General features: G+C 65.3%; 56 protein-coding genes and 6 pseudogenes (1 of these 62 running past the window's edge). 18 read left to right on the plus strand and 44 right to left on the minus strand.

Features of this window, described 5'->3' with window-relative positions:
- The 8 genes and pseudogenes from AC5592_RS15000 to AC5592_RS15035 all read right to left on the minus strand — a co-directional run.
- Positions 1 to 178, minus strand: a 178-nt coding sequence (locus AC5592_RS15000; RefSeq protein ID WP_157121877.1) for an FAD-dependent monooxygenase, incomplete at its 3' end; no start/stop codon positions are given.
- The gene (locus AC5592_RS15005) at positions 175 to 1203 is read right to left on the minus strand and encodes a VOC family protein (protein ID WP_063064539.1); all 1029 of its coding nucleotides are present in this window, start codon (positions 1201 to 1203) and stop codon (positions 175 to 177) included. The genes AC5592_RS15000 and AC5592_RS15005, both read right to left, overlap by 4 nt.
- On the minus strand, positions 1200 to 2060 hold the full coding sequence (locus AC5592_RS15010; RefSeq protein ID WP_063064647.1) for an alpha/beta fold hydrolase: 861 nt from the start codon (positions 2058 to 2060) through the stop codon (positions 1200 to 1202). Before AC5592_RS15010 ends, AC5592_RS15005 begins: the two co-directional genes overlap by 4 nt.
- Before the next feature lie 144 nt (positions 2061 to 2204).
- Positions 2205 to 3131, minus strand: a complete 927-nt coding sequence (locus AC5592_RS15015) for an amidohydrolase family protein (protein WP_063064540.1) — start codon at positions 3129 to 3131, stop codon at positions 2205 to 2207.
- Positions 3132 to 3153: 22 nt separating this feature from the next.
- On the minus strand, positions 3154 to 4008 hold the full coding sequence (locus AC5592_RS15020; RefSeq protein WP_232329360.1) for an amidohydrolase family protein: 855 nt from the start codon (positions 4006 to 4008) through the stop codon (positions 3154 to 3156).
- A gap of 451 nt (positions 4009 to 4459) precedes the next feature.
- Complete coding sequence (locus tag AC5592_RS15025; RefSeq protein WP_198163838.1) at positions 4460 to 5353, minus strand: acyl-CoA dehydrogenase family protein; 894 nt, start codon at positions 5351 to 5353, stop codon at positions 4460 to 4462.
- 108 nt (positions 5354 to 5461) lie between these two features.
- Positions 5462 to 6370, minus strand: coding sequence for an alpha/beta fold hydrolase (locus AC5592_RS15030; protein WP_232329361.1), 909 nt, complete (start codon positions 6368 to 6370; stop codon positions 5462 to 5464).
- Positions 6371 to 6687: 317 nt separating this feature from the next.
- A pseudogene (locus tag AC5592_RS15035) lies at positions 6688 to 7228 on the minus strand (IS110 family transposase); the annotation flags it as partial.
- Positions 7229 to 8073: 845 nt separating this feature from the next.
- Between AC5592_RS15035 and AC5592_RS15040 the strand changes: the two are divergent.
- The 3 genes and pseudogenes from AC5592_RS15040 (at position 8074) to AC5592_RS15050 (ending at position 10272) form a co-directional block, all read left to right on the plus strand.
- On the plus strand, positions 8074 to 9147 hold the full coding sequence (locus AC5592_RS15040; protein WP_063064541.1) for an MCE family protein: 1074 nt from the start codon (positions 8074 to 8076) through the stop codon (positions 9145 to 9147).
- A gap of 40 nt (positions 9148 to 9187) precedes the next feature.
- Positions 9188 to 9411 (plus strand): annotated as a pseudogene (locus tag AC5592_RS15045) (hypothetical protein); the annotation flags it as partial.
- A gap of 639 nt (positions 9412 to 10050) precedes the next feature.
- Positions 10051 to 10272: a hypothetical protein gene (locus AC5592_RS15050; RefSeq protein ID WP_063064542.1), complete on the plus strand. Its 222-nt coding sequence runs from the start codon at positions 10051 to 10053 to the stop codon at positions 10270 to 10272.
- An 86-nt stretch (positions 10273 to 10358) separates the two neighbouring features.
- Here the strand turns inward: AC5592_RS15050 and AC5592_RS15055 are convergent, their stop codons facing one another.
- Positions 10359 to 10673 carry a hypothetical protein gene (locus AC5592_RS15055; RefSeq protein ID WP_157121879.1) on the minus strand — a complete coding sequence of 105 codons (315 nt, stop codon included), beginning with the start codon at positions 10671 to 10673 and terminating at the stop codon, positions 10359 to 10361.
- A 127-nt stretch (positions 10674 to 10800) separates the two neighbouring features.
- A complete protein-coding gene (locus AC5592_RS15060; RefSeq protein WP_063064544.1) occupies positions 10801 to 11526 on the minus strand; it encodes an alpha/beta hydrolase fold domain-containing protein in 726 nt (241 codons plus the stop codon).
- 364 nt (positions 11527 to 11890) lie between these two features.
- On the opposite strand from AC5592_RS15060, the gene AC5592_RS15065 reads away from it, so the two are divergent.
- Positions 11891 to 12091 carry a hypothetical protein gene (locus AC5592_RS15065; RefSeq protein ID WP_063064545.1) on the plus strand — a complete coding sequence of 67 codons (201 nt, stop codon included), beginning with the start codon at positions 11891 to 11893 and terminating at the stop codon, positions 12089 to 12091.
- Between the two features lie 175 nt (positions 12092 to 12266).
- Here AC5592_RS15065 and AC5592_RS15070 read toward each other — a convergent pair whose 3' ends face one another.
- Positions 12267 to 12395: a hypothetical protein gene (locus AC5592_RS15070; protein WP_371507216.1), complete on the minus strand. Its 129-nt coding sequence runs from the start codon at positions 12393 to 12395 to the stop codon at positions 12267 to 12269.
- 65 nt (positions 12396 to 12460) lie between these two features.
- On the minus strand, positions 12461 to 13390 hold the full coding sequence (locus AC5592_RS15075; protein WP_063064546.1) for a LysR family transcriptional regulator: 930 nt from the start codon (positions 13388 to 13390) through the stop codon (positions 12461 to 12463).
- A 98-nt stretch (positions 13391 to 13488) separates the two neighbouring features.
- Between AC5592_RS15075 and AC5592_RS15080 the strand changes: the two are divergent.
- From AC5592_RS15080 to AC5592_RS15100, 5 genes and pseudogenes are all read left to right on the plus strand, one after another.
- Positions 13489 to 13776: pseudogene (locus AC5592_RS15080) on the plus strand (thiolase family protein); the annotation flags it as partial.
- A 110-nt stretch (positions 13777 to 13886) separates the two neighbouring features.
- Entirely contained in the window at positions 13887 to 14654 is a 768-nt protein-coding gene (locus AC5592_RS15085) for a thiolase family protein (protein WP_371507217.1), read from the plus strand.
- Positions 14651 to 15343, plus strand: a complete 693-nt coding sequence (locus AC5592_RS15090) for a 3-oxoacid CoA-transferase subunit A (protein WP_063064547.1) — start codon at positions 14651 to 14653, stop codon at positions 15341 to 15343. Before AC5592_RS15085 ends, AC5592_RS15090 begins: the two co-directional genes overlap by 4 nt.
- A 1-nt stretch (position 15344) precedes the next feature.
- A complete protein-coding gene (locus AC5592_RS15095; protein ID WP_063064548.1) occupies positions 15345 to 15980 on the plus strand; it encodes a 3-oxoacid CoA-transferase subunit B in 636 nt (211 codons plus the stop codon).
- A 95-nt stretch (positions 15981 to 16075) separates the two neighbouring features.
- Entirely contained in the window at positions 16076 to 16876 is an 801-nt protein-coding gene (locus AC5592_RS15100; protein ID WP_371507218.1) for an SGNH/GDSL hydrolase family protein, read from the plus strand.
- A gap of 99 nt (positions 16877 to 16975) precedes the next feature.
- Here AC5592_RS15100 and AC5592_RS15105 read toward each other — a convergent pair whose 3' ends face one another.
- Entirely contained in the window at positions 16976 to 17710 is a 735-nt protein-coding gene (locus AC5592_RS15105) for an alpha/beta hydrolase family protein (RefSeq protein ID WP_084506697.1), read from the minus strand.
- Positions 17711 to 17823: 113 nt separating this feature from the next.
- Here AC5592_RS15105 and AC5592_RS15110 point away from each other — a divergent pair, with 113 nt between their 5' ends.
- Together AC5592_RS15110 and AC5592_RS15115 are read left to right on the plus strand one after the other, a co-directional pair.
- Entirely contained in the window at positions 17824 to 18159 is a 336-nt protein-coding gene (locus AC5592_RS15110; RefSeq protein WP_063064649.1) for a histone-like nucleoid-structuring protein Lsr2, read from the plus strand.
- Between the two features lie 500 nt (positions 18160 to 18659).
- Positions 18660 to 19745, plus strand: a complete 1086-nt coding sequence (locus AC5592_RS15115) for an ISAs1 family transposase (RefSeq protein ID WP_232329363.1) — start codon at positions 18660 to 18662, stop codon at positions 19743 to 19745.
- A 435-nt stretch (positions 19746 to 20180) separates the two neighbouring features.
- Here the strand turns inward: AC5592_RS15115 and AC5592_RS15120 are convergent, their stop codons facing one another.
- From AC5592_RS15120 to AC5592_RS15135, 4 genes and pseudogenes are all read right to left on the minus strand, one after another.
- Positions 20181 to 20855 (minus strand): tyrosine-type recombinase/integrase, encoded by a 675-nt coding sequence (locus AC5592_RS15120; RefSeq protein ID WP_198163839.1) that lies wholly within the window; start codon positions 20853 to 20855, stop codon positions 20181 to 20183.
- Between the two features lie 57 nt (positions 20856 to 20912).
- A protein-coding gene (locus AC5592_RS15125; protein WP_157121881.1) for an IS3 family transposase occupies positions 20913 to 22054 on the minus strand; the annotation gives its coding sequence in 2 pieces (ribosomal slippage) (positions 20913 to 21787 and positions 21787 to 22054; 1143 coding nt in all).
- A gap of 89 nt (positions 22055 to 22143) precedes the next feature.
- Positions 22144 to 22305: pseudogene (locus tag AC5592_RS15130) on the minus strand (alpha/beta fold hydrolase); the annotation flags it as partial.
- Positions 22306 to 22716: 411 nt separating this feature from the next.
- Entirely contained in the window at positions 22717 to 23718 is a 1002-nt protein-coding gene (locus tag AC5592_RS15135) for an NADP-dependent oxidoreductase (protein WP_063064552.1), read from the minus strand.
- Positions 23719 to 23916: 198 nt separating this feature from the next.
- On the opposite strand from AC5592_RS15135, the gene AC5592_RS15140 reads away from it, so the two are divergent.
- Positions 23917 to 24810, plus strand: a complete 894-nt coding sequence (locus AC5592_RS15140; protein WP_063064651.1) for an SDR family oxidoreductase — start codon at positions 23917 to 23919, stop codon at positions 24808 to 24810.
- Positions 24811 to 24955: 145 nt separating this feature from the next.
- Here AC5592_RS15140 and AC5592_RS15145 read toward each other — a convergent pair whose 3' ends face one another.
- The gene (locus AC5592_RS15145; RefSeq protein WP_371507219.1) at positions 24956 to 25618 is read right to left on the minus strand and encodes a TetR/AcrR family transcriptional regulator; all 663 of its coding nucleotides are present in this window, start codon (positions 25616 to 25618) and stop codon (positions 24956 to 24958) included.
- Positions 25619 to 25828: 210 nt separating this feature from the next.
- Here AC5592_RS15145 and AC5592_RS15150 point away from each other — a divergent pair, with 210 nt between their 5' ends.
- The 3 genes from AC5592_RS15150 to AC5592_RS15160 are packed head-to-tail and all read left to right on the plus strand — an operon-like array spanning position 25829 to position 29309.
- On the plus strand, positions 25829 to 26794 hold the full coding sequence (locus AC5592_RS15150; protein WP_063064554.1) for an enoyl-CoA hydratase/isomerase family protein: 966 nt from the start codon (positions 25829 to 25831) through the stop codon (positions 26792 to 26794).
- Between the two features lie 8 nt (positions 26795 to 26802).
- Entirely contained in the window at positions 26803 to 27750 is a 948-nt protein-coding gene (locus tag AC5592_RS15155) for an alpha/beta hydrolase (RefSeq protein ID WP_063064555.1), read from the plus strand.
- A gap of 11 nt (positions 27751 to 27761) precedes the next feature.
- Positions 27762 to 29309 carry a class I adenylate-forming enzyme family protein gene (locus AC5592_RS15160; protein WP_063064556.1) on the plus strand — a complete coding sequence of 516 codons (1548 nt, stop codon included), beginning with the start codon at positions 27762 to 27764 and terminating at the stop codon, positions 29307 to 29309.
- Between the two features lie 56 nt (positions 29310 to 29365).
- On the opposite strand, the gene AC5592_RS15165 is transcribed toward AC5592_RS15160, so the two are convergent.
- Complete coding sequence (locus AC5592_RS15165; RefSeq protein WP_036502184.1) at positions 29366 to 29953, minus strand: TetR family transcriptional regulator; 588 nt, start codon at positions 29951 to 29953, stop codon at positions 29366 to 29368.
- A gap of 221 nt (positions 29954 to 30174) precedes the next feature.
- On the opposite strand from AC5592_RS15165, the gene AC5592_RS15170 reads away from it, so the two are divergent.
- Together AC5592_RS15170 and AC5592_RS15175 are read left to right on the plus strand one after the other, a co-directional pair.
- Entirely contained in the window at positions 30175 to 30876 is a 702-nt protein-coding gene (locus AC5592_RS15170; RefSeq protein WP_036502185.1) for an SDR family oxidoreductase, read from the plus strand.
- 63 nt (positions 30877 to 30939) lie between these two features.
- Positions 30940 to 31776 (plus strand): alpha/beta fold hydrolase, encoded by an 837-nt coding sequence (locus tag AC5592_RS15175; RefSeq protein ID WP_063064557.1) that lies wholly within the window; start codon positions 30940 to 30942, stop codon positions 31774 to 31776.
- A gap of 10 nt (positions 31777 to 31786) precedes the next feature.
- Here AC5592_RS15175 and AC5592_RS15180 read toward each other — a convergent pair.
- The 9 genes and pseudogenes from AC5592_RS15180 to AC5592_RS15220 form a co-directional block, all read right to left on the minus strand.
- Positions 31787 to 32106, minus strand: a pseudogene (locus AC5592_RS15180) (thiolase family protein); the annotation flags it as partial.
- Between the two features lie 177 nt (positions 32107 to 32283).
- Positions 32284 to 34410, minus strand: a complete 2127-nt coding sequence (locus AC5592_RS15185) for an acetate--CoA ligase family protein (protein WP_063064559.1) — start codon at positions 34408 to 34410, stop codon at positions 32284 to 32286.
- A 73-nt stretch (positions 34411 to 34483) separates the two neighbouring features.
- Positions 34484 to 35626, minus strand: coding sequence for an acyl-CoA dehydrogenase family protein (locus AC5592_RS15190; RefSeq protein WP_063064560.1), 1143 nt, complete (start codon positions 35624 to 35626; stop codon positions 34484 to 34486).
- Positions 35627 to 36064: a Zn-ribbon domain-containing OB-fold protein gene (locus AC5592_RS15195; RefSeq protein ID WP_063064561.1), complete on the minus strand. Its 438-nt coding sequence runs from the start codon at positions 36062 to 36064 to the stop codon at positions 35627 to 35629.
- Complete coding sequence (locus tag AC5592_RS15200; protein WP_063064652.1) at positions 36061 to 37224, minus strand: thiolase family protein; 1164 nt, start codon at positions 37222 to 37224, stop codon at positions 36061 to 36063. The genes AC5592_RS15195 and AC5592_RS15200 overlap by 4 nt, the downstream gene beginning before the upstream one ends.
- An 11-nt stretch (positions 37225 to 37235) precedes the next feature.
- Positions 37236 to 38495, minus strand: a complete 1260-nt coding sequence (locus tag AC5592_RS15205; protein ID WP_063064562.1) for a cytochrome P450 — start codon at positions 38493 to 38495, stop codon at positions 37236 to 37238.
- Positions 38492 to 39949 (minus strand): aldehyde dehydrogenase, encoded by a 1458-nt coding sequence (locus tag AC5592_RS15210; RefSeq protein WP_063064563.1) that lies wholly within the window; start codon positions 39947 to 39949, stop codon positions 38492 to 38494. The genes AC5592_RS15205 and AC5592_RS15210 overlap by 4 nt, the downstream gene beginning before the upstream one ends.
- A 44-nt stretch (positions 39950 to 39993) precedes the next feature.
- Positions 39994 to 41088, minus strand: coding sequence for an NAD(P)-dependent alcohol dehydrogenase (locus AC5592_RS15215; protein WP_063064564.1), 1095 nt, complete (start codon positions 41086 to 41088; stop codon positions 39994 to 39996).
- A gap of 32 nt (positions 41089 to 41120) precedes the next feature.
- On the minus strand, positions 41121 to 42650 hold the full coding sequence (locus AC5592_RS15220) for an acyl-CoA synthetase (RefSeq protein ID WP_063064565.1): 1530 nt from the start codon (positions 42648 to 42650) through the stop codon (positions 41121 to 41123).
- A gap of 341 nt (positions 42651 to 42991) precedes the next feature.
- On the opposite strand from AC5592_RS15220, the gene AC5592_RS15225 reads away from it, so the two are divergent.
- Complete coding sequence (locus AC5592_RS15225) at positions 42992 to 43618, plus strand: TetR/AcrR family transcriptional regulator (RefSeq protein WP_269750191.1); 627 nt, start codon at positions 42992 to 42994, stop codon at positions 43616 to 43618.
- Positions 43619 to 43634: 16 nt separating this feature from the next.
- Here the strand turns inward: AC5592_RS15225 and AC5592_RS15230 are convergent, their stop codons facing one another.
- The 16 genes and pseudogenes from AC5592_RS15230 to AC5592_RS15305 form a co-directional block, all read right to left on the minus strand.
- Positions 43635 to 44495, minus strand: coding sequence for an enoyl-CoA hydratase-related protein (locus tag AC5592_RS15230; RefSeq protein WP_063064567.1), 861 nt, complete (start codon positions 44493 to 44495; stop codon positions 43635 to 43637).
- A gap of 44 nt (positions 44496 to 44539) precedes the next feature.
- Complete coding sequence (locus tag AC5592_RS15235) at positions 44540 to 44992, minus strand: MaoC family dehydratase (protein WP_063064568.1); 453 nt, start codon at positions 44990 to 44992, stop codon at positions 44540 to 44542.
- A 19-nt stretch (positions 44993 to 45011) separates the two neighbouring features.
- Positions 45012 to 45773 carry a 3-oxoacyl-ACP reductase FabG gene (gene fabG / locus AC5592_RS15240; RefSeq protein ID WP_063064569.1) on the minus strand — a complete coding sequence of 254 codons (762 nt, stop codon included), beginning with the start codon at positions 45771 to 45773 and terminating at the stop codon, positions 45012 to 45014.
- A gap of 63 nt (positions 45774 to 45836) precedes the next feature.
- Positions 45837 to 45974, minus strand: coding sequence for a hypothetical protein (locus tag AC5592_RS15245; RefSeq protein WP_157121883.1), 138 nt, complete (start codon positions 45972 to 45974; stop codon positions 45837 to 45839).
- A gap of 6 nt (positions 45975 to 45980) precedes the next feature.
- Positions 45981 to 47483 (minus strand): class I adenylate-forming enzyme family protein, encoded by a 1503-nt coding sequence (locus AC5592_RS15250; RefSeq protein WP_063064570.1) that lies wholly within the window; start codon positions 47481 to 47483, stop codon positions 45981 to 45983.
- 33 nt (positions 47484 to 47516) lie between these two features.
- Positions 47517 to 47933 carry a MaoC/PaaZ C-terminal domain-containing protein gene (locus tag AC5592_RS15255; protein WP_063064571.1) on the minus strand — a complete coding sequence of 139 codons (417 nt, stop codon included), beginning with the start codon at positions 47931 to 47933 and terminating at the stop codon, positions 47517 to 47519.
- Positions 47930 to 48376, minus strand: coding sequence for a hypothetical protein (locus tag AC5592_RS15260; protein WP_063064572.1), 447 nt, complete (start codon positions 48374 to 48376; stop codon positions 47930 to 47932). The genes AC5592_RS15255 and AC5592_RS15260 overlap by 4 nt, the downstream gene beginning before the upstream one ends.
- A 13-nt stretch (positions 48377 to 48389) precedes the next feature.
- The gene (locus AC5592_RS15265; protein ID WP_198163850.1) at positions 48390 to 49547 is read right to left on the minus strand and encodes an acyl-CoA dehydrogenase family protein; all 1158 of its coding nucleotides are present in this window, start codon (positions 49545 to 49547) and stop codon (positions 48390 to 48392) included.
- Positions 49548 to 49814: 267 nt separating this feature from the next.
- A complete protein-coding gene (locus AC5592_RS15270) occupies positions 49815 to 50576 on the minus strand; it encodes an SDR family NAD(P)-dependent oxidoreductase (RefSeq protein WP_063064574.1) in 762 nt (253 codons plus the stop codon).
- Positions 50576 to 51703 (minus strand): acyl-CoA dehydrogenase family protein, encoded by a 1128-nt coding sequence (locus AC5592_RS15275; protein WP_063064575.1) that lies wholly within the window; start codon positions 51701 to 51703, stop codon positions 50576 to 50578. The genes AC5592_RS15270 and AC5592_RS15275 overlap by 1 nt, the downstream gene beginning before the upstream one ends.
- Complete coding sequence (locus tag AC5592_RS15280) at positions 51700 to 52893, minus strand: acyl-CoA dehydrogenase family protein (RefSeq protein WP_063064653.1); 1194 nt, start codon at positions 52891 to 52893, stop codon at positions 51700 to 51702. The genes AC5592_RS15275 and AC5592_RS15280 overlap by 4 nt, the downstream gene beginning before the upstream one ends.
- A 28-nt stretch (positions 52894 to 52921) precedes the next feature.
- A complete protein-coding gene (locus AC5592_RS15285; RefSeq protein WP_063064576.1) occupies positions 52922 to 53374 on the minus strand; it encodes a Zn-ribbon domain-containing OB-fold protein in 453 nt (150 codons plus the stop codon).
- Positions 53371 to 54549 carry a thiolase family protein gene (locus tag AC5592_RS15290; protein WP_063064577.1) on the minus strand — a complete coding sequence of 393 codons (1179 nt, stop codon included), beginning with the start codon at positions 54547 to 54549 and terminating at the stop codon, positions 53371 to 53373. The genes AC5592_RS15285 and AC5592_RS15290 overlap by 4 nt, the downstream gene beginning before the upstream one ends.
- A complete protein-coding gene (locus tag AC5592_RS15295) occupies positions 54546 to 55676 on the minus strand; it encodes a beta-ketoacyl-[acyl-carrier-protein] synthase family protein (RefSeq protein ID WP_063064578.1) in 1131 nt (376 codons plus the stop codon). Before AC5592_RS15295 ends, AC5592_RS15290 begins: the two co-directional genes overlap by 4 nt.
- Before the next feature lie 40 nt (positions 55677 to 55716).
- A pseudogene (locus tag AC5592_RS15300) lies at positions 55717 to 56592 on the minus strand (thiolase family protein).
- On the minus strand, positions 56589 to 57077 hold the final stretch of the coding sequence (locus tag AC5592_RS15305) for a 3-hydroxyacyl-CoA dehydrogenase NAD-binding domain-containing protein (protein ID WP_063064654.1). It continues 1707 nt past the right edge of the window; the window shows 489 of its 2196 coding nt (coding positions 1708-2196); its start codon lies off the right edge, out of view; the stop codon is at positions 56589 to 56591. The pseudogene AC5592_RS15300 and the gene AC5592_RS15305 overlap by 4 nt, the downstream one beginning before the upstream one ends.

Genomic DNA, 57077 nt, shown 5'->3' on the forward strand with positions numbered 1-57077 from the left:
CGGTTTGGAAGATCCGCATGCATTCGTCGTCGGTGTAGACCGCGCGGGCCAGGCCGTAATATTCCGGTTCACGTTCGAGCACCAGCACACTTACCCCACGTCGGCCGAGCAGATTGGCGAGGGTCAGGCCGGTCGGCCCGAGGCCGACGACCACGACGTCGTAGTCGGTGGTGCTCATCGTGAAAACCCTTCTGCGAGCTCGGGAACGGTGATCTCCGGAGTTCTGATCGACTGCAGCGCCTGCCGGAACTGAGCGAATTTGCCCAGTACGGTCTCTCCCACCGGAGTGTGACCCCAGGTGCTGATGCCCTGATAGGTGGTCGGTTCCCAGGTGGATTCGAGTTCCGGGCCGACCACGATCGGGTTCCAGCCGACCTCCAGCTCGAAACCGGAGGGAGTCACGCAGTAGAACGACAGTTCCCGGTCGTTGGTGTGCTGGCCGACCGACCATTGCATCCGGAAGCCGAGCGCGGTGACTCGCTCGAACGCGGCGAGCATGTCGTCCAGCGATGCGGACTGAATATTGATGTGCTGCACCGAGGTTCGAATCGGATCGATCTTCACACCGCGAATGTTGGCGACGGCGATCGAGTGATGACGCTCGTTGACCCGCAGGAACCGGATCTTCATCGTCAAGCCCGACACATTCTCGTCGATGTAGTCCGACAAGCGGGAGTCGAAGACGGTCTCGTAGTAGCCGCGCACCGCCTCCGGCTCGCGGGAGATCATCGCCACATGCCCGAGACCGGCCTCCCCGGTTACCCAGCCGGAGCTGATCATCCGCAACGGCTCCGCGGTCGTGACCGGCGTTGTGAAGATCTCCTGTGCGATGCCTTTCGGGCCGGCGAAGCGCCACAACCGCTCCACACCCCGCAGCGCCGCTTCCTCTGGTGTCGCCTCGATGATCGGGACCCCACGCTCGGTGACACGGGCGAGGATGCGGTCGAAGGTCTCGTGATCGTCGACCTGCCAGCCCAGCGCGATGACATCCTCGGCCGAGCCCCGCCGGATCAGGAAACGGCAGGAGCGATCGTCCAGGCGGAAGCGCACTGTATTGCTGTCGAGATCGTCGACGTGCAGCCCGATCGCGTCGGCGCCGAAGCGCCGCCAATCGGTGAGCCGATTCGATTGCACGACAACGTATCCCAGGTGCACCGAACCGAACACCGAATCATCGGTGTTCGGACGCAGGAAATCGCTCATCGATCCGTCTCGAGAAACGCGGTGGCCAGGGTGTTGAACAGCTCCGCTCGTTCCCACTGCACCCAGTGGCCGACATTCGCCGCCATATACAGGTCGCAATTGGGCATGGCGTCGGCCAGCATGCGCCCGCCGGAGGGCCGATTGACCTTGTCGTCGGTTCCCCACACGACCAGCGTCGGATGAGCGACCTTCCCCAGGCGGGAGTCGCGGGTGAAGTCCATTCGCCACAGCGTGCGCAGCGCCAGCGGTCCCGACGGCCGGCGCAACGGCGGACTCGCCACCACCTCCGCGTCGAGACTGGCCTGATAACGGGCCTCGATGAGCTCCTGTGGCACCGTTTCTCCGTCGTACACCAGGTACTGCCGAACGAACTCGGTGATCTTCTCCCGGCTCGGCCCAGTCCCGGTGTAGTAATTGAGCAGCCGCTGCAAACCCGCAGTCGGCAAGGCTCGAGTGGTTCCGACACCACCAGGGCCCATGAGAACCATCCGGTCCACCTTCTCCGGGCGGTCCATGGCCAGCCGCAGGGCCGCGGCGCCACCGTACGAGTTGCCGACCAAGTGCGCCTTCACGATATCCAGCGCGTCCAGCAACCCGCCTGTCGCGCAACCCAGATCACCGAACGGATCCGACCGGTCCACCCACTTCGACGAACGGCCGTAGCCGGGCATATCCGGCACGATCACCCGGAACCGCTGCGCCAGTACCTCGATATTGCGCGAATAGTTGGACACCCCGGAAGCCCCGGGGCCACCTCCGTGCAGCAGAACCACCACGGGGCCCGACCCCGCTTCCACGAAGAAGATCTCACGATCGCCGACCCGAACCGTCCGTTCGGTCCCGACACCCTTGTCGATGCTCGTCACAGCTACCTCCACACGTTTATTGACTAAATCATCAGTTCCGATGGTATGCGTTGTCAAGAGAAAATGATGAAATACTCACAAAATGTTCTCGTGCCGAGACCGACGCAACCTGACGGGCCGTCGCCGACGGCAGGCCTACCCGAGGCGTGAAAACAGGGCCTCGGCGTTCTTGCGGTCGATCCCGGCGCGCAGGGTGTCGTCGATGTCGGCGGCGTCGAGCATGTCGGTCATCTGCTTGCTCGTCGGCGCGAACGGGAAATCGCTGCCGAAGGTGATGTGCGTCGGATCGGCGAAGGCCAGGAGCGAGGGCATCGCGGCGGGCGTCGAGGACAGGGCGGTATCGAAGTAGAACCGTCGCAGGTCGGTGAATGCCTGTTCGGGCGTGATCGCCTCGTTGAACATCGACACACCGGTGAACCGGTAGGCCGCGTACGGCAGGAAGCCGCCGGCATGAGACAGCACGACCTTCATGTCGGTGTAGCGACTCATGACACCATTGGCCACCATGTGCACCGCCGACCGGGTGGTGTCGAAGGGAAAGTCCAGCAACGGCGACGGCATACCCGGCAGCATTGCCATCGGCGGCGAGTCCGGATGGACGAATACGACAGCAGAGCGGCGGTTCAGCTCCTCCCAGACCGGTTCATAAGCCCGGTCACCGAGGTAGATGCCGTCGACGTTGGAGAGCAGCACCACGCCGTCAGCGTGCAATTCGTCATATACGTAGGCGATTTCGGCCAACGCGCCGTCGACATCGGGCAGCGGCAGGCTGGCGAACAAGCCGAACCGATCGGGCCGGTCCTTGACGAGTTCGGCGCCGAACTCGTTCACCCGCCGGGCCACCGCGCGGCTCGTCTCGTCGTCGTCGAATCGCACACCCGGCGAACTCAGCGAGACGACTCCGGTGGCGATCTCGAGGTCGTCCATGAGGGCCAGGGCGGCCTCGAGACTCCAGTCGGGAGTGGGCCATCCACCGGCGTCCATCCCGTGACTGTCGAGCAGATCGCGGTAGAACCGCGGCAGGTAGTGCTGGTGGGTGTCGATCCGTGCGTGACCGCTCATGACATGCCTTTCTGTGAATCGGTCAGGATGTGACCGCCTGCGCCAGGCGAGGGAGCTGCCGCAGCGGATTGTGATGCTCGACCTCCATGCGCGCGTCGGCATCGAAGATGTCGCTGAGTCCGGGCGCCGGGTCGTGACTACCGGACTGCGGGAGGGTGAGCGCGCTGAAGGGCCAATCGGAACCGAACACGATGTGATCGCGACTCGTGACCGCGAGCGCACTGGACATGGCCGCGGCCGACCCACTGAGCGCGGTATCGACGTAGAAGTTCGAAATCTGCCGCTGAATATCGAGGATCGAGGGTTTGGGCAGATCCTGCGGCCACAACTGCCCGATGACGGTTTGCGAGGCGACACTGATCCGATGCGACAGGAACGGCACCGTTCCGCCGGCGTGCGCGAGCTGGAAGCGGATGTTCGGATAACGCTGTGTCATCCCGGTCATCATCATCATGGTCGCCGCTCGAGTGGTGTCGAAGGTGAATTCCTCGAGGAAATCCGGCAGGGGGAGTTTCGGTTTCGCGTCGTCCGGGATCGCCGCCGGATGGACGAAGACGTATGCGTTGCGCTGATTCAGGGCAGCCATCAGCGGCTCGAACCGTGGATCACCGAGGTACACGCCGTTATAGGCCGACAGCAGAATCACACCGTCGAGGTGGAGCTGGTCGAGGGCGAAGATCGCCTCGTCGATCGAAGCCGGAATGTCCGGCATCGGCAGCACCGCGAACGCGCCGAACCGGGTCGGGTTGGACTTGAACAAGCCGGCGGCATAGGTATTGCAGTAACGGGCCATATCGTTGGCCTCCTTGCCGGACAAAAAGGACACGCCCGGGTCGGAAACGGACAACGCCTGAGCCTGGATGCCGTAATAGTCCATGAACGCGAGCGCCTGCTCCGGCGACCAGTCCGGCGTCGGGTAACCACCGATGGTGAGATGCCGTGCTCGATCAGTGCGGCACGGTAGTCCGGCGGCAAGAAATGCGCGTGGAGATCGATTCGGTAGGTGCCCGAAGGCGCGGGCTGCTGGGTCCGAGCAGGGGCCGCTTGCACGATCGGGACCGCGGCGACCGTCGCGGCGACGCCCAGTGCACCGGCCACCGCGCCCCCCAACGCGCGGCGGCGATTCAACGTGATCCGGGAATTGGGGATGTTTGCGGACACCGAGATCCTCACTCTTCTGATTGGGGCGACAATGCGCGAGCAGAACGAATCCGCCCGGACGGAACTGCGTTCGAAGCCGATCGGCATTCTCATCGCAGCGCTCACCATAACTGATGGGTTGATCAGATGCGATCGTATGCTCCGACCGAGTCGGCGTGGCTAAATTTTCAGTAAAAAAGCGCTGTGATCGGGCTTCCGAAGCGGTCGGCGCTGTAGCTCTGATGGATCGGATCCGCCACGTTGCACAGGTGATTCATGGCGGCGTGCGCGTCACGCCAGTAACGCTGGTAGGGCAGGTCCGAGCGCAGCGCCCCACCGCCGGCATGGACGAACAAGCTGTCGACCGCATCCACGGCTCGCCGAGCGGCCCGGACCTGGTCGTTACGGAAAGCTATCCGGTCGCTCTCGGTGAGCCGTCCGCCGGCCGAGGTGATGTCGAACATCCGGTGCGCGTTCGACATCAGGACGGTACGGCCGGCGTTGATGTCAGCGGTGGCCGCACCCAGCGCGGACAACTGGTGGGCATGCCGACTGGCTCGCGACCCGTCCAGCGATATCCTCCCCTCGGTGTAGGCGACGAACGCCGCCAGTGCGCCCTCGCTGATCCCGATCGTCGCGGCGGAGATCGCGTACGAGAAGAGCACCCCGAAAGGCAAGGCATACAACGGATCTCCCGGCCTGTTCGCCTGAGCCAGTGAACCGTCGACAAGCGCGGCCACATCGATGGTGCGATAGTCGGGAACGAAGGCCTCACCGACGGTGAGATCCTTGCTTCCTGTCCCCTTCAGGCCGACGACCTGCCAGGAGTCATCGACGATTCGGTAGTCACCACGAGGCAGGACGAAATGCCGCATGCCGGTGTGCCCACCCTGTTCGTCGGTGACCAGTCCGCCGATCACCACCCACTCGCAGTGGTCGGTACCGGAGGAGAAACTCCATCGTCCTGAGAGGCGGTAACCACCGTCGACGGGCGCGGCGCGGCCCATCGGCGCATACGGCGAGGCGATCCAGATGTCCGCGTCCGTACCCCAGAGTTCTTGCTGCAGTGCGGTATCGGTCATCGACAGCTCCCATGGATGCACGCCGACAACACCGGCCACCCACCCTGCCGACGGGGCGATCGCGGCCGTCTTCATCACCGCATCGAGGAATTCGGCCGGATGAGTCTGTTATCCGCCCCGGTCCTGGGCTTGGAGCATGCGGACGATCCCCGCGGAGCGCAGCAGCGCCGCGGTCTCGTCGGTCAGGCGGCCCACATCGTCGCTGGGGGCGGCTTGCTCATCCAAGTTTCGTGGCGAGCGCCTCGATGCGCTCGGTGACTTCGTGCACGGCACAGGCTCTTTCTGTAGTTGCTCAGTTGTTGTGGATGAAGTCGGCGACCAGGCGATTGAATTCTTCGGCGTGCTCGTTCTGCGCCCAATGGCCGCAGCGGTTGAGCAGCACCAGACGCGAGTTCGGAATGGTCGCGACCAGTGCGAGCGAGTTCTCGAAATGCACCACACGGTCGTCACGCCCGTGAATGAGCAGGGCGGGTGTCCGGATACCGGCGACAGCTCGACCGTGGGCCACTTGGGGATCGGCCCTTTGCGCTGGGCGGCCAGGCTCAGGAAATTGGTCAGGTGTTCCGGGTGGGCCTGGGTGTCGGCGGTGCGTCGCTGCACGAGCTCCTCGGTGATGGTGGCGTGGTCGTAGGTCATCACCTCGACCAGCTGTCGGATATTCGCTTCGGACGGATCCTGGTAGCCGCGGAGCAGTACCTTGATCCCTTCGCTGAGTCCACCGGGGCCGAACAGGCCCGGGCGTGGGCCGCTGGGCGCACCCATGGTGACGAGGTGAGAAATCCGATCGGGATGCTCGGCGGCGAACCGGATGGCAGTGGCACCGCCCATCGAATTGCCCACGACCGCTGCCTTTTCGATGTCGAGTGCATCGAGAAACTGGAGCAGGGTCTCGACGTGATCGAAGTTGCCGGCGTGGACCGGATCGGAACCCCCAACCCGGCATGTCGACAGCGAGCACTCGGAAATGCTGCGCGAGAGGGCCGATATTGCGCTGGTAGTTACTCCAGCCCGTCGCACCCGGCCCACTGCCGTGGAGCAGGATCACCAGATGACCTCCGCCTGCCTCGTAGTAGCGCAGATGCCATCCCGGAGTATCGATCGTGCGGCCCGCGCTCTGCGCGGTCAGGGGGCCGATGGTCGTACCCGTCATTGTTTGCTCCTTGTCCGAAAGCTGGCAATTCGTATTTCATTGCGGTGTAAGGTTTTACGGCTTCATACGTATGATTCCCGGCGGCAGTGAGGCCGCGGCGGCCAGCTGTCGGTGGCCCCAGATACTCATCCGCTCGAACGTGCGAGGGGCCCACAGGTCGTCGTCGACGGTGAGGCCACCCCAGCCGTATTCGATATCGAAACTCGACGGGGTGCGCACTGGTAGCGGTCAGGCTTGTCGGCGCCCCGCCCGGCAGCAATTCTCGCAGCAGTGCGTGGAGCTGGTTGACCGATCGAGTTCTCTTCTCGGACAGGTTCTGTCGCCCGTTCATCGAGAAGGGCCAGCGAATCGGTATGGGTTTCGGCACGCACCGGACGGGCGTCGCCGTGCAACGCTGCGACACACGCCGCCGCAGCCGCGTCGATACGGTCGTTCTTCCGGCGGCCGCCACGCGAAAGCTGCCGCACCCGCGCGGTCGCGGCCGGCGCAACGTCAACGACTGCCTCGCCCATGGCGACCGGCCACAGCGCCAGATGGTGCCCGAGGCCTTCCGCGTTTTCCACCACCCACCGACGTTTCGGCCACTGTCGTGCCCATGCCAGCAGCTGGCGATATCCGTTGTTGCTGGCATCGATACGGATCGAGCCGAGATCAGAATTCGTCGACGGTTCGATCACCGTCGCGGTATGGCTGGACTTGTGCGGGTCGATGCCGATCAGCATCATCAGGTAATCGTCCTTGTCGTCGCCGGGCAGAGAATCCACGGCCGACCTGTCGACTTCCAGAACTACACACAGCGGGTCGTCGTCACACCTCTATCAAGTCAGACCGTGAACGGAGACCGGGCGGGGCGACACATCACGGGCAAGTCAACCTGCGACGGCGACAGACGGTTCACGAGCCAGCCCACCCAGCCTCCTGCGGCACGTTACGAGGCAGCCGACCCCGACCGCGAACCGCTGACTCCAGATAAGTCGACGGTTCACTCATCGAAGCCGAAGAAACTATTCGCGATTGCCACGATGACTGGTAGCCGCCAGCAGGGTCTGCGTGCTCCGAGGTATTTCGGAGGCCAACCTTGTCCTTTCCCGACACGACAAGCGGTTTGCCAACGTGTGCCGAACTGGCCTCCGCATCCGGACTGGTAGCTACCTCGATTCGTCAGCAAGTAGGACTGGCGAGCCCCCGACTATTCCGCCGAATCGCAGGCGGCACCCAAGGTGCGGGCACAAGCCGCTGCGGAGCTGACGTCGCATGAAGCCGCCCTCGCGATGGTTCTCCGAATTCTGCGCTGGCGGCCATCACCGACGACCAGGCCCGTACAAACGCAATCACCGCCGTGTCCCGCTTCGACGCGCCGGCATCGCCGTAGCGCCCATCACGGCTACCAAGAGAGCAGAACAGTGTTGCCGAAATTTGTTGCCACCCAAATCTATTTCCGCTACAGTGTAGCCGATACATTCTGGACCTGGTTCGCTTCGACATAGCTCTGCTCGCTCTACTTGCTTCGGTTAGTCGACTCCCGGGTTCCATTCGCCGACACGACATCACACCCGCCTGGAGACCAGCGATGAACTCTCCGCTCCGCGCCGTCCTAACCGCCTGCGCCACGGCGCTGCTCACCGCAAGTTGCGCGTGGGGCGCGAATCCGATAGCTCACAAGACACACATCACCGCCGACTTCCGCAGTATCGCAGGCGTATTCGAGGGCAACCCGATCACAGTGCTGGGGCTCGAGGTCGGCAAGGTGGACAAATTGGTCCCACATAGTCAATACGTGGAAGTACACCTTACCGTCGACAACGACGTGCAAATCCCGAAAGACGTTACTGCCGTACTGGTGTCGCCTTCCATAGTGACCAACCGACATATCGAGCTGACACCGCGATACACGGGCGGGCCCACCCTTCTGGATAATGCACACCTCCCCCTGGAGGCTACTCGCACGCCAGTCGAATTGGACACGATGATCAAGACCATCGATGAATTCGCCGCTGCACTCAAACCTTTCGACGGCACGAAGGTCGGGCCAGTATCGGGCACCCTACTCCACGACATGGTCGCCGGCCAGGGCACCAAGATTCACGAAACGCTCGAGGCGCTGTCCGGCGCACTCAAGGTCGGAATGACGAACAAGGACGCGATCTCGCAGATCATCATCAAGCTCAATGAACTGACCTCCATGCTTGCCGATAACGACCAGCAAGTACGCGACTTCAGCGACAAGATGACTCAAATGACTCAGCTGCTCGCCCAGCAGGCGCCCGGCCTGCAGGCGACCCTCGATCAGATGAACGCATTCTTGTCCAACACCTCCGGCACATTCAGTCAGTATCAGAGCCAGCTGGCCTCGAGTTTGACCGGACTGAAGGCGGTAACCGATCAGTTGCGAGCCAATGCCGCAGGCGTCACCGAGGTCGTCGACGTCGCACCGCTTCTGTTGCAGAATCTTTCGCGCACGATGGACACACAAGGCGGCTACTTCCGCTCCCATCTAGTCCTTGGCACAGCATTGTCTGGTGAAGTCGTCAGTCTCTTCTGCAATCGAATCCAGATGCACGCCGACGGGTGCCGCACCGGTCGAGTCGAAGACTTCGGCCCCGACCTCGGATTGTCCGCAGCTCTACTCGGACTTACGAAATAGCGCTTGCACCATTTTCGCAAGTCAGGCCGTCACGAGCCCTGGCAGCCTGGTCCACGTCGACGTCAAGAAGCTCGGCAAGACCGCCGACGGCGGCAGGTGGCGCGCGACCGGCCACAGTACCGGTACCCACGCACCACCGGGCGAAAAGTATTGCCCGACAATGGTTCCTGCTACCGATCAGTTGCTTTCGGTGCAGCACTAGCCTCGGTCGTACACCGACGCTCCCGCCCCCATCGCCCACAAACCGGCAGCAAGGTCTTCCGCCCCACCCACCAGCATGCCCCCATCCTCTCAGGTCGGCACAGTCAGCCTCGCGAGAAGCAGCGCCCATGCCCGTGCGCAAGCGAAAGGGCAGTAGACAAGGCGCGCATCCGCAGCACACCTCGATGTCGACGCCTCGACAATGCTCCATGCTGTGTCGATCTCCGATCCGATCCTTAGCAGTAGCTAGCACCGGCTGCAGGAACAAGAAGGCCCACCTCAGGCGCAGCGGCTTCACTCCTTCCGCTATCGAATACGTCGTTGCCGAAACTATTGACTAGACGCGAGCATTTCGGAGACACTGTTGCCCATATGGATGGATCGAAAGCAGCTTCCGGCACCATGCGTCCGCTCGCGAGCCTGTTGGCCGCGCTGCGATCCACGCCGCCGGACCTGGTCGGAGACTCTCTCGGGACAGTAAGACGAGGCTTTCGGCGAGTCGCCGAAAGGGTGCAATTTTCGTTCAGTAAGGGGGTTCTGCTGCAGCCTGAACGCCGAAGGGGCCTCCGTCGGCGAGATCAGGGCCGCCCCCACCTTCGCGAACGCCGAAATTCTCTGCATCGAGACATTCACCCGCCTACACCGCCCCCTCCAAAATTAACCAAGCCGCCGACCCTCCCCGATACTCGAGCCGTACACGCAATGACCGCTTTGGGATTCTTCCTATCAGATGGCGATGTTCACTTGCGTATCTGGTTGCAAGACATGGCCTTCGACTACGTCGCCACCGCCCCCGCGGCCCTCACCTTCATTCACGACTGGAGCCGAAACCCCACGCATACGATCGAACTCGTCCTCACCCCCCTCGGCTACGGTCGTCTATTGCCCCGCCTGCCAAACGAACGGTTGTTCTATGGTCCGTGAACCGTCGGCGGCGCGACTACACCGCGCCGGCACGCTGGCACCGCGAAATCGGACCACATTCACGACAGTTCGAAACTATGACAACGTCAGAGGGCGTTTCGCAACCTCACCAACATCTGTTCTGTTTGCTTCAACTTGGTGTCATATAGTCGCAAACTGTCCGTGGCGACCAACCACTGATAGAGGTTGACCGCTTCGCCGGCCGCGGCCAACGCCTTCTCCTGATGCCCGGCTGCACTCAGATGGCGCGCGTTGTCGTACACGCTTGAAGCGAGCTCATGGAGGTAAGTACTCGAGTGCCGCGTGGCCATCCGACGCCACAGCTCGACAGCTTCGCCAGCCGCGGTTACCGCTTCCTCTCGCTGATCGAACTCGCCCAGCCGATCCGCGAGATTGCTCAAGCTCTTGGCGAGGGACGGAAAAGTGATGCGCCGTGTTGGTCGCCGCATTCTCGCCATTTCTCGACGGCTTCGCGGGCTGCGGTCACCGCTTCCACCCGCCGCCCGACCTTGCTCTGCGCGGCGACAGTCAGTCGACGACGTCGCTATCGAGGGTCTTACGGAGGAAGGTCGCGATTTCCCTGCGGCATGCAGCGGCTTCGGGGATGTCGGGTTGGTCGCAGAAGCTGTGCCACATGCCTTCCCACACGCGCAGATGGCTCGGCGCCTCGGCCGCACGCAGCGCCCAGTACATACGAACGCAGTTGCTCAGGAACAGGTCTCGGGTTCCGGTGGTGATCATGCTGGGTGGGAAGCCGTGCAAATTGGTGGAATAAACCGGTGAAAGCGACGGATCGGCCAGGCTTGTTCCAGCCGCATAGGCGCGGGCCGCTTTGTCGAGCTGCCCGCGCCACCTGATGAGCGGGTCGCGTCCTTCGAGGCTGTGATGACTGGTGCCGACGCGGGAGAGATCGGTCCACGGCGTTATCAATCCCAGCCCCGACGGTTCGGGGAGGCCGAGTTCGCGGATGCGATGCATCAGTGCCAGTGCCAGCCCACCACCAGCCGAGAGGCCGAGCAGGACGAACTTCGACGGTCGTTGCGCGACCATCTCCGCATATGCGGCCACCGCGTCATCGAGCGCCGCCGGGAACGGCGCCTCCGGCGCGAGACTGTATTGGATGGACACCAACGGGATCTCGAGCTCGTCGGCCATCAATACGGCCAGAGCATCACGCGCGTCGCCGAGCACGTAAGCCCCGCCGTGCAGATAGATCGCATAGGCATCCCCGCCGCTCACCTGGCGTGGGGTCATGGTGCAAATCTCGACACCACCGGCCGTGCCGGTAGTGACTTGAACACCGCACCTGGCCTCCAACTCGACGATCGAGGGCCGACTGCGGCTATACACCCTGCGGACAATGCGCGCGGTATGCGATGTGAGCGGCACCGGAACTCTGGCCGCACGATGGGAGGCCAAGAACGCCTTGGCCTCGTCGCTGACGGGAAGGCGTCTGATTTCGTGACGACGCCTGATCACCGCGGCTGCCCTTGAACCGCGATCACCTGGTCGTCAATAGTGAACGATTCCGACGCCGGTGGCAACAACATTGCGATCCGCCTTCTGTTGGTTTGGAGCCCACGCGCCCTACAGTAATATCGGACACAGTGTTGCCTTTATGATCGGGGGTGTCAAGGCGATCGCCCTGCGTGAACGAGTCCTGGCCATGCCGCTCGCCGGCGGCTTCGCCGCCATGCCGCAGCTCGGCCTGCCCGAGGCCGGATACGCCACCGCCGCGACAGTGGTTGGTCTGGAGAACGTTCTCGACCAAGGTGAAGGCCGGCAGGCCCGCTGGGCCAGGCAACGGGGCCGCGTGTGATGAGACAGGCGCAACTTCGCGCAGACCGAGTGAAAGAAGACACCACGACGAGCAGACCGACACCAAGCGCGAGAGCCGAACAAGCGGTTCACGCGGCGCCTACCCGTCAACGAGGCGATCTGCAGGTGCTCCTGTCCGCTCGGTGGCCATGTCGAAGCGACGGAATCTGTGAGCTCTACGTCATCAGCAACCGGAGGGCGGCGATACTGCCGACCACCACGATCGCCGTGCGCAAGACGGTGGGCTGCATTCGCCTGCCCATCTTCGCACCCAACTGCCCGCCGATGATCGAGCCGACGGGCAATCAATGCCGCCACCCGCCCGTCGACATCGGCGGTCAGTGTGAAGATCACCGCGGGGCGCTGTCGGTTAAGTATTCGGTTTCTTCCGCGGAAGCTGCTGCGATGGTGCGTCTTTCGTGGCTGTCAGTCGTGTGATGACGTCGAGACTTCGGGTGAGGTGCGGTTCGGACCTTCCGGCGCGATAGGCGAGGGAGAGTCCGACGGTGGTGGTCGGTCGTAGTGGGCGGTAGACCACCCCGCGGAGACCGAGCGCGGACACCGGTTCGGGCACGATCGCCACACCGAGGCCACCGGCCACGAGGGTGACCAGCGTCGAGGTTTCGCCGACCTGATATCGGATCCGCGGCTGGACACCGGCATCGCGCAGCAGGCGTATCACGACGCCGTACATGACCGAGGCGCGGTCGGCGGAGTGCACGATGAGGTCGGTATCGCCAAGGTCGCTGGGGTCTACCTGGACGTATGAGGCGAGCGGGTGGTCGGCGGGCGTGGCGAGCACGAGCTCGTCGTCGCGGAGCAGCTCCATGACCAGGGAACGGTCGGTGACCGGCGGGCGCAGCAACGCGATGTCGACCGCGCCGGTGCGCAGCGCCTCGATCTGGTCACCCACCAGCATGTCGCCGCGAAAAGCGAATTCGACTCCGGGCAGTTCGGTGGCGAGGTGACGCGACAGGGTCGGCAACAAGGACGCCGTCGCGGAGCCGACGCAGCCGATGGTCAGGTGACCGACGGAGCCGGCCGCCACGAGCCGCGCCTCGCGTGCGGCGTCGTCGAGCGAGGCGAGGATCTGCCGGGCGCGCGCGAGGTATGCGACCCCGGCCGCGGTGAGCTCCACCTTGCGGGTCGTGCGTTCGAACAGCGGCACGCCCAGCTCCGCCTCGAGCCGGCGAATCTGCTGCGACAGCGGCGGCTGAGCCATGTGCAAGCGCTGAGCGGCACGTCCGAAGTGCTGCTCCTCGGCGACGGCGACGAAGTAGCGCAGGTGCCGAACATCCATATCGAAAACGTCCTAATCGCGCGCGGAATGGATACTTCACGATATCAACGCGGGACTCTAGCGTCGAAGCGGTGACCGAAGCTCTCCTCTACACCGCGGTGCGGACCCCGTTCGGCCGCTTCAACGGCGCATTGGCCGGAACCAGGCCCGACGACCTCGCCGCCACCGTCATCCACGCCGCGCTCGCGACAACGCCCCGGCTGGATCCGGCCGCTATCGATGAGATCGTGTGGGGCAACGCCAACGGCGCCGGTGAGGACAACCGCAACGTCGGCCGAATGGCCGCATTGCTGGCCGGAGTTCCGGTCGGCGTTCCCGCCACCACCGTCAACCGGCTGTGCGGATCCGGGCTCGACGCGGCGATGATCGGTTCCCGGCAGATCGAAACCGGCGACGCGACCCTCGTCTTGACCGGCGGTGTCGAGTCGATGACGCGCGCGCGCCGTGGGTTCTGCCGAAGCCGGGCCGCGCCTTCCCCGCCGGTGACGCCACGCTGGTGTCCACCACGCTGGGCTGGCGGCTGGTCAACCCGCGTATGCCGGCGGAGTGGACGGTCAGCCTCGGCGAGTCCAACGAGCAACTCGCGGAACAGTTTTCGATCAGTCGCGAACGTCAGGACACCTTCGCGGTCCGCTCCCACACGCTCGCGGCCGACGCGTGGGCCGACGGCTTCTACGACGATCTCGTCGTGCCGGTGCCGGGCGTGGAATTGCTGCGCGACGAGGGCATCCGCACGGACGCGACCGTCGAGAAGGTGGCCGGGCTGAAGCCGAGTTTCCGCCCCGACGGCACGATCACCGCCGGCAACGCCTCACCGCTCAGCGATGGCGCTTCGGCTGTCCTGCTGGGTAGTTCGGCCGCCGCCGAGCTGGTCGGGGTGGCGCCGGTGGCCAGGATCGCGGGCCGCGGCGCGCATGCGGTCGAGCCGCAGGCGTTCGGTTACGCACCGGTCGAGGCCGCCAACCGGGCGCTGGCGCGGGCGGGTATCGGCTGGGACCAGGTCGGTGCCGTCGAACTCAACGAAGCGTTCGCGGTGCAGACGCTGGCGTGTATCGACGCCTGGAAGATCGACCCCGAGATCGTCAACACCCGAGGTGGTGCGATCGCCCTCGGCCACCCGCTCGGCGCCTCGGGCGGCAGAATCCTCGGCACGCTGGCCAAGGTGCTGCGCGAACGCCACGAGCGGTGGGGCGTCGCCGCGATCTGCATCGGCGTCGGCCAAGGCCTGGCCGTCGTACTCGAGAATTTGGAGGCCACCCGATGAGCGCCGCCATCTGTCCCAGCACCGACGACGCGGTCACCGGAATCGCCGACGGCGCAACGGTATTGATCGGTGGATTCGGTTTGGCGGGCATGCCGTTCGACCTCATCGACGCACTCATCCGCCACGGCGCCACCGACCTCACGCTCGTGTCCAACAACGCCGGAAACGGCGACGTCGGCGTCGCCGCGCTGCTGGCGGCCGGCCGCGTGCGCAAGGTGATCTGCTCGTTCCCACGCCAAAGCGACTCCTACGTCTTCGACCGCCTCTACCGCGCAGGCGAGGTCGAACTCGAGGTCGTTCCACAAGGCACACTCGCCGAACGAATGCGCGCCGCGGGTGCGGGCATCGGCGGCTTCTACTGCCCCACCGGCGTCGGCACGATCCTGGCCGAAGGCAAGGAAACCCGCACCATCGACGGCCGCGACCACGTCCTGGAAATGCCCCTGCGCGGCGACATCGCCCTGATCGCCGCACACCGCGCCGACACGCTCGGCAACCTCGTCTACCGCAAAACCGCCCGCAACTTCGGACCCGTCATGGCAACCGCGGCCACCACCACCATCGTCCAGGTCGCCGAGATCGTCCCCGCCGGCACCCTCGATCCCGAAGCGGTCGTCACACCCGGCATCTACATCGACCGCCTCGTGGCGACCCAGGCCCGCCACTACACCGTCCGAGGAGCGCGCTGACATGGCCCTGACCTCCGACCAACTCGCCGCCCGGATCGCGCGGGACATCCCGCGCGGCGCCTACGTCAACCTCGGCATCGGCCAACCCACCAAGATCGCCGACCACCTGAACCCCGGCCTCGGCGTCATCCTGCACACCGAGAACGGCATGCTCGGCATGGGCCCCGCCGCCGCGGGCGAGGACATCGACGCCGACCTCACCAACGCCGGCAAGGTACCGGTCACCGAACTACCCGGCGCCGCCTACTTCCACCATGCCGACTCCTTCGCCATGATGCGCGGCGGCCACCTCGACGTCTGCGTTCTCGGCGCCTTCCAAGTCAGCGCGACCGGCGATCTCGCCAACTGGCACACCGGCCAACCCGACGCCATCCCAGCCGTGGGCGGTGCGATGGACCTCGCCATCGGCGCCAAACGCGTCGTCGTCATGATGAGCCTGTTCGACAAAGCCGGACGCCCCAAACTCGTCCCCGCATGCACCTACCCCCTCACCGGCGTCGGCTGCGTCAGCCGCGTCTACACCCACCACGCGATCTTCGACATCACCGATCACGGCGTCGAGGTGCGCGAGAGCTTCGGTGTAGATCTGGACGACCTCGCCGAACGCCTCGAGCTGCCCGTCGAAATCCGCTACTGAAATCAGCACTCGGGAAACACCGTTGCTGTGTCTCGGATGTCCGGGTCGCGCCACCTTCGCTTCGACCGCTCAACCAATTTCTCAGGAGGCCAAGGGTGCACATACCCACACACTTTTTCCGGTACGTCGCGCTCGGCGACAGCCAGAGTGAGGGACTCGGCGACGGCGACGACCATACGGGGCTGATCGGCCTGGCCGACCGGCTCGCCGCGACAATAGCCAGATCCAACCCGTCGTTGCTGTACGCCAATCTGGCAGTACGGGGAAAGCTCGCACGCCAAGTCCGCTACGAACAGCTCGACGCCGCACTGGCATTACAGCCCGATGTCGCCACGGTGATTGCCGGCGGAAACGACCTTCTGCGACCGGAATTCGACGCCGGGGCGGTCGGCGAGCATCTCGAAGCGACATTCGCGGCGCTGACGGCTCAGGGCGCGGTAGTGGTGACACTGACATTTCCCGACGTCGCTCGCGTCATACCGTTGGCCCGGCTGCTCGGTCCGCGCACGGCCGCGCTCAACGAGGTGATCAGGGACGCGGCGGCTCGCCATGGAGTGCTGGTGGCCGAAACCGGCGACCACGAGGTGATGACCGATCCGCGAATGTGGTCCTGGGACCGATTGCATGCCACTCCGCTGGGACACCAGAGTTTCGCGGACGCGTTGGCGCATGCGCTGCGCTTGCCGGGATCCGACAGCAGCTGGACCGCACCACTTCCGTCCGCTGCACCGAAACTCGGCGCCGTCGCGGCCGGAGCCGCCGAATTGCGCTGGGTAGCAGGGTTTTTGACTCCGTGGCTGTTTCGCCGCATCACCGGCAGATCCTCCGGCGACGGACGCGTCGCCAAACGGCCACATCTGACCTCGGTCGGTTCGATCCCCAGCGCATCGGTCTGAACCAGGCAAGCCCCGCCCGGCTCTGCAGTGATCGCCGCGGGTGGGGCCGACCCGCACATCGGAGAACCCGGCACGGAATCGGGCTCACGCTCCGCGCATCTACGGATTCGGGGCTGCCGCCGATGCGGCGTTGGTCACCGAGTTGTCGGCTCGATTCTCAATGAGCCAGTGACCACTCGAACTCACCTGGATCGCGGTATCGAACTGGTCGGCGACCCAGTCGGCGATGAAGTCGACTGTGGCCGACATGTTGTCTGCGGCGCAGTGTTCGACTCCCCCATCGTCGAGTGTCATGATTTTCAGCTGACGGTGAGGCGAATTGACGGCCGCGTCGTACTGCTTCTGCGCCATGGCCGGCGACACCTGGCGATCGTTCGCACCGTGGACCACCAGGAACGGGACCTCGATCTTCGCGCTGGCCTCGGCCATCGTCAACGAAGCGGCGAACTCGTCCATCGAGCTCTTCCCGAAGACCCACATCACGTGTTCCCAGAAATGCGGGACCGACGGCTCGGCGGTTCCTCTGCGTTCGCGCTCGCGGCGGGTGCGCTGCAACTCGCCCCAGTCGTAGATGGCACCCCATGCGGCGCAGAGTCCGAATCGCGGTTCGAAGGCGGCGCCGCGGGGCGCGAAGTAGCCGCCGAGCGACCAGCCGCCGACTCCGATCCGTTCCGCGTCGCAATCGGATCGCGCGGCAAGGTAGTCGACGCAGGCGGATCCGTATCGCTCGGCCTCGGCGATGCCGGTTATCCCGCGTAGTCGCAGTGTTTCCCCGCTGCTGGGCTGATCGATGATGAGCGTGGAGATGCCGCGCTTGCGATACTCCCGGGCCAGGCCGGTGCCGTAGAAACCGGTCGGCCCGGCAAATCAGCGAAGGGTGGCTCGACCTAAGCTTGCCAGTTAGTTAGTTCCGCAACGTGTTTCGACAAAGTATGGAGGACTGCCGCGTGGCAAAGAAGGTCATCGTCGAGCTGATCGACGACTTCGACGGCAAATCGAAAGCCGAAGAGACGGTCTCGTTCAGCCTCGACGGCGTCGAATACGAGATCGATCTCTCGAACAAGAACGCCCGCAAGCTCCGTAGCGCGTTCGAGCAGTGGACAGGCCCCGCCCGCAAGGTCGGCCGAATTCCCCGCGGCAAGGCGAAGACGACTACGCGGGCCACGGCCGACAAGCAGAAGACGGGCGCAATTCGCGAATGGGCGAAAAACAACGGCTACAACGTTTCCAGCCGCGGACGAATCCAAGCCGACATCATCGAGGCATACAACAAGGCAAGCTAGGCCTGGCACGGCACGCCTCCCGACCGCCCCTCCTCCCGCCTCGACCCGCTCGGTGACGCCGGCGTGCACATGCCTTCCGCCAGCGCAACCTTCGAAGAGCACGATCTGGCAAACCACGGAATACCGAGGTCCACTGGACTCGCACAAACCCGGTGTGCTGTCACGTCGATCTATGAAGAGAACTGATTTGCAGTTTGGTTGCTGGTCAAAAATTCGGTCGGCGTGTCGCGATTCGACACGCCGACCAGTCCACGCGCAATCACGAGTCCAGGGGTCCGGCAAAGTCTGCCTGCGAAGGCTGACCTGTGGTTTGTATGGGTTTTGCCCGACACGCCCTGGAAAGAATTGGATGGCGGTCACGGCGGCACTCGAGAAGATCGACTCTTCCACAAGTGCGTCATCCGGAGTGTCCGCCGTGCCCGTGCCATCATCCCCCATTGCCGTTCCGGCCGTCGACTTGCCTTGCGAGGGGGGGTGAATCGGACCGTTTGCCTGCTGCGGTGAGTTTGCTGGAGGTGTTGGGCGAGGTCACCGATCCGCGGGCTCGTCGCGGTGTGCGGTATTCGGCGCAGGCGATTCTGGCGGCCGCGCTGGCGGCCGTTGTCGCGGGTGCTCGCTCGTTGACCGCGATCGGTCAATGGGTCGGCGAAGCGCCCGCGGCGGTGTTGTCGGAGTTGGGGTTCGGCGCCTCGGTGCCGGTGGAATCGACGATCCGCCGGTTGCTTCAAGCGGTGGATGCCGACGCGTTGGACAAGGCGATCGGGGCATGGATGTGGCAGCAGACCGCCACCGTGCACGGTCGCCGCGTGGTGTCCTTCGATGGCAAATCACTGCGCGGTTCCCGCGACGGCCAGGGCGGCCGGGCCAGACACCTGCTGTCCGGGGTCTGCCAACACCTCGGAGTGATCCTGGGACAGATGGAAGTCGACGGCAAGACCAACGAAATCCCTTTGCTGCGTGAACTTCTCGCCGGCATCGACATCGACGGGATGCTCGTCACCGCCGACGCTCTGCACACCAACCGCGACACCGCCACCTACATCACCGATCTCGGCGGCCACTATCTGCTCACGGTCAAGGACAACCAGCCGAAACTGCGCAAGACGCTCAAGCGGCTGCCGTGGCACTCGGTGCGCACCGGCGATCGCGCACGCTCACGCGGGCACGGCCGTCACGAAACCCGCACTCTCAAAGCCCTCGAGATCGGTCCGGACATCGGGTTCCCCGGCGCACGGCTGGCATTGAAGATCACGCGTCGGCGCGTCGATGCCCGGACACGGAAATTCGCGAGCGCGACGATCTACGCGATCACCAGCCTGTCCGCCGCCGAGGCCACGCCCCGCCAGTTAGCCGCCTGGTTGCAAGGACATTGGCATATCGAGAACCGGGTGCACTGCGTCCGCGACGTCACCTTCGACGAGGACCGCAGCCGGGTCCGCACCGGCGCCAGCCCACAAGTGATGGCCACTCTGCGAAACACGGCAATCGGTCTGTTACGGATCCAGGGCCACCACAACATAGCCGGAGGACTCCGCTACCACTCCTACCAGCACGAACGCCCACTCAAACTGCTCAAAAGTTGCTAAAACAGACTTTGCCGGAGCCCTGTCACGAGTCGCCCGACCGCGGTCCACCATGGTCGACGCGTGTTCTGCACGCCTTGGTGGCCGCGCCCTAACCCGCGACACCGCTTGCGACGCGTGGCCCCGACGAGTGTTCATCGTCGAGCGTTTCGATGCCTCTAGTAGGGAGCAGATCGCCATAGTACCCCGTAGGGGTATCTACGCCGTCCCGTCATTCTCTCGTAACTCAATGGGACGCGATGGGAATCACCAGGTCAAGACGGGGATCGTCTCAGGCCGGATTTCAGGCGATAGCAGACTCGAAACCGCCTCTCACCAGGCATTTCTTCGAAGCTCGCCAAGCATGAAGCTGATTATCGGGCGTAGCTTGTAGAACGCCTGGTGAGAGGTTGTTTTCGGGGTCAGGAGACGGCCGCTGTCCCGTCTCCGTCCCGTCTCTCACCGAAATCGGGGTCGATTTTTCCCGGTACCCCGGGGGGTTACCGTTCTCCGAGGTGAAGATGTCGTCGATCGCGGAGACGGTGTGGAGTCGTGGTCGGGCCACAGATGCGTGTAGACCTGGAGAGTCACGTTCGCGCTCGCGTGGCCCAAGCGCATCTGCACGGTCTTGACCGACGCGCCCTTGGCGATCAGCGCCGAGGCGTAGAAGTGCCGCAAATCGTGCCAGGTGAACCCTTTCGGAACGCCTGCCTTAACGGCGATCTCGCGAAATCGCAGCCCCATTCCGTCGGCAGACCACGGGCGCCCCACTCTGGTGTAGAACAGCAGATCGTTCCTGCCTCGCTCAACCGTGGCGAGGAAGGAACTGAGTTCACGATGCGCTTCCGCGGGCAATGGCACGCTGCGCTTGCTCCGCGGAGTCTTCAACCGCGCCGTCGGTGCCTTTCCACGAAAGTGGTTGGCCTGCTGGACCACATACACCTTCCTGCCCAGGAAGTCGATGTCGCACACTCTCAGTCCAGCAACCTCACTCGGGCGCAGGCCAGTTTGGGCGGTCAGCAGCATCATGCATCCGGTCTGCCGATTCGAGCACTGAATCAGCGAGCGGATCTGCTCGACCGTCAACACTTCAGCGGGCGTCTTCTCCGCGTCGGGGCGAGCCGGTCGCTCCACTGGCCAGTCCCCGATAATGCGACCACCCGGTAGTAGAGCCCGGGTTGTTTCCTCGGTTCAGTTGATCCCGCAGTCCACCGGGTGGTGGGTGTGGTTGCAGGCCGCAGCGCACTCGGCCGGCGTCCGGTAGCCCAGCGCTGAATGCCGGTGCCGAAGGTTGTGGTCGGATTTGAAGTCACCGATAACCACGCGGGCCTCGAGCAGGGAGGTCCAGTGGTTGCGGTTGAGGCACTCGGCGCGCAACCGGCGGTTGAACGATTCGATGTAGCCGTTGTTCCAGGGTGTGCCGGGTGGGATGTAGGTGATTCCGATCCTGTTGGCGCAAAAGCGGTGCAGCGCTGTGGAAATCATTTCCGGGCCGTTGTCGCATCGCAGCACCTTCGGGACGCCCCGAGCAGCGAACACCCGCGCGAGTTCGGCGAGGAGTCTCTCCCCGGTGATCGAACGTTCCACCAGGTGCAGCAGCGACTCCCGGGTGTGTTCATCGACCATCGACGCGATCTTCACCGCCCGACCATCGACCGTGGAATCGAACTGGAAATCCAACGCCCACACCGTCTTCGGTGCGTCAGCGACAACCGCCGGCACCGATGAGGACCCGACGCGTTTGCGCCGGTGATGCGTTCGCACCTGCAGGCCCTCCTGTTTCCACAACCTGTGGACCCGTTTGCGGTTGACCCGGTGGCCTTCGTCGAACCGCAACGCCGCCCACGCCCGACGGAACCCGTGACAGGGGTTCTTGCGCGCGTACTCGCGCAGCCAAGCCCTGGCACCGGCATCGGGATCATCCGGGGTTTGGCCGAGTGGCAGCCGCCGGAACGTGGACCGATGGACCCCGACGACCTTGCAGGCGAATCGTTCGGACATGCCCTTGACCTGCAAGAGCATGTCCACCGCCCGCCGCTTGGCCGCCGGGCCTCGAAGTTTCCCCGCGCGATCTCCCGCAACGCGTCTTTCTCGAGTTCGGCATCGGCCAGCAGCCGCTCGAGCCTCGCGTTCTGCGCGCGCAGTTCCTTGAGCTCTTTGGCGGCGTCGGTGTCCATCCCGCCGTACTGGCGCCGCCAGTTGTACAACGTCGCTGCCGAGATCCCCAGGTCGGCGGCGATCTCCTCACCCGAGGCGCCCGCGGCGGCCAGTTCGTCGGCGCGGCGCAGCTTCCGCACGATCTCTTCGGCGGAATGCCGCTTACGTCCTGCCATGGTTCTCAGTGTCCCTTCTGGCCCCTTACCAGGGCCAACAGGACTCTAAATCCGGGCGGTCGCATTCACCGGGGACGGGCCAGCTGTTCTGCAATCCCGTCGACTACACGGGGGTCCCAATCGTCGAGCACCGCGGTGAAGTGATGCAGGAAAACAACCGGGACTCCCGATTGGGGCCCAAGTTCACGGTAGGCGAACGATACGCCGCCGACGTCGAGAAGTTGGGTCGGCGCGTTCTTCCAGGTCGTCATGATGTCTTCCTTTCGTGAAGGGCGACTGGGTGGTCATTGCATTATGCTCGTACTTTCATTTTTACGTAAACAAGACTCGGTCGAACGCGGTGTTCGTTCGAGCCGCTCATATGTGCCGCAAGGGCACGCGATTCCAGCATCGACTCCGAATGCGACCGCACCAGAACACTTTTCACCATGCATGCAGCGAGCAGAACGCCTTCGCAGGAATCCCGCTCAGCCCCATCAGCCAGAGGTCACACCCAAAGGAACAATCGTTCGTACGGCAGGCGTCGCAGCGGCAAGCGCTCCTCGATTGCATCGTGAATGATGAATTCGATTGCACACCAACGCTTTCGCACCAATCGCCACCAATGGGCATGCCGCCGCGGTCGTGGCCGCATAGTCGAAGGCCATGTCGCCCAGCCAACCTCAGTCGAGGGTCACGACGACCTTGCCGGCCTTGGCTTTGCCGCTCTCGACATAGGCGAGTGCTTCGGGGGTCCTGTCGAACGGGAAGGTCGAGTCGAGGACCGGACGCAGATGGCCGGCGTCGTAGAGGGCGGCAAGCTCGCGCAGCTGCGCACCGTCGGCTCGCATGAAGAAGAACGAGTAGCCCACACCGAGCTTGAACGCGGCACGCCGGACCTTGCGGCTCAAAATCCACGTCACGAGCTCGAAGGGTTTGGGGGCGCCCAGCTGCCGGGGGAATCCGGCGTCGGGCGGTCCGGCGACGCCGATCGCCCGGGCTCCGGGCCGGAGCACGGTGAGCGACTTCATGAGGTTCTCACCACCGAGGGAGTCCACAACGAGGTCGTAGTCGGAGAGAACCTGGGAGAAGTCCTGTTCGGTGTAGTCGACGACGATGTCGGCTCCGAGGCTGCGGACGAGCTTTTCATTGGCTCCGTTTGCGGTGGTCGCGACATGTGCGCCGAGGTATTTGGCCAGCTGGATCACGGTGGATCCGAGCCCGCCCGCGCCGGCGTGCACGAGAACCTTCTGCCCTGGCTTCACCTTCGCCTTCTCGACCAAGATCTGCCACGCTGCCAGCGCGACCAGTGGAACCGCCGCAGCCTCGTGCAGGGTCAGTGAGGCGGGCTTGAGTGCGACGTCGTCCTGGTCGATCGCGATGTATTCGGCGAAGGTGCCGATCCGCAGGTCTCGGGGGCGCGCATACACCTGGTCGCCAACCGTGAAGTCGCGGACACCCGCACCGACCCGGGTCACCACTCCGGCGACGTCGTGGCCGAGCACGAACGGGCGTTTGTACTTCAGGAGCTGTTCGAACTCTCCGTCGCGGACCATCTTGTCCAGCGGATTGATACTGGCGGCAGCGACTTCGACCAGGACATCACCGTCGCCGACTTTCGGCACGGGTACCTCGGCGGCGCGAAGACCGTCCTTGCCGTAACGCTCTACTACGAATGCCTTCATGCCTGCTCACTTTCATCGGATATTCGACTGGAGGCATCGGACCCGCCGAGGAGAAGACACCGATGCTCGGCACCCAACAGATCAACCATAACTTCGTTATCTTCCGGTCGCAAGGTCGGCCGCGAAGCACCCCTTCACTCGCGGCAGACGTCGGAGACAATCCTTGCCAGGTAGCTATAACGAAGTTATCGTATGCGGATGCAACGAAGCTTGGCAGGTCGACGACTGGTGGTAACCGGAGCCGCACGAGGCATCGGAGAGAAGGTGGCGCGCATTGCCGCCGCCCGGGGCGCCCGAGTGGCGCTGATCGGACTCGAGCCCGACCGCTTGCGCGCGATCGCCGGCGACCTCGGGCCCACAGCATCCTGGCGTGAGGCCGACGTGCGCGACAGCGCGGCGCTGCGGTCGGCGATCGACGACTGCGCCGAAATCATGGGCGGTATCGATTACCTGGTCGCCAATGCCGGAATCGCCGCGTACGGGACGGTGCGGCAACTGGATGAAACAATGTTCGACCGCGTCGTCGACATCAACCTCAACGGCGTGTTCCGCACTCTCAAGCATGCGACGCCGCATCTGGAACGCACCCGCGGGCACGTGCTGGTGGTGGCCTCCGCGCTGTCGTTTCTCCCATTACCCGCCATGGCTTCCTACAGCGCGAGCAAGGCAGGCGTCGAAATGCTCGCCCTGGCCTACCGGCAGGAGGTGGCGCACCTCGGTATCACCGCCGGCGTCGTCCATCCGTCGTGGATCGACACCGACCTCGTCCGAGGGGCGGACGCGGATCTTCCGTCGTTCATGGAAATGCGCAGCCGGCTGCCTTATCCGGGCAACGTCACCACGAGCGTCGACGATGCGGCCGGCGCGATCGTCGACGCGCTCGCGCGGCGCCGCAGCCGGGTGTATGTCCCGCGCGCGGTCGGCGTGGCCAATTGGGCCAAGGGCGTGGTGAATTCGCCACTTGCCTGGCCTTGGGCCCGACGCTTCGCAGCCAAAGCCGTTCCGACGCTGGAGCAGGAGATCGACGCACTGGGCAGGCAGAATCAACTGGTGCCCGGTCTCGGCAAGAAGCCGCCTGCCACGACGAAGTAGGAGCACGCACACCGCTGCTTCGCGCCGGCGGGCCCGGCACGGGTCATGCCGCCGGCGGCGCGATCACTACGCTGCCGCTATCTCGGTTCGCCCCACCACGGCAGATCCCAGGTAGCCGCAGCACACCCCGGCCCGCCGAATCCGCTCATCGAGAGGAAGCAGAGTCGGTCGCGCCGTAGAGCCGCAGGGCCCTTTCATGTGAAGCCTGGGCGGTGGCCCGGTCGTCTCCGAGGCCGACGACGAGATTCACACCCATCGGTGCCATCACCTGCCTCACCGCGTCGTCGAAGTCGGCGAAATGCTCGCCCAGCTCGAGCGTGATGTAACCGTGGACGAAACTCCACAGTTGAGCAGCGATGACTTCGGGGTCCTGCGCATCGATCCGGCCCGACTCGACCAGCCGGGCACACGACTCGATCATGTGCGCGTGGGCCTCGCGGAACGCCGGCAAGCGGCCACTGAGGCGAAGGTCGGCCTCCCCCATGGGCCTATATGTCGCCCGGGTGGACAGACCGAACATCAGATCGTAGAGGTGCGGATTCTGCCGTGCGACCCGACGGCACGCCAATGCCATCGCAAACAGATCAGCGACCGCGTCGTCGGTCACCGGCAGGCGAGAAAACGCTCCGTCGAGTTCCTTGAAACCCCGGTCGACGACTGCGCGAACGAGTTCGGGAATGCCGCCGAAGTGGCTGTACACCACCATGGTCGACAGGCCGGCCGCGGTGGCCACCGTCCGCGCCTTGACGGCGGACGGCCCCTGCTCGGCGAGCAGCTCGATGGTCACGTTGATCAGCCGCTCCGGCACGGTTTCCGCGGTCGTATCCGCTGACATCTCGCTCATGTCCCTCACTCGACTCCACGGGCGCCCGGCGACTCGCAGGAGCATTGCCCCGCTGCGATAGCCCTTGCCACACACTCGGTAACTTCGTTATGCTAGCTGATAACTTCGTTATTCAGCTGCGGTCCAGCGTCCGTCCAGCACGCCGACTCACCCCCACCACGGAAGCAGAATCCGATGCGACTTCACAGCAAAGGCCATTTAGAGATCGAGGACCGGGGCCCCGTTCTGATTGCAAGGGTCGACGGCGGCCCGCACGGTTTGTTCGGTCTGGAGATCTCCAACCAACTGGAGCAGTTGGTAGACCGGGCCGATCACGATCCGAACGTCCACGCCGTCGTATTCACCGGAACCCACCCCGACCGGTTCGTCAGTCACGCCGATGTGCGGTGGCTGCAAGAAGGCGGCGCCGCGGTGCCCGCGGTCAACCGACTCGGCGCCTCCGTCCTCGCACGTACCGCCAAGAATGTGGACCGGGCCCGCCTGGGCCCCTTGGTGAACCGTACCCCGATGGGGCCCGCGGTCGAACTCGAGCGCCTGCACTCGACATTCCTTCGAATGAACCGCAGCGGGGTCATCTACGTCGCCGCCCTCAACGGCTCGGCTCTCGGTCTCGGCGCGGAATTCGCGTGGGCCAACGACCTTCGCGTGATGGCCGACGGCGACTTCTGCATCGGCCAACCCGAGGTACTGCTCGGCATCATGCCCGGCGGCGGCGGCAGCCAGCGGTTGACTCGACTGATCGGCACCCACAAGTCCCTGGTCGCGATTCTCGAGGGCAAACCGTTCACCCCCGCCCAGGCTCTGGCCAACGGGGCCGTCGACGAGGTGGTCCCCCAGGACGAAGTCGTCACCAGGGCAGTGGAACTCGCGACACATTTCGGGGCACGAACGAAGAAATCGGTCGAGGCCATCAAACGCGCGGTGTATTTCGGCGGCTCGATGTCACTGACCGACGGACTCCACGTCGAGCGCACCGAGTTCCTCGGCACCGCGCTGTCGAAGCAGGGACAACAGCTGATGCTCGACTACATGGACAGCACCGAAGCTACCGGCGAACTCCCCCTCTACAACCCCGATATCTACCAGCAAGCGCTGAAGCTGGGTACTGTGCCCGGACCTCGCTCGACGAGTGGACGGTGAGATCCGCGATGGCCGCAAAAAAGTCCTTCACCCGCCAAGACGTCTATTTCTCCTCCGGAGACACCACCTGTGCGGCATGGCTCTACCTTCCGACCGGCGTTACCTCGCCTCCGGTCGCCGTCCTCGGCCACGGCCTCGGCGCGACGCGGGAGATGCGCCTGGACGCCTTCGCCGAACGCTTCGCCACGGCCGGAATCGCCTGTCTGGTCTTCACGTACCGGCACTTCGGCGACAGCGGCGGCCAACCCCGCCAACTCCTGTCGATCACACGACAGCTCGCGGATTGGGATGCCGCCATCGAGTACGTGAAAGCTCGCCGGGACCTCGACACCACACGAATCGCGGTGTGGGGCAGCTCCTTCGGCGGCGGCCACGCGATCACGGTGGCATCGCGACACCCCGAACTGCGAGCGGCCGTGGCCCAGTGCCCGTTCACCGACGGGTTGGCCTCCGCTCTCGCGCTGGGCCCGATCGCCTCGCTGGAGCTGATGCCGGTCCTCGCGCGAGACCTGGCCGCCGCGGCCACCGGACGCGCACCGGTGACGTTGCCGCTGGCCGCACCCCCCGGATCGCCGGCCTTGATGAGCGCCCCGGACGCCCTCCCCGGCTATCGAGCCCTGATCCCCGAGGGAACGACCTTTGTCAACGAGGCCGCGGCGCGGGTGATTCCGAGCATCGCCGCCTATCGGCCCGGCCGTTCGGCGAAAAAGGTCACGATGCCGATCTTGTTCTGTGTCAGCAACAACGACACCGTCACCCCACCCGCGCAGACCCTCCGATACGCGAAGACCGCGCCGCGAGGCGAAGTCAAGACCTACGACGCCGGTCATTTCGACTTCTACCTCGGCGACGCATTCGAGGCGTTGGTCACCGACCAAATCGAATTCCTGACCCGGCACCTCGGTGCGCAACCGGCCCCCTCGTCTCCCGCATCGGACCGTCTCACATCGAAATAGATAGGCCCGCGATGAATTTTGCCTCACTACCCGACCGCCGCGCTGAACTGGCTCCGGACGGTCCCGCGATCGCCGATGGGTCGCAGTCGCTCACCAACGCTCAACTGCTGGATCGTGTCCGCGCGGCGGCCCACCACCTTCGCAGGCTCGGGATAGGCCAGGATGATGTCGTCGCGCTGCGGTTGAGAAACCGCGCGGAGTTCGTCGTGCTGTTGTTCGCGGCCTGGCGGCTGGGCGCCACGATCACTCCGGTCAATCCGAGCCTGACCGATATCGAAGTTGTTCGACAGCTCGATGACTGCGGCGCTCGGCTGGTGGTGGTCGACGAGGGCGTAGCTGCTGCAGGCGACGCCCCAACCCTCGCCGTCGGCGACCTCGAGAGCGCCTCATCGGGTCTTCCTGGCACACAACGACGTTCGGCCACGCTGGACCGTTTCTATCGAACTGTGGTCGAACGGATCGAACAGCCGCGAGTGGACTCCTCCACCCTGGCCTTGCTCATCTACACCAGCGGCACGACCGGGGTGCCGAAAGGGGTGATGCTCGATCACGCCAACCTCGACGCCATGGCGGCCATGGGAGTGCAAGCCCTGCAACTGGAACCAGCAGACCGATGCTTGCTGATCCTGCCGCTGTTCCACGTCAACGGCATCGTGGTCAGCATCCTCGCGCCGCTGCTCGCCGGCGCCGCAGTCGTGATCGCCGGCCGGTTCGATCCCCGCTCGTTCTTCGACATCGTGGAACGCGAGCGACCCACCTTCTTCAGCGCGGTACCGACGATCTACAGCATGCTCGCCGCGCTCCCCGACCACGTCCGGCCCGATACCTCGTCGCTGCGTTTCGGAATCTGCGGCGCGGCACCGGCTTCGGCCGAACTGCTGACCCGCTTCGAAGCACGCTACGGGTTCCCACTGATCGAAGGCTACGGCCTGTCCGAAGGAACTTGCGGCTCCACCCTCAATCCCCTCTCAGGACCTCGGCGCCCCGGCATCGCGGGAATTCCCTTCCCGGGGCAGGAGATTCGGATCATCGACGACTCCGGCGCAGAGGTGGCGCCAGGGGTGAACGGGGAAATCACCGTGCGCGGCCGCAACGTCATGCGTGGCTATCTCGGGCGGCCGGACGATACCGCGCGCGCTATCGTCGACGGCTGGCTGCACACCGGCGACATCGGTCATGTCGACGAAGACGGCTACCTGACCCTGGTCGGACGCTCCAAGGACATGATCATCCGCGGCGGAGAAAACATCTACCCCAAGGAAATCGAAGACGTCCTGACCCGCGACCCTTCGGTGCTCGAAGCGGCCGTAATCGGCATACCAGACGAAAAGTGGGGAGAAGTCGTCGTCGCCTACGTCCAGCCACGACCGGGCTCGACCATCGACCCCACCGCGTTGAAAGCCGTCTGCGACCGCCACCTCACCCCGTACAAACGCCCGACCTCGTTCATCGTGGCGGTCACCATCCCCAAGAACGCTGTCGGCAAGATCGACAAGGTCGCGCTCCGGAACGCCCACACCTCCGAAGGACTACGCCGCAACCACGTTGCACAGTCGTGAGGACGGGCCCCATCCCTCACACAGCGCTCGCGGCGCGAAGGCATTTTCGATATCTATCAGTTGTGTCGTCGATCGGCATTCACGATCGCCAGTACGTCTCGAACAGCCCGTTCCAGTACCTCGTCCGCGAGTTGTCGATCGCTGAGGGCGCGCGACAGTTGCAGTGCGCCCACCATCATCGCAAAGACGCTGAGCACCTGGACGCGTACCGATGCCGGATCGTGTGGGGCGAGCAGAACAGCGATGTCATCGGCAATCGCCAGCATCCCGGTGGTGTAGGCCTGCTTTGTCCGATCCGCGCAGCGTCCGATCTCGTCGAGTAGAGCGGCCGACGGGCAGCCGTCTTCGGGGGTGTCGCGATGCGCCGGCGACAGATAGGAACGCACGAACCGTTCGAGTCCGTCCCGATCGCGAACCTCGGCATCTACGGCGGCGCGTTGCTCATCCAGCTGAGCTGCGACCGCGTTCGCGATCAGGTCCTCCTTCGATTCGAAGTGAGCGTAGAACGCGCCGTTGGTCAGCCCGGCGTCTTTCATCAGCGTGGCGACGCCGGAGCCGTCGAGCCCGTCCCGCTTGAACCGGCGACCGGCGGCCTCGACGATCCGGCGCCTGGTCGCCGCCTTGTGCTCGCTTGCGTATCTCATCTGACAACTCCTTTACCGCGGCAAGGCCGTCAACCGCCGAGCGTTCCCGATCCATGATATTATGATCGTAATTCAATTTGCCGGTCGGTCCGGCGCTCACGATATCCAGCGGCATCCGACACACCGGTCCGCACGCTCGCGGAATCTCGTTCCGAGCGATCCTGAGCGCGGCCTGTAGACAACCCATATTCGCACCAGGCCAGTACAGTTAGGAGTCGGTAATGACCGCAATCGAAGGTGCCGTCGTCTTTGTCACCGGAGGCAGCCGAGGAATCGGCAAAGCGCTGGTGGAGAACCTCTACCAGCGCGGTGCGAGCAAGGTCTACGCCACCGCCCGCAACCCGCGGACCGTGACCCATCCCGACGCCGTCCCGGTCGCCCTCGAAGTCACCGACCTCGCCTCGGTCACCGCCGCCGCCGACCTGGCCCCCGACGTCACGATCCTGATCAACAACGCCGGCGTCTCGGTCGGCGCCTCCTTCCTCGGATCTCCGATCGACGACATCCGCCGCGAATTCGACACCAATTTCTACGGCCCACTACTCGTCACCCGCGCCTTCGCACCCACCATCGAACGCAACGGCGGCGGGCACATCCTCAATGTCCACTCGGTACTTTCCTGGCTCGCCGTCGGCGGCTCCTACAGCGCGTCCAAAGCCGCGCTGTGGTCGCAAACCAACTCCCTGCGCCTGGAATTGCAGCCACACGGCATCGCGGTCACCGGACTACATGTCGGCTATGTCGACACCGACCTCACCGCAGGCATCCAAGCACCCAAAACCAGCGCAGCCGAAGTCGCCGCACTCGCACTCGACGGCATCGAAACCGGAGCCCACGAGGTGCTCGCCGACGATATCTCCCGCCACGTCAAGGCCGGGCTCGCCGCCGACATCACCACCCAATACCCACAACTGGCCAACTGAGCCCGGCACCGGCTACCGCGTCCCCCCACGCCATCAGGTGCGCGAAACCCTCGAGGAGAAACCGTGAACGCACCCTACAAAGACACACCGACCAGGTTCGTCGACGTCGACGGCAGGACCTTCGCCTACCGGCGACTCGGACCCGACACCGGCGTGCCGGTGATCTTCCTCAACCACCTGGCAGCGGTTCTGGACAACTGGGATCCCCGAGTCGTCGACGGAATCGCCGCCCGGCACCGGGTCATCACCTTCGACAACGCGGGCGTGGGGGCGTCGAAAGGCGCCACACCAACCTCGGTCACCGCCATGGCCCACGATGCGGTCGCGTTCATCCGAGCACTCGGATTCACACAGGTGGATCTCCTCGGCTTCTCCCTGGGCGGATTCGTTTCGCAGGTGATCGCCCAGCACAACCCGCAACTCGTCCGAAAGATCATCCTCGCCGGCACCGGACCGGCCGGCGGCACCGGCATCGACAAGGTCACACGAGTCACATTGTTCGATATCGCAAGAGCCACAATGACTTTCAAAGACCCGAAGGAATACCTGTTCTTCACCCGGACCGCGAACGGGAAAGCAGCAGCCCGGCAATTCGTGCAACGACTGAAGGAACGCAAGCACGATCGAGACAAGTCGATCTCGCCACTGGCTTTCCGGGCTCAGCTCAAAGCCATCCACGCGTGGGGCCGACAAGAGCCTTCCAACCTGTCCACGATCCACCAGGCCGTCCTGGTGGTCAACGGCGACCACGACCGGATGGTCCCCAGCAACAACACCGTCGACCTGGCGCACCGACTTCCCAACAGCCGGCTCCGACTGTACGAGGACGCCGGACACGGCGGCATCTTCCAATACCACGACCAATTCGTCACACACGCGCTCGAGTTCCTGGAACAGTAGACCCGCCGTGGACCTCGGCGTCGAAGAGTCCGTTGATCCACGCCTTGGCCGCCAACTGATGCGAACGCAGCGCGAACTCGTCCGGTTCGGCGCGGGAAATGTCGCCGAGCACGTCGGTCTTGTAGCCTGCGTGCGAACCGGGCAACAAGTGCGGCGCCCGCTCATCGACCCCATGTCCCCGGCAACCACCTCACACGCCCCGGACCGGACGAACTGGTCGGCCAGGACGATCACCTCGATCCCCGACAGGCACACCTTGTTGACATTCAACGCCGGCGTGCTCATCGGAATCCCCGCACCGGCGGCCGCCAGCCGCGCCGGTATCTGTCCGGGGAAGTGTGGACGCTGGTGGTGGTGACGTTGAGGAAGGCACTCACTTTGTCGATGCCGCCGGATTCGGAGGTGACGACGGTCGATGGGGTGGCGTGGGAGGTCCACTGCAGCGGCTGGTAGCGGTCGATCGGTCTCGACCGCCGCAGCCTGTGCGCGAATTTCCCGGGGGTGATGTCAGGCGTCGTGCTTCCAGCTGACCAGGGCGTCCAGAGCTTCCACCACGGCGCCTGCCACTCGCAAGGGATTGATCTCCAATGATTCGAAGTTCTCCCCCAATGTCTCGGCGAGCGCACCGATTCGGGAGATCACCTCGGCGAGGGCGTCGAGATCGGCGGGTTCCGCGCCGCGCGCACCCTGCAGCAGCGGTAGGCCACGCAACTCCCCGAGGAGACGACGGGCCTTCGCCGGGGTGACGGGTAGGGGTGTCAGGGCCGAGTCGCGTAGGACTTCGACGAACACTCCGCCGAGTGCGACCGCGAGCATCGGGCCCCAGTGTGGGTCACGCACCACGCCGACGAGCAGTTCCACACCGCCCGAACGCATCGGCGATACCAGCACACCCTCGATCCGGGCATCCGGAACCGCTTCGGCCGCCGCGACAACCGCCCGGTATGCCTTACGGACCTCCGCGTCGCCGATCACTCCGAGGCGCACGCCGCCAATGTCGCTCTTGTGCAAGATATCCGGCGACACGATCTTCACCGCCACAGCTCCGTCGAACTCGGCCGCCGCGGCGACGGCGTCGTCCGGGGAGTCGACCAGACGGCCCGGGACCACCGGAATGCCTGCGTCGGAGAGCAATCGGCGGGCCGATTCTTCCGACCACGGTCCCCGCCTGTCTCGGATCGTTGGCACTACCGGCGGCGCGTCGAGTGTTCGCGGGCCGTTCAGATCCCTGGTCGTCTCCGACCACCAGCCGATGTTGCGCAACGCGACCACGGCCTGCTTCAGTCCTGGCACGGCATAAGGAATCCCGGCCTCGGCCATGACTCGACGGGTGTAGTCGGTGATCGGCTGGACCACCTGGCTGACATAGACGACGGGTCCGGCGGCCTTGCCGATGCCGGCACCGATGGCGTTGGCCGCCACCTGGGCCGAGTACGGCTTGTCACCGCCCTGCCAGGGCAGGCTGTTGATCACCGCGACCACCCCGACGGACGGGTCGGTGGACATGGCCTCGATGCAGTGGGTGAACATGCCGGGATCGATGATCGCCGCGCCAGTGACGTCCAGCGGATTCTGCACGGTCCCGTACTCGGGCAGGATCTCGGTCAGCCGCGCCACCGTGGTCTCGGCGATGGCGGGCAGCGGCGCGCCGATCTCTTCGGCGCGGTCGGCCAGAATGTCGCATGCCCCACCGGAAATCGACACCACACCGATCCCCGGCCGCGCCAAGCGTCCGAGGTGCGCGGCGGCGCCGGCGGTGATGAGCATGTCCTCGACAGAGTCGACCCGGATGACGCCGAGGTCGCCGAATATCGCATCGATCGTGGCGTCGTCCCCGACCAGCGCGCCGGTGTGCGCCGCCGCAGTCCGTGCGGAGAGTTCGCTGCTGCCCGCCTTGAGCACCACCACAGCCTTGCCGGCTTCGGCGGCCCGGCGGGCGGCTGCGCGGAACACCTCCGGATCGCGGATGGCCTCCATGAAGATCGCCACCGCCCGGGTGTGCTCATCGTCCACGAGGTAGTCCAGCACATGTCCGGCCGTGATCATCGCCTCGTTGCCGAGGGTGACCAGGTAGGACAGTCCGATATTGGTCATGGTCGCGAAGTCCACCATGGCGCTGCAACTGGCCCCGCTCTGTGACAGCAGCGCCACCGGCCCGGACTCACGCGGCAGGCCGGGGATCGACGCGACCGGCACCTGATCGGCGAAGTTGGCGAAGCCGAGGTGGTTCGGCCCCAGCAACAGCATGTCCAGGGATTCGGCGTGGGCGACGAGTTCGGTCTGCGCGCGCCGACCGGCGGCACCCGCCTCCCCATAACCGGACGAAAGCACTACCGCGTTGCGGATCCCGGCCGCGGCCGCATCGGTGAGCGCATCCAGCATGCCTGCCTGCGGCACCATCATGAACGCGACATCGACAGGTTCGCCGATCGCGGCGCACGAGGTGACCGTGGGGCGCCGATGTGTTTCCACGCCGCGACGGTTGACCAGGAACACACGGTCGCCGTGGCCGGCCTTCAGCAGATTGCGGTACGCCGTATGGGAGAACCCCGACTTGTCCGACGCACCGACCAGCGCGACGCTGCTCGGCCGGAACAACGACGCCAGCCGTTCGGGTGTGATTTGTGGGGTCATCTCGATTCCTTCGTCGGAAGTACAAGGCGTGCGGGGACGCCATCGATCGGGATCCTCTGAGCCATCTGCGATCTCAAAGCCCGTAGGACTTGGCGATGATGTCGCGCTGAACCTCGGAGACGCCGCCGCCGATCGTGATCGCGATCGCCTGTCGAACCTGGCGCTCCATTCCGAACTCGACGGCATATCCGGCGCCGCCCATCAGCTGCATCGCTTCGAGGGTGGCGCGCTTGGCGAGCTCCGCAGCCTGCACCTTGGCCATCGAAGCCTCACGCGGCAAGGGCTTTTCCGGGTTCTCGTCAACGATGTGCGCGATTCCGTAGACCAGGTGCCGGGTCGATTCGATCGCGGTGGCGAGATCCGCGATGCGGTGGCGCACGGCTTGGAAGCTGCCGATCGTGCGTCCGAACTGCTTGCGCTCCTTGACATATGCCAGCGCATCGTCGAAGGCGCGCTGCGCGCGGCCCAGGCCCTGCGCCGCGCAGAGCAGTCGTTCGTGATTGAGCCCCGCCATCAGCTGCCGCCAGCCGTCGCCGGGGGTACCCAGGAGTCGATCGGCCGGAACCCGGACATCGGTGAAGAAGACCTCGTTCACCTCGCTACCACCCATGGTTTCGATCGCCCGAATCGTCAGGCCGGGTGTCGAGGTCGGCACGCTGATCATGCTCAGGCCCTCGTGCCGGATGCTCGCCGGATCGGTCCGGCACACGACGAGCAGATGATCCGCGACGTGCGCCGCTGTGGTCCACATCTTTTGCCCGTTGATCACATAGTCGTCACCGGACAGCACGGCCCGTGTGGATAGATTGGCGACGTCGGATCCCGCTTCCGGCTCGCTCATGGCGATGGCCTCGACCCGGCCCGCGCAGATGCCGCCCAGGATTTCCTGCTTCTGAGCCGCGGTGCCGAACCGCTCGTAGGGACTCGCCACGATCATGCTGACGCCGAGCCCCGCGATCGGAAGCAAACCGCGGTTGACCTCCTCGATCAGCAGGCAGAGCTCGACAGCGCCCCCGCCCCCGCCGCCGTGCGCTTCCGAGATGCCGACGCCGACATATCCCAGCTCGGCGAGCTTCTCGTGGAGATCGGGATTGTGCCCGCGGAAGCGTTCGTCGGAGAGCGCGGTGAGCTGCTCCCGGGTGCCGGCCTCTCGATCGGCGAAGGCGCGAAGCGCTGTGGCGAACGCGCGCTGTTCTTCCGTCAGGATCAACGACACCTAGACCACCACCGGACTCGAACACATCGGGGCGAAAACTGGATACGAGTCGCCCTCTTCGGGATGCACGAACGCGACGGTCAGGGGTAACCCCGCACGCAACCGGTCGGGTTCGATACCGATGATGCGCGCATTGATCCAAGGCCCCTCGGATAGTTCGATCAGTCCTACCGGGAAGGGCACCTGGTCCGCGAAGGCCGGATGCGGCGGATGGTGGACCACCGACCATGAGATCAGCTCACCTGAACCGGATGCCTGGTGCCACTCCAGGTTCGAGCTTCCACACGCGCAAGTGCGTAATTCCGGCGCGAGCAGATGACCACAATCGGAGCACTCGAGGATGAGCAGACGTTCGTCCGCGGTGGCATCGAAGAACACGGCGCTGCGCTCGTCGCGCACGACCGTGGGACCGGAGATCTGTGTGGTCAAGGTTGTCACGCCCCCTTCAAGACGAGAGTCGAATGGTGATCGAGGACGCCGCCGTTGCCGCTCACCATGATCACGTCGCGTTTACCGACCTGGCGCTCGCCCGCGTGGCCGCGCCCTTGGATGACGGCTTCGGTGAGAGGCGTCATGCCCCACAGGTAGTACGACGACAACTGCCCGCCACCGGTATTCACCGGCAAGGCGCCTCCCGGCCCGAGCCGCCCGTCGGCGACGAAGGCGCCGCCCTCACCCTTCGCGCAGAACCCGTAGTCCTCCAAGGTGATCAGGACTGTGAAGGTGTAGCAGTCGTAGAGCTCGAGGAGGTCGACGTCGTCGACGCAGACCCCGGCCATCTTCAGTGCGATCGGGCCAGAAATTGTTGCGCCCGTGCGCAACCCGAACTCCGAACCCCGCTCGGCGAGCTGTCCGGGATGACCCTGACCCCAGCCGAGGATGTCGACCGGCGGCTGCGCGAGGTCTCGTGCCCGATCCGCGGTGGTGACGATCACCGCCGCCCCGCCGTTGGAGACGAGACAGCAGTCGAGCAGATGCAGGGGGTCGGCGATCCAGCGAGAATTCTGGTGATCCGCCAAGGTGATCGGATCACGCAGCTGGGCAGGTGGATTCAGTTCCGCCCAGGAACGCTGTGCGACCGCTATGTGCCCGAGCTGTGCACTGGTGGTTCCGTAGGTCTCCATGTGTCGGCGGGTGGCGAGCGCGTATCTGGCATTCGCGTTGGTGATGCCGCTGGCGATGTTGTAGCTCGCGAAGCCGGTGGCCGGTTTGCGGCCGCGTCCGGTATAGGCCGCGCCCGCAGACAGTTTGGGTTGCAATGGCGCGTCGGCGAAAACACAGGCCACGGTCTCGGCCATACCGCTCGTCACCGCGGCCGCCGCGTACGTCAGCATCGATCCCGCGGTGGCACCGTAGGCGTTCATTTCGGTGAGCAGTCGCAGATCGCGCAATCCGAGAACATTGGCCAGGGAGATACCGAGATCGCGCCGCAGACCACTGGAAACCAGCAATCCGTCGATGTCTGTCGTCCGCAATCCCGCGTCGGCGGCAGCGCGGCGCACCGCGTCGGCGGCGAAGTCGGTGGCGCTGCGGCCGTAGACCTTGCCGACCTCGGTGATGCCGAGGCCGGCAATGGACGCCCCGCTCGAATCCTTCACGTCCCACTCCTTCACGTGCCGAACACGCACGGCATCGCGCGGACGCCATGAATGAAATCGCCGACGAGATACTCGGGTGTACCGGCCTGAATGTCCGGAATATTGCGCAGCAGTTCGGAGAACAGCGCCCGCAGTTGACTCTTCGCGACATGATTGCCGAGGCAAAAGTGGTTGCCACCGCCGCCGAAACCCAAGTGGGGGTTCGGATTACGACTCAGGTCGAGCCGATCGGGCTCGGAAAAGACCGAGGTGTCCCAATTGGCGGAGGGATAGACCATGACCACCTTTTCACCGGCCTCGATCATCTGGCCGCCCAGTTCGTAGTCGGCGACGGCGGTGCGGCGGAACGTCATCACAGGCGTGGCCCAGCGCACGAATTCCTCGACGGCAGTGGGGATCCGGCCGTCGAGGTCGGCCATCAGCCACTCCCGTTGCTCCGGAAAGTCGGTCAGCGCCCGCAGGGCATGGCTGGTCGTCTGCCGGGTGGTGTCGTTGCCCGCGACGCACAGCAGAACGAAGAACGCGGCGATCTCCTTGTCGGTGAGCCGCTCCCCGTCGATCTCCGCCTGCACGAGGTTGGTCATGAGGTCGTCTTCGGGATGGACTCTCCGCTGTTCGGCCATCTCGAGCGCCAGCTGGTGCAGGTATACGGTCTGGACCATGAGCAGCGTGAGCGGGTCACGCCCGGCCAGGTGAACCTCATCTGTCAGTGATACGAGGTCGTTGGCGGCCTCGGCCGCTTCCAGACGGCGATCTTCCGGGATACCGACCATATCCGCCAGGGTGCGCAACGGCAGCAGACTGGAACAGTGGCGCACGAAATCCACCCCGCTGCCGGCCTCGGCCAGTTCGCGCACAATGGTTGCGGCATTGGTCTTGATCTGGACCTCGATGCGCTTGACCTGCCTCGGGGTGAAGGCCGCGCTGACCAGTTTGCGAATCTTGGTGTGCCGCGGCGGATCCATGGCGAGAAAGGACTGGGTGGCTTCGAGTGCTTCCTCGGGCATGTCTTCGAACATCACGCCCTTGCCGGAGATGAAGACATCATGGTTGCGGCTGACTTCGACGATGTCGCGATGACGCACGACCGCCCAGAAGCCCACGGCGTCCGGGTTCCGCAGCAGCGACTCCGGGGGGCGCTGCCAGCTGACGGGGCGTTGCTCGCGCAGGACCGCGAAGCTCCGCTCGCGATCGGCTGCGGTGGTGGACCAGAATGCGCGCGTGGACAGGTCGATCGCGTCGTACGGGCGAGTAGAGATGAGAGGGTTCATCGTGCGGTCTCCCGCGGAGATAGATAGATCGACTTCAGTTCGACATAGGCGTTCAGCCCCTCCGGGCCGAATTCCCGACCGAGTCCACTGGCTTTCACGCCGCCGAAGGGCGCACCGATATCGAGGTTGTAGAAATTCACTCCGATAGACCCGGTCTCGACCCGCCGCGCCACCTCGACCCCCTTCTCGGGGTCGGAGGTCCAAATCGTGCCGCCGAGACCGTATTCGGAGTCGTTGGCGATCGCCACGGCCTCGTCGATGTCGCCGTAGGGGATCACCGTCAGCACCGGGCCGAAGATCTCCTCGCGGGCGATCACCGAACTGTTGTCCACGTCGGCGAAGACCGTGGGCTCGACGAACCAGCCCTGGTCTCGGTCGGGTCGTCCACCCCCCGCCGCGATCCGGGCACCCGATGCCTTCCCCGCGGCGATATAGGACTCCACCCGGTCGCGCTGCCGGCTGCTCACCAACGGACCGACATGGGTGGCCGGATCCATGGGATCGCCGACGGTGAATGTGGTGGCGAGCCCGGCGACCGCATCGACGACTTCCCGATACCTGCTGTGCGGGGCGAGGATTCGGGTGGACAAGTAGCAGGTCTGCCCATTGTTGAGCAGCGAACTCGTCGCCAGGCCGGTGATCGTAGCGGCGAGATCCGCGTCGTCGAGGACGATCGCCGCGGACTTGCCGCCGAGTTCCAGGGTGACCGGCCGCAATAGGCGGCCGCATACTTCGCCGATGCGGCGGCCTGCCGCGGTGGAGCCGGTGAAGGCGACCTTGTCCACTCCCGGATGCGCGACGAGGTGCTCGCCGACGTCGACACCACCGGTAACCACGTTGAGCACCCCCGCGGGCAACCCCGCCCGCTCGGCGGCGGCCGCGAGTTCGAATGCGTCCAAGGAGGTTTCGGGCGCCGGCTTGAGCACCACGGTGCATCCCGCGGCCAAGGCGGGCGCCACCTTGGCCATGGTCAGCGCCTGCGGGAAGTTCCATGGCACGATCGCCGCGACCACGCCGACCGGCTGGCGCCGGACCAGCGTGTCGCCCAGGCCGTCGGCACGCGGCCGGCGTTCCTCGATGGCGATGGTCCGGGCCAGGGCAGCGCAGTACCGCAGCAGTCCGATCGGCCCTGCGCCTTCGGCGAAGGTCGCCACCGCGATCGGCATCCCGTTCTGCCGGGTGGTCAGCGCCGCACGATCGGCGAGAGTCTTCTGCAACTCGTCGGCCAGGCGCTCCAGCATTGCGGCCCGGTCCTCGGCGATGAGCCCGGCCCATTCGGGCGCTGCCAGCGCGCCGCGCGCCGCGGCGACCGCGCGGTCCACATCTGCGGGACCGGCGGCCGGCACGGTGCCGAAACGTTGCTCGTCGGTGGGGGAAATGACGGCGATCGGTGTGGTTTCGCCAATCGGCCGGACCCAGGTCCCGCCGATGAAGAAGGAGTCGTGTTCAGGCATGCTGAGCTTCCTTTGTGATCGAATCCGCTGTTCTGCAGTAGCTCTCAGGCGGGAATCAGTACCGGTTTGACAACGGCGCCGGACAGGGTCGCCTGTTCCGCCTCGTTGATGCGGTCGAGGGGGAAGCTCTGGATGAGCCGGTCGAACGGGAACAGGCCCTGCTCCCACAGCGCGATCAGCTGTGGGATGAAAACCTGTGGGACGGCGCTGCCCTCGATGATCCCGGTGACGGTACGGCCGACGGCCAAGTCCGACGGGTCGATCACCAGATCACCGCGCTGGATGCCCACCAGACCGCAGGTTCCGGTGGACCGCAGTGCCCGGATCGCGGTGGAGATCACCGCAGGGAGGCCGGTGGTGTCGAGGCTGTAATGCGCGCCGCCGCAGGTGGCCTCCTGTATGGCCGCAGCCAGCTTCTCATCGGCGCCGTCGAACGCATGCGTGGCGCCCAACTCCCGAGCCAGTTCCAGTCGATCAGGATTGAGGTCGACAGCGACAATGGTGGCCGCACCGGCCACCTTTGCCGCCATCACCGCGCTCAGACCGACACCGCCCGCCCCGAACACCACGATGCTCGACGCGGCCCGGACTCCGAGTGACAGCAGAACCGAACCGGCGCCGGTCTGGACGCCGCAGCCCAGTGGGCCGAGGAGTTCCAACGGCAGATCCTTGGAGACCCGCACGGCGTTGCGGGCCGATGCCAGCGCATGGGTAGCGAAGGACGACTGGCCGAACCAGCGGGACGCGACCGGCTTGTCGTCTGCGTCGGTGACGGGAGTGGAACCGTCGATGCCGAGCCCGACGAGGTTTCTGGCGAGGAAGGTGTCGCAGTAGGCGGACTGCGCGGACTGGCAGTTGGTGCACGTCCGGCAGGAGTCGAAGGACAGCACGACGTGGTCGCCGAGTTCGAGGCCGGTCACGCCGGAGCCGAGGGCCTCGACCACTCCGGAGCCTTCGTGCCCGGTGATGATCGGCGGTTTCGCGACGTAGTTCGGTACCCGCGGCAGCAGGTCGCTGTGGCACATCCCGGCACCGGCGATCCGGACGCGGATTTCACCCGGCCCCGGCTCCGCCAGTTCGAGGTCCTCGATCTGGTAAGGCTTGTCGTGGGCGCGCAGCACCGCGGCTTGGATCAGCATTTTCTCTCCTAGGGTGAGTCAGGTGGCCGGGTCTACCGGTAGAGGTCGAGAAGCTTGCCTTTGACAAGCTTTCCGGTGGGTGTGCGCGGTAGATCGCGCGTGAATTCGATGCGACGGGGCACCTTGAAACCGGCGACCCGTTCGCGGAGATAGCTCTGCAGCTCATCCGCCAGCTCCGGACCGGAGTCGGACTGCTCGACGGGTTGGACGATCGCCAGGACGGATTCGCCCATCTCCGGATCGGGTACACCGATCACGGCGACGTCGAAAACCTTGGGGTGCAAAGCGAGTGAGTTCTCTATCTCCTGCGGATAGATGTTCACCCCACCGGAGATGATCATGAATGCCCGACGGTCGGTGAGGAACAGGTAGCCCTCATCGTCCACATAGCCCAGGTCGCCAGTGGTGGTCCAGGTCGAATGAACCGGATGCCTTGTGCGCGCGGACTTCTCGGGGTCGTTGTGGTAGACGAACGGCGGTGTATCGCGCTCGAAGTAGATCGTCCCGGTATTGCCCGTCGCCAGCACGGTGCCGTCGTCGCCACAGACGCGGATGGTTCCGACGCCGGCCCGGCCGACCGAACCGCGCTTACGCAGCCACTCCTCGGTGGAGATGAAGGTGATCCCGTTCCCCTCGGTCGACGAGTAGTACTCGTACAACACCGGCCCCCACCAGTCGATCATCGCCTGCTTCACCTCGACCGGGCAGGGCGCGGCGGCGTGCACGGCGACGCGCAGGCTCGACAGGTCGTACCGGCCGCGGACGCCATCGGGCAGCTTGAGCATGCGCACGAACATCGTTGGGACCCACTGACTGTGGGTCACCCGATATCGCTCGATCATCGCCAGCGCTTCCTCGGCGTCGAAGCGCTCCATGAGCACCACGGTCCCGCCCAGCGCCTGCACCACGCCGCTGAACCGCAGCGGGGCGGCGTGGTAGATCGGGGCCGGGGACAGATACACGCTGTCCTGACCGAAGCCGTACATCTGCCCGAACACCGCGACGTAGCTGTCACCCGGCTCGTGGACCTGGCAGTCGGGCAGCGGTGGTTTGATGCCCTTCGGCCGGCCGGTCGTGCCCGAGGAATAGAGCATGTCGGATCCGCGCGGCTGATCCGGCAACGGTTCCGCCGATGACTTGTCCAGCGCCTCCTCATACGAGTCGTAGCCGCGAACGGATCCGTGATAGGCGAGGCGGACGCGGACATTGGGCGCGCCGCCGGCCACCTGCTCGGCGAGGGTGGCCAGGGACGCTGCCGCGATCAGGACAACGGCGCCGCAGTCGTCGACGATGTAAGCGGCCTCGGCGGGCGTGAGGTGCCAGTTGACGACCGTGATGTACAAGCCGGAACGCATTGCGGCCCAATATATTTCGAAGACCCGAGGATGATTGTCAGCCAAGACCGCGATGTGATCACCGCGGCGCAGCCCGACCTCGTGGAGGAAACGCGCCAACCGTGCCGAATTCTGATCGAGATCCCGATAAGTGAGTGCCTCGCCAGTGGAGGCAAGGACTGCAGCGGGCTTGTCGGGAAATTGAGAAACGTAGGCGCCGGGATACATCTGACTCCCTTGTCGATGACCGTTGAATGCCGTCGTTCTCCCGCTCGCTCACAAGCGACGTGGTGACGACGATTCGAGGTTCTTGCGGTCGCGACCCTTACGGCCACCATCGCTGGATGTGACGCTAAACCAGAATTAGACAGAGTGTCAAGACATTGTGTAAAGACAGTCAGTTTAGACAGAGTGTCCACGACCGTTCAGGTGCGCAGAGCCGATCCGGATCTATGCCGCCCTGCGTCTGGACATCACGTCCGTAGCCTGTGTCTAGGCTGGCCTGGACACCCTCGGCGATCGAGAATCGAAGATGCCGCACACAGCGATTGGAGCCACCGATGCCACCGATGACTCGCAGTTCACAGCCACGGCGACAAGAAAGGCGAGTCGCCCTCGAGGGTCGGCTGCTCGATGCGGCCGAGACCTTGATGGGCGAGCAGAACCTGACGTTCGCCGAACTGAGCGTCGATCGGCTGGCTGGCGCCGCCGGTATCTCCCGAGCGACGTTCTACCTGTACTTCGAGGACAAGGGCGAACTGCTGCGCCGCCTGGCGCAACATGCGCTCACCGAGATATCCGAAGCAGCAAAGACCTGGTGGCAGGCTGCCGAGCGGAGTGATCCCGATGATCTGCACCAGGCAATGAAGAACGTCCTCGCGACCTATCGGAACCGCCGCCTGATCCTGTCCGCGGTCGTCGAGGAATCCGCCTACGACCAGGGCATCGCCGAAGTCTTCAACGAATTGATCGATGGCGTTCGCGGCACCACCCGCAAGATCATCGAGCGCGGGCAGGCCAGCGGCCGCATCCGTCCCATGCCCACCGACGAGATCGCTGACGCCCTGACCTGGATGGTCGAACGCGTCTGCTACCAGATGGTCCGCAACACCGCCCCGGAGCACGATGACACGCTGGCCGCCGCCCTCACCCAAATCATCTGGAGCAGCCTCTATCTCGCCGATCCGACCCAGTGAACCGACTTCGAACAGGTCAGCCCCCTTGCCGTGGCCATTCCGGGATCATCGCGGGGAGATCGGCAGCGGGATCGAGTCGGAACGCGGGCTTCCGCCGTTCCAAGAACGCGGCCACGCCCTCGGCGAAATCCTTGGAGCCGATGAGCGTCCCGAGCACCTGCGATTCCAGCCGGTGCGCGATCCACGGACCGCCCTGCTCGGACATCGCCCACATCATCCGTTTGGCCGCGGCGAAAGCCACCGGAGCCACGTTCTCGGATATCTCGGCGGCGAGCGCGGTCGCCGTATCGAGCAGGGCGTCATCGGGGCATACCTGGGAGACCAGTCCGCCCGCGAGCGCTTCCGCCGCTCCGAACGTCCGCCCCGTCGTGATCCACTCCATCGCCCGTGACATGCCGACGAGCCGCGGCAGGAACCAGGTCGACGCGGCTTCGGGAACCAGACTGCGCCGAGTGAAGACGAATCCGAAACGCGCACTCTCGGAGGCGATTCGGATATCCATGGGCAGGGTCAGCGTCGAACCGATCCCGATCGCGGGGCCGTTGATCGCGCCGATCACCGGCTTCTTCATGGCCGCGATACGAAGGGACGCGTAGCCTCCGCCGTCGCGCGCGGTGCCGTCCTCGAAGACCGGAACGGTGTTTCGGGTCTGGTCGAATTCCCCCGCGTCGGGATCGAGGTCGGCGCCCGCGCAGAACGCACGCCCTCGCCCCGTCACGATCACGGCCCGCACCGAGTCGTCAGCGTCCGCCAGATCGCACGCGGCGACGATCTCACGCGCCATCTGGTACGTGTACGCGTTGAGTCTGTCGGGTCGCTGCAAGGTGATCGTTGCCGCTCCGCGTGCGACGGCATAGTCGATTTCGGTGAAATGCATGGCTGGTACCTCCTTTTCGTGCCGTGCTGGATCAGCCGGGTAGCTCAATCCACCAGTAGCAGCAGCCATTCGGCCACACAGGCCGGTTTGGCACCGCCGTCGATCTCGACGGTCACGGTGACTGTCATCTGCGTTCCCGCCGGAGTCGGAGCGACCCCGCCGAGTTCGGCACCGGCGCGGATCCGATCACCCACCCTCACCGCCGAAGGGAATCGGACCTTGTTGCAGCCATAGTTGATTCCCATCTTCAGTCCTTCGACGCGCCAGATCGGCGCGGTGAGCGAGGACACCAGCGACAGCGTCAGGAATCCGTGCGCGATCGGGGCGCCGAACGGCCCCACGGCCGCCGCCTCCGGGTCGACGTGGATCCATTGGTGGTCGCCGGTCGCATCCGCGAAGAGATTCACCCGCTGCTGGGTGACGGTCAGCCAGTCGCCGTAGCCCAGATGGGTGCCGACCGCGGATCCAAGATCGGCGACTCCGTTGAACATCATCATCTTTCGTCCTCCTGACAGATCAGTCGGTCGGGCCGCCGGCGACGTACAGGACCTGGCCGGAGATGTAACCCGCCCCTTCCCCCGCGAGGAAGGTGACCGCGTTCGCGATGTCCTCGGGCTTGCCTGCCCGGCCGACGGGGATCTGCTTCACCACCGCGTCACGGAAATCCTCGAACGACAGTCCCATGCGCGCGGCAGTCGCCGCGGTCATCTCGGTCTCGATGAAACCCGGCGCGATCGCGTTGACGGTGACGCCGAACTTGCCCAGCTCGATCGCGAGCGTCTTGGTGAAGCCCTGCAGACCGGCCTTCGCCGCGGAGTAGTTGGCTTGGCCGCGATTGCCGAGCGCCGAGGTGCTGGACAGATTGATGATCCGCCCCCACTTGGCGCTCGTCATGGCGGACTGCACGGCTCGGCTCATCAGGAACGAGCCCCGCAGATGGACGTTCATCACCGCGTCCCAGTCGTCCGCGGTCATCTTGAAAAGCATGTTGTCGCGGATGATTCCGGCATTGTTCACCAGTACGGTGGGTGCGCCGAGGTCGGCGGCGACGCGCTGCACCGCAGCGGCGACGTCGTCCTCATCGGAGACGTCAGCGGCGACCGCGAGCGCGCGGCCACCCGTCGCCGCGATCTCCTCGACGACCGTCTTGCATGCCGCCTCGTCGAGGTCGAGAACCGCGACGGCGAATCCCTCTGCAGCCAGAACCCTCGCGGTGGCCGCGCCGATGCCACGCGCGGCTCCGGTGACGATGGCGGTCCGGGCACTGGCGGTACTCATCTTCTTTGCTCCTGAACTCATTCGATTGCTCCTGAAGTTGGCTGGTGGGCCATTTGATTCGGGTCAGGCTCGCCAGATGTTCTCGCCGAGTTGTGTCGCCTGCGCGTCGAGTAGATCCGGAGAGCGCGCGCACAGTGTGAGGTCCCAGCCGTCGGCAGCCAGACGCTCGGCGATCAGGGCGACGCCCGGTCCGCGCCACATCCGTCGTCACGCTCGGTCCGGGAAGTACCGGCGCAGTTCGGCTTTGAGCACCTTGCCGCTCGGATTCCGCGGCAGGGAATCGATGAACACGATCCGCCGCGGGCGACGGAAGCCGGCTATGCGCGGGCGCGCCCAGTCGATCAGGGCGGCCTCACCGAGCTGTGCCCCTTGGCGGAGGGCCACGATCGCCGCGACGGCTTCACCCCAGGTATGGTCGGGGACACCGATGACGGCAACCTCGGCAATCTGGGGATGGGTCACCAGAACCCGCTCCACTTCGGCCGGGTAGACGTTCTCGCCGCCGGTGATGATCATGTCCTTGAGCCGGTCGGTGATGAACAGGTACCCCGAGTCATCGAAATGGCCGACATCGCCGGTGCGCAGCCAGCCGTCCGGGGTTCGTAGCTGTGCCGTTGCTTCCGGGCGCCGCCAATAACCTGTGCTGCATTGCCCGGAACGCACCCAGATCTCACCGTCACTGCCGTTGGGCAGCCGCGACTCGGTGTGGGGATCACGGATTTCGACCTCCACCCACGGGTAGGGTTTGCCGACCGAGGCCAGCAGGTCGCCGCGGTGATCCTCGGGCTCCAGTTGCACGATGGCACCGCAGGTTTCGGTCAGCCCGAACACCTGGATCAACGGCGCGTCGAAGGACTCCTGGACACGACGCAGGAGTGGCATCGATATCGGTGCGGCTCCGTAGACGATGGATCGCAAGGCCGGGAGGTCCACCTTCCCGGTGCCGCGAACGTCGACCATCATCTGCAGCATCGCCGGTGCGACAAGTACATTCGTGATCTTCGACCGTCCGATATCCGCGACCAAGGCCGCAGCATCGAATTCGGGGGCGAGGATACACTGCGCCCCACGGAACAGTGCGACGAACGCCCACGCCGAACCACCCATGTGGAACAGCGGCATCACCACGGACACAACAGATTCCGAGTCGACGCGCCAGTATCGAGCCGCGTGGAACAACTGGGCCAGGTTGCCATTGGTAATGGTGACGGCCTTCGGAAGACCGGTGGTGCCCGATGTGTAGAACTGGATGAAGACGTCGTCCGGTTTCGAAACGATCCCCGAGTCCACCGGGTCCTCGGCATCACGCCATGCCTCGTAGCCCGCACCGATGGTCAACCCGGTCGCCCCGGGTGGTACGGCATCGGCGAACTCCCTGTCGGTCACGACAAAGCGCGCCTCGGCGTCCGAGATCAATTGGGCGAGATCCGCAGCGGTCAATCGCCAGTTCAACGGGGCCGGCACCGCCCCGATCTTCGCGCATCCGAACAGCACTTCGAAGAACTCCGGCCAGTTGCGACCGAGGTACGCGACGCGCTGTCCACGGGTGACGCCCGACCGCAACAGCGCTCGGCCCACCCGACCGGCCCGAACGTCCAGCTCGGCGAACGTCAGCACCGAGTCCCCGCAACGCAACGCGACGCCGCACGGACGAGTGCGGGCAAACCCCCGAATGATCTGAACGGGGTCGAAGTCGCCAGGTGCGGTCATGGCGGATTCCCTTCTACGCCTTGCATTTTCGTCTCACCCCAGGGCGACGGTGGCACTGCCGACAATGGCGCGCCGGCCATCCACAGCGGCCCACACATCGCAGTCGACCAACAAGTCGGCCCCGTCCGGAGTCACCGCGGTCACCTCGCCTCCGACGAGGACGTCGTCGCCGGCGAAGACGTTGGCCCGGAAGGAGCAGTCGATCCGACGCAGGGCGTCGCGTGCGCCGGCCCATTCGGTGAGCAGATCCAGCACGTAGGCCATGGTCGCGCCGCCCTGATTGACTTCGCGGTCGCCCAGTCCGGCACGCGCCACCGCGTCGAGGTCGAAGTGAATCGGATTCGAATCGCGCAGGACGAGCGCGACGATCTTGATGTGGTCCGGGCTCACCGCGGTGATCCGGCGTTCGGGCAGTCGGGTTCCGACCCGCATCTCGCGCACGAAAGTCACTGCGCACCTCCACGTTTGAACAGGTAGACGCTGGTCACGGCACCGACGCGAGTCCCCGATCCGTCGCGGATCTCCAGGCGCACGTCCAGGTTGTCGAGCCGGGATCCGTCGCGCGAGGTGCGCGTGCCGGTCGCGGCGATGCATGCCTGCGCGCTGTAGCGCGCACCGACGCTCAGCAGCGCCTGCTGCTCGATCTCACACCTGCCGAACAAGAGGGTGTCGTCCTCGGACTTGCCCGCCAGCTCGCACAGCTCGTTCACGGTGAGACCCGAGCAACGCAAGGAGATCACCACGAACCACATCGGATGGGCGATGCCGGGCTCTGCCCGCGGTGCGCGCACGGCGTGCTCCAGGATCGCGTTCTCGTGCGGTTCGATGACCAGGGCGCCACCGGGCAGTCGCGTTCCCTCGAGTTCGCGCAACTCGTCGAGAGTCATTGTCATGTCCCGCAACTCCTCAGTACGACCTCGGCAGGCCGAGGCCGTGCTGCGCGATGTGATTGAGGACCATTTGCGTCGACACCGGCGCGACCTGCTGCAGCCGCACGATGCCCCACAAGTCCGCCAGACCGTACTCGTGGGCCATGCCGTTGCCGCCGTGCATTTGGATGGCGACGTCGAGAGCTTTGTAGCCTGCCCGGGAGGCGAGAAATTTGGCCATGTTCGCCGTCTCGCCCGCCGGAAGCCCGGTATCGAACTCGGCTGCGGCACGCCAGATCATCGAGGCAGCCCCGGCAAGTTCGATGGCGGCCTCGGTGAGGGGGTGTTGGACGCCTTGGTACGTGCCGACCGGGACACCCCAGACATTGCGTTCCTTGACGTAGCGGACCGCCTTGTCGATCGCGTACCGCCCCACCCCGAGACAGATGACGGCGCTGAGCACTCGCTCCGGATTCAGACCGTCGAACAATGCGGAGAGACCGTTGTCGACCTCGCCGACAACGGCTTCGGCGGGCAGCCGGACATCGTCGAAGAACAGCGTGAACTGCCGCTCGGGAGCACCGAGTGCGGTGGGGATGAGCTGGCGGTTCAGGCCGGGAACGGCGGGATCGTCGACGATGAAAAGGGTGAGCCGGCCGCGTCCGGTGTGCTCGTCGGTGCCGGTGCGCGCCACCAGCAGGAAATGGGCGCAGTGGTCGATTCCGGAGATGTAGTACTTGGTGCCGCGCACGATCCAGTCATCGCCGTCGCGCTTGGCCCACGTAGCGACATTGTGCGAGTTGGAACCGGCATCCGGTTCGGTCAGAGCGAAGACGAACTTCTCTGCACCACTGGCGATTCCGGGCAAGTAGCGGCGCTTCTGCTGCTCGGTGCCGTGCCGTGCCAGCACGCTGCCCGCGATGCCCTGGGACAGCACCAGGGCCAGTTCCGGGCAGCCGCCCGCGGACAGTTCTTCCAGCACGATGGCGAGCTCGGTGAGCCCGGCACCGCTGCCGCCGTATTCCTCGGGGATGCTGACCCCCAGATATCCGCCACGACCCAATTGCTCCCACAACTCGGTCATGGGTTCCCCGGCTGCCGCCTGGGACCGGTAGTACTCATGACCGAACCGGCCGACAATTCCCGCGACGGCGGCCCGCAGCTCCTTTTCCTCATTGCTCGGCCACAAGGGCAGGCAGAGGCTGTGGATGGACATCGTGTGTCTTTATTCCTTCCAGATCCAAGGCCGACTGCTGATCAATGGTCGGCAGGCTTCGCTCAGTGATGCGACAACAGCTGCTCACAGGCGGTATCCGAGATTGAAATCATCCTGAACCACTACTGACATTTAGTCAAGAGTGCAGCGGACTGACTCATTTGATTCGAAGGAAGAGGCATATGAGCAAGACGAACTGGGCTGTGCCAGCCATATATTGACTTCATGTCAGCCAAGCTCGCGCACTCAGAAGATCGTGTAGCCGCCGTCGACAACGACCTCGTTGCCGGTGTGGAAGGTCAGCGCCGGGTCCGCGAGAAAGGCCGCGACCTCATAGAACTCCTCCGGATCGGCCCAACGGCGTGCCGGTGTGCGCGCCATGGTCGCCCGCATGAACCGTTCGTCCGCCTGCAAATCAGTGTTCATCGCGGTTCGGGTCCAGCCCGGAATCAAGATATTGCACCGAACCCGGTGGCGAGCCAGTTCCACCGCCATCGTGCGGGCGAGCCCGATGAGACCGGTCTTACTGGTCGCGTAGGCGGCCTGCCCTGCTCCCCCATAGCGACTGATCGTCGATGAGACGACGATGATCGAGCCGCCGCCCCCCTGGGCAACGAACCGGCGCGCGGCGGCACGGCCGCACAGGAAGCCTCCGTCGAGATTGGTGCGCAACACCCGATGCCAGGTGTCGAGCGACATCTCGGTGATCGGTGCAGCCTCGGCGATACCCGCGTTCGCCACGAAGCAGTCGAGCGGCCCCAGCTCTGAGACAGTGCGGCCCATCGCGGCATCCACGGACCGTTCATCCGCGATATCGCACTGCACCGCAATCGCTTTCACACCGAGTGCCTGAACTTCCTCGACCACCGACGCACTCCGGTCGGCATTGCGCGCCCACACCGCGATATCGGCGCCCGCGCGAGCCAGCCCCACCGCCAGAGCGTGCCCGATACCGCTGTTGCCCCCGGTGACGACGGCCGTGCGCCCAGCCAGCTTGCCCGCGCTCATCAGCGTGCCTCGGCATCGGGCAATGCGATGTCCACCAGTTCGGCGAGAGCCGCACGATGGCGCTCGGGTGTGCCCAGCGCGATCGCGCTGCTCTTGGCACGTTTGAGATAGAGATGGGCCGGATGCTCCCAGGTGAACCCGATTCCGCCGTGGAACTGCACACATTCCTCGGCGATCTGCTGAGAAACGGTAGAACAGTGCGCCTTGGCCAGTGCTGCCGCGACGGGCAGGTCCGGTGAATGGGTCGCAGCGCATTCCGCCGCGTACCGCGCTACCGCCCGCGCTTGGGTCAACAGCACCCACAGCTCCGCCAGCCGATGCTTGATCGCCTGGTAGGAGCCGATCACACGGCCGAACTGCCGGCGGATCCGCAGATACTCGATGGCCATTTCGAAGCAGCGCTCGGCCAGTCCCAATTGCTCCGAGGCCAGCAGTACGGCACCGATCCGCAGTGCCGCGCCGACTGCCGCGGGGATGTGCTCGCCTGACGCGAGGGGTTCGGCCTCGACACCGTCGAAGACGAGGTCCACCAGGGGGCGAGTCATATCGAGCGCCACCACCTCGGTGCGACGCAGTCCGGCCGCGGCGGCCGCGACCCGGTAGACGGCATCGCCCGCGGGGACCAGAAGGATATCGGCTGCCGCCGCATCGGCGACCGAAGCCACTGTGCCGTAAAGCCTTCCGCCCCGGACCTGTACCGCGTCGAAGGAGTCACCCGCGGCGGTGCTGAACGGGAGTGCCACCGCCGCCGTGGTCGCTCCGCCCGCCACCGCACCGAGTAGATCGGTCCGGCCGAGCTCGAGCAGCAGAGCCACCGATATACCGGCGGACCCGAGAAAGGGAACGGCGGCAACTGTCCGCCCGAGTTCCTCTGCCACGATCGCCGCCTCACGCCAACTCGCTCCCGCGCCACCGGCGGTCTCCGGCACAGCCAATGCGGCACAACCGATGTCGATCGCCAGCGCGCTCCAGAGCTCCAGATCGGTCGTCGTGTCGCTTTCGGTTCGGGCGAGCACCGCATCCCAGGGGCTGCGCTTGCCGAGCAGCGCCCGCACGCTAGCCCGCAAATCCTCCTCGACCTCCGAATAGAGCAGGTCACCGGTCGCCGGGGTCGTGATGTCGGTCATCGGGGCAGGTCCTTCCAGGGAATGTCCTTGTCCGCCCGGGCCTCGGCAGGCAGTCCGAGCACTCGCTCGGCGATGATGTTGCGCATGATGTCTGAGGTGCCGCCCTCGATCGAGTTGCCCTTGGCGCGCAGGAACCGCCACCCGGGCGACTCCTCGGCCCAGTCGGCGACGATGACGGGTCGCCGCGCGGTGTAGTCGGAGTACCGAAGCCCCTCCGCACCAAGGAGTTCCAGCTCGAACGAGGAGATCTGCTGGTTCAATCGCGCGTGGCTGAGTTTCGCCCCGGATCCCTCGGGACCCGGCAGCCCGGCCGCCTGTTGCTGACGTAGGCGCTCCGCGGTGAGCCGAGCCGCTTCGGACTCGACCCAGAACCGCACGACCTGGTCGTGGAGGCCCGCCCGCCGGAGTTCGGGTCGGTCGCGCCAGGTCTGCACCAGCGTGCCGATGGTGCCGCTCTCGCGCGGAATCGTGCCCGCGCCGATCGCGACCCGCTCGTTCGCCAGGGTGTGACCGGCGACCGTCCAGCCCTGGCCGATCTCACCGAGCAACTGACCGCCGGCGATGCGAACGTTGTCGAGATAGACCTCGTTGAACTCGCTTTCGCCGGTGATCTGCCGCAACGGCCGGACATCGACGCCGGGGGCGTGCATATCGCAGACGAAATAGGACAGTCCCCGATGCTTCGGCTGTGCGACGTCGGTGCGCACCAGCAGAATCGCCCAGTCCGCCTGGTGCGCGAGCGAGGTCCAGACCTTCTGTCCGTTGACGACCCAGCCATCACCGTCACGGACCGCGCCCGTCGCCACATTGGCCAGGTCGGAGCCCGCGCCGGGCTCGCTGAACAGCTGGCACCAGAGGTCTTCACCGGTCCACAGCGGGCGAAGCCAACGTTGTTGCTGCTCCGGCGTTCCGAAGCGCAGCAGGGTCGGCGCGGCCATATTGAGACCGATGAAGTTCAGCTCCGGCCGGTTGTCCGGCGCACCGGCGTCCGCGAGGAGAACGTTTACAACGGATTGCAACGCCGGATCCAGACCGAGCCCGCCGACGCCTTGCGGATAGTGCACCCAGGCGAGCCCGGCGTCGAAACGGGCTCGAAGGAATTCCTGCCGGTCGGTGGTGGCAGGGTCGTGCTCGCGTAGAAATTCGCGTACATAGGCTGCGAGTTCCTGCGCGTCGAGAGCGCTCTCGATGCTCACGAGTCCTCTTTTCAGAAGCTGTTCAGATCGGCGTGAAATGCGAGATGTCGAGGATCTGGCCGGTGCGGTGCCCCGCCCATACGGCCCGCACCCGCGTACCGGGAGGTAGTTGTCCGCGAACGGTATTCGGGTCGGAGAGATCGACCCCCCGCACGTAATGCATGAGCATCGTGCTCGCGCCCTCGAGCCGGATGGCCGCGATGGCGTACGGCGGGGTGGGGCCGCCGCGAAAGCTCTGCCAGGCCACTGTGAATGCTTCGACGATCCCTTCGGCCGGCAGCTCGAGCCACTCGTCGGTGCGAACGAAACAGGACTCGCAGTATGCCTGCGGTGGAACGAATACCCGCGAGCAGTCCGGACACCGGTTGGCCAGGATTTTCTGCTCGATGAGGCCCGCCATGAAACGGCCCCAGGTCGCACCCAGATGAATGTCGTAGTTCAGGTCCCAGTGGACCCGCTGCGTCGTGATGTTCACGGGCGCTCCTGTCTTTCGAGGATGGCGAGGTTCTCGAACTGGAAGAAGGTGCCGCCGGTGCCGTGCGCGAGACCGCGCCGGGCGCCGGCCACCTGCATCTCCCCCGGCGCGTCACCCATCAGTTGCAGGGCGACGTACACGTACGGGGCCAGCTCACCGGCGACTCCGGCATTGGTGCACAGTGGGCCGCCGGACAGGTTCGTCGGCAGGTCACCGTCGCATCCCGTTGCGCCGGAGCGAATCAGGTCGATTCCACCGCCCGGCGGGGCGAACCCGAGGGCCTCCAGCTGCATCGGCTGCATGGGCGCGTACGGCGAGAACAGTTCGACGACGTCGATCTCCTCGCGAGGGTTTCGAATATCGGCGATCCGATAGACCTTCCGGGCCAGGATCGAAAGGTTTTCCATGGCGGCGAAATCGTTCTTCCCGCCACCGAGATACGGGTCGCTGGACGTGGCCATCGCGCGGATGACGATCGGTGTCGGACGCAGCTCGGCAGCGTTCCGCTCGGAGGTGACGAGCAGAGCGTTGGCCGAGGTGGACACCGGGCAGACCATCGCCATCGTCATCGGGTAGGACAGCGGTTTCGCCGCCACCACATCCTCGACACTGAGGAGATTGCGCAAGTGCGCGTAGGGATTACGTGACGCGTGCTCGTGCGCCTGCACCACGCTCACCGCGAAATCCTCGACGGTCGCGCCGAAGCGCTGCTGGTACGCGCTCGGATAGAACGCTCCCATGTGATAGGCGCCCATGCCGAGCGGCTGTTCGACGATCATCGGCGAATTGGTGTTGATGGCCGACTGCAGATCCTCGGCGCCGTAGAAGGTGGGACCGCCGACACAGAGCACGCGGCGGCGGTCACCGGACCGCACCTGCCGTGCGGCAAGCTGCATCAGGTTGCCGCCCGTGGTGCCGCCGGTGTTGATGATCGACACCGGCAAGTCGGCGCCGAGACCGAGTCTGCGCACGAGATGTTTGGCGCCGAGCACGGTGCCCTCGAAGCCGTCGATATTGCCGATCACTATGCCGTCCAGTGAATTCGGCGCGGCCCCCGCGTGATCGAGAGCGGCCCATACCGCTTCCTGCACCAGCTCGAGCGATGAGCTTTCCTGCTTGCGCGGTGAGGTGGCACGGGTGATGCCCACCCCCGCGATCACGGCCCGCGTGCTCATCGAACCTCTTCCAGGACAAGGACTGTCGCGGTGTCCGCGACCGGTCCGGTCAGCAGGTCGGTGGAGTGCGAGACGACGCGCCCGCCGTGTTCTTCCAGCCACGACACCGCTTCCAGCAAACGGAGTGCGCCATTGGCCACGCCGGGGTAGGCGCTGAATGCCCCACCGGAGGGGGACAACTCGACACCGGTCTTACTCATGCCGAGCGCGTTGACGATCGGCGTGAGCAGGGCGGGGGTCGCCGCAGTGAGCTCCACCGCCTGAACTTGATCACCGGGAGCCGTCAACCCTGCCCGGTCGTAGGCTTCCTGCCCGGCGCGACGCGTGGTCGCCGCCGGATCTTCGAGCCATTGGCCGCCGGCTGTGGTGTCGCCGGTCGCCTGTCCCCAACCGGTGAGTACGGCACGCGGGTGCCGGGCCCGTCGCGCCCTGCCCAGCGATCCCAGCACCACCGCGATAGCGCCGGTACATTCGGCCGGCAGCATGAGTTCGCGCAGCACGCCGTTGACCGGCGCGGAAGCCAGGACTTCAGCGCCGCAGACCGGCGACGGACGGACCGTCCGGGCGCGTCCGGCGCCTCGGGTGATCGCCGCCGCGGCGATCGCGGCGAGCTGCTCCTCGGTGATCCGCCCGGAGTCGAGCAGGTAGCCGGCGTGCAGGCCGAACATCGTTTCCGCAGTCAAACCGATCGGCCGGTCGAAGTGTGGCTCGAAACCGAGATTGGAAATCTGCTGGAGAAACTGCCGACGATCCGGCGCCGATACCTCGGGGTTGTACACGCCGACTGCCAGAGCCAGGTCGGCATCGCCCGCGGCGATGCTCTGCGCGGCGGCGACGATCGCCTGTCCGGCGTCACCCTCGATGCGGTACGACTGCGCCAGATAGCCGCCGCTCGCGGCATTGGTCAAACCACTGGAAATGCTGCGACCGTCGTAGACGTCCAGCGACGCGGTCACCGAGAGGCCGAGCTCGTGTTTGCGAATTCCCGCTTCCCGCAACGCATTCGATACAGCCTCGAAGACCAGTTCATCGAGAACGGCGTCGCTTTCGGTGACGAGTGGCGTCGCCGCGATCCCCAGCACCGGGATCGGATCCCGAGCGGCAGCGGAGGGATTGAGTCCGCTCACGTCGCCTCCCCGAGCCGATGAACACGGATTGTCATGAGCATCAGATCCTCTCGATGATCATCGCGGTGGCGAGGCCGCCGCCTTCACACATCGTTTGCAGCCCGTATCGCTGCCCGGTGGCCTCGAGGTGGTTCACCAGGGTGGCCAGCAGGCGCACGCCCGACGCGCCGTCGGTTAGCGGCGATGAGTTGCCCGCGGTAATACTCCATGCGATGTCGGGGAACCGCGCGGCGAGTGCGTCGTCGGTGAACGACCGTTTCAGTCTGGACAGACCTTCTGCGGTGGTGTTCGCGCGGAGCGTCTCGTCGCTGCTGTGTACCCGTCCGTCGACGGTGATCGCCACGACCTCGTTCTCGAACCCCCGTGCCGCAGTGACCGCCGCCGCGCGCTGGTGCGACCGCGCCGAATACTCGTCGAGGGTCTCCCGGTCGAGCTTCCATCGGGCGGCGATCAACTCGGCCGCGACGCCCTGATTGACGAGGCCTTCGCGAAAACGTTTCGACAGCGGCTCGATCGGGTTCTGCCCGAGCGCGGCCGTGCCCATCGGCAGTCGGCTCATCGATTCGACTCCGCAAGCCACCACGATGTCGCAGGCGCCCGCCATAACACCCCGCGCGGCGAAATGGGCGGCCTGCTGGCTGGAACCACATTGCCGGTCGATCGTGGTGCCCGGAACCGAGTCCGGCCAGCCGCCGCGAGTACGGCGCTGCGAGCGATGTTGTTGGTCTGCTCGCCCACCTGCTGCACACAGCCGGCGATCACATCGTCGATCTGGGCCGGGTCGATGTCGGTGCGGGCCAGCAAGGCTTGCAACGTGTCGGCCAAAAGCCGGACCGGATGCAGGCCCGACAGCACCTGCGGGCTTACCCCGGCCCGACGCCGTACGGACGATGTCGACGATGACGGCCGATCTCATCGGGCCACCTGTGCGGCAACCGATTCCTCGGCTTCGGGCCACCGCCCGGCCTCGGCCGTCGCGATCAGACTCGCCGGCGGCTCGAACCGTGGGCCGTACTTCGCGGCCAGTTCTTCGGCTCGGGCTACGAATCCGGCGACGCCGCCCTCGTATCCGTTGATGTACTGAACGACACCGCCGGTCCAGGAGGGGTATCCGATGCCCAGGATCGAGCCGATATTGGCGTCGGCGACCGAACGGAGCACGCCCTCGTCGAAGCATTTCACGGTTTCGAGGGCTTCGATGAAGAGCATGCGCTCCTTCATGTCCTCGAACGGAATCTCGTACCCGGGCTTGCGGAAGTGCTCGTTCAGGCCGACCCATAGTCCGGCGCGTTTGCCGTCCACGTAGTCGTAGAAACCGGCTCCGCTCGAACGTCCACCGCGGCCGAACTCGTCGATCATGCGATCCACGACGGACTCCGAGCCGCTCTCGGACCACTCGCC

Origin of the sequence: Nocardia violaceofusca NBRC 14427, assembly GCF_963869435.1 — a bacterium.
In the GTDB taxonomy this organism is placed as follows: Bacteria; Actinomycetota; Actinomycetes; order Mycobacteriales; family Mycobacteriaceae; genus Nocardia; species Nocardia aobensis.

Excerpts from the sequence above, each read along its gene's own strand:
- AC5592_RS15005 (WP_063064539.1), bottom strand. The coding sequence starts at position 1,203 with ATGAGCGATTTCCTGCGTCCGAACACCGATGATTCGGTGTTCGGTTCG.
- AC5592_RS15015 (WP_063064540.1), bottom strand. The coding sequence starts at position 3,131 with ATGAGCGGTCACGCACGGATCGACACCCACCAGCACTACCTGCCGCGG.
- AC5592_RS15020 (WP_232329360.1), bottom strand. The coding sequence starts at position 4,008 with ATGGACTATTACGGCATCCAGGCTCAGGCGTTGTCCGTTTCCGACCCG.
- AC5592_RS15025 (WP_198163838.1), bottom strand. The coding sequence starts at position 5,353 with ATGACCGATACCGCACTGCAGCAAGAACTCTGGGGTACGGACGCGGAC.
- AC5592_RS15040 (WP_063064541.1), top strand. The coding sequence starts at position 8,074 with ATGAACTCTCCGCTCCGCGCCGTCCTAACCGCCTGCGCCACGGCGCTG.
- AC5592_RS15050 (WP_063064542.1), top strand. The coding sequence starts at position 10,051 with ATGACCGCTTTGGGATTCTTCCTATCAGATGGCGATGTTCACTTGCGT.
- AC5592_RS15060 (WP_063064544.1), bottom strand. The coding sequence starts at position 11,526 with ATGACCCCACGCCAGGTGAGCGGCGGGGATGCCTATGCGATCTATCTG.
- AC5592_RS15065 (WP_063064545.1), top strand. The coding sequence starts at position 11,891 with ATGATCGGGGGTGTCAAGGCGATCGCCCTGCGTGAACGAGTCCTGGCC.
- AC5592_RS15075 (WP_063064546.1), bottom strand. The coding sequence starts at position 13,390 with ATGGATGTTCGGCACCTGCGCTACTTCGTCGCCGTCGCCGAGGAGCAG.
- AC5592_RS15090 (WP_063064547.1), top strand. The coding sequence starts at position 14,651 with ATGAGCGCCGCCATCTGTCCCAGCACCGACGACGCGGTCACCGGAATC.
- AC5592_RS15095 (WP_063064548.1), top strand. The coding sequence starts at position 15,345 with ATGGCCCTGACCTCCGACCAACTCGCCGCCCGGATCGCGCGGGACATC.
- AC5592_RS15135 (WP_063064552.1), bottom strand. The coding sequence starts at position 23,718 with ATGAAGGCATTCGTAGTAGAGCGTTACGGCAAGGACGGTCTTCGCGCC.
- AC5592_RS15140 (WP_063064651.1), top strand. The coding sequence starts at position 23,917 with ATGCAACGAAGCTTGGCAGGTCGACGACTGGTGGTAACCGGAGCCGCA.
- AC5592_RS15150 (WP_063064554.1), top strand. The coding sequence starts at position 25,829 with ATGCGACTTCACAGCAAAGGCCATTTAGAGATCGAGGACCGGGGCCCC.
- AC5592_RS15155 (WP_063064555.1), top strand. The coding sequence starts at position 26,803 with ATGGCCGCAAAAAAGTCCTTCACCCGCCAAGACGTCTATTTCTCCTCC.
- AC5592_RS15160 (WP_063064556.1), top strand. The coding sequence starts at position 27,762 with ATGAATTTTGCCTCACTACCCGACCGCCGCGCTGAACTGGCTCCGGAC.
- AC5592_RS15165 (WP_036502184.1), bottom strand. The coding sequence starts at position 29,953 with ATGAGATACGCAAGCGAGCACAAGGCGGCGACCAGGCGCCGGATCGTC.
- AC5592_RS15170 (WP_036502185.1), top strand. The coding sequence starts at position 30,175 with ATGACCGCAATCGAAGGTGCCGTCGTCTTTGTCACCGGAGGCAGCCGA.
- AC5592_RS15185 (WP_063064559.1), bottom strand. The coding sequence starts at position 34,410 with ATGACCCCACAAATCACACCCGAACGGCTGGCGTCGTTGTTCCGGCCG.
- AC5592_RS15205 (WP_063064562.1), bottom strand. The coding sequence starts at position 38,495 with ATGAACCCTCTCATCTCTACTCGCCCGTACGACGCGATCGACCTGTCC.
- AC5592_RS15210 (WP_063064563.1), bottom strand. The coding sequence starts at position 39,949 with ATGCCTGAACACGACTCCTTCTTCATCGGCGGGACCTGGGTCCGGCCG.
- AC5592_RS15215 (WP_063064564.1), bottom strand. The coding sequence starts at position 41,088 with ATGCTGATCCAAGCCGCGGTGCTGCGCGCCCACGACAAGCCTTACCAG.
- AC5592_RS15220 (WP_063064565.1), bottom strand. The coding sequence starts at position 42,650 with ATGTATCCCGGCGCCTACGTTTCTCAATTTCCCGACAAGCCCGCTGCA.
- AC5592_RS15225 (WP_269750191.1), top strand. The coding sequence starts at position 42,992 with ATGACTCGCAGTTCACAGCCACGGCGACAAGAAAGGCGAGTCGCCCTC.
- AC5592_RS15230 (WP_063064567.1), bottom strand. The coding sequence starts at position 44,495 with ATGCATTTCACCGAAATCGACTATGCCGTCGCACGCGGAGCGGCAACG.
- AC5592_RS15235 (WP_063064568.1), bottom strand. The coding sequence starts at position 44,992 with ATGATGATGTTCAACGGAGTCGCCGATCTTGGATCCGCGGTCGGCACC.
- fabG (WP_063064569.1), bottom strand. The coding sequence starts at position 45,773 with ATGAGTACCGCCAGTGCCCGGACCGCCATCGTCACCGGAGCCGCGCGT.
- AC5592_RS15245 (WP_157121883.1), bottom strand. The coding sequence starts at position 45,974 with ATGTGGCGCGGACCGGGCGTCGCCCTGATCGCCGAGCGTCTGGCTGCC.
- AC5592_RS15250 (WP_063064570.1), bottom strand. The coding sequence starts at position 47,483 with ATGACCGCACCTGGCGACTTCGACCCCGTTCAGATCATTCGGGGGTTT.
- AC5592_RS15260 (WP_063064572.1), bottom strand. The coding sequence starts at position 48,376 with ATGACAATGACTCTCGACGAGTTGCGCGAACTCGAGGGAACGCGACTG.
- AC5592_RS15270 (WP_063064574.1), bottom strand. The coding sequence starts at position 50,576 with ATGAGCGCGGGCAAGCTGGCTGGGCGCACGGCCGTCGTCACCGGGGGC.
- AC5592_RS15275 (WP_063064575.1), bottom strand. The coding sequence starts at position 51,703 with ATGACCGACATCACGACCCCGGCGACCGGTGACCTGCTCTATTCGGAG.
- AC5592_RS15290 (WP_063064577.1), bottom strand. The coding sequence starts at position 54,549 with ATGAGCACGCGGGCCGTGATCGCGGGGGTGGGCATCACCCGTGCCACC.